General features: G+C 40.2%; 57 protein-coding genes and 1 riboswitch. Of the genes, 17 read left to right on the forward strand and 40 right to left on the reverse strand.

Going from position 1 to position 57,286, the window contains the following annotated elements:
• Positions 1–302 precede the first annotated feature (302 nt).
• Together A4245_RS15235 and A4245_RS15240 are read left to right on the forward strand one after the other, a co-directional pair.
• Positions 303–2,117, forward strand: coding sequence for a LysM peptidoglycan-binding domain-containing protein (locus A4245_RS15235; protein WP_067729441.1), 1,815 nt, complete (start codon positions 303–305; stop codon positions 2,115–2,117).
• Positions 2,118–2,311: 194 nt separating this feature from the next.
• The gene (locus A4245_RS15240; protein ID WP_067729443.1) at positions 2,312–3,373 is read left to right on the forward strand and encodes an NAD(P)/FAD-dependent oxidoreductase; all 1,062 of its coding nucleotides are present in this window, start codon (positions 2,312–2,314) and stop codon (positions 3,371–3,373) included.
• A 367-nt stretch (positions 3,374–3,740) separates the two neighbouring features.
• On the opposite strand, the gene A4245_RS15245 is transcribed toward A4245_RS15240, so the two are convergent.
• The 3 genes from A4245_RS15245 to A4245_RS15255 are packed head-to-tail and all read right to left on the reverse strand — an operon-like array spanning position 3,741 to position 7,298.
• Positions 3,741–4,613 (reverse strand): Cof-type HAD-IIB family hydrolase, encoded by an 873-nt coding sequence (locus A4245_RS15245; RefSeq protein ID WP_067729445.1) that lies wholly within the window; start codon positions 4,611–4,613, stop codon positions 3,741–3,743.
• A gap of 40 nt (positions 4,614–4,653) precedes the next feature.
• Entirely contained in the window at positions 4,654–6,045 is a 1,392-nt protein-coding gene (gene argH, locus A4245_RS15250; RefSeq protein WP_067729447.1) for an argininosuccinate lyase, read from the reverse strand.
• On the reverse strand, positions 6,042–7,298 hold the full coding sequence (locus A4245_RS15255) for an argininosuccinate synthase (RefSeq protein ID WP_067729449.1): 1,257 nt from the start codon (positions 7,296–7,298) through the stop codon (positions 6,042–6,044). The genes argH and A4245_RS15255 overlap by 4 nt, the downstream gene beginning before the upstream one ends.
• Positions 7,299–7,771: 473 nt before the next feature.
• Here A4245_RS15255 and A4245_RS15260 point away from each other — a divergent pair, with 473 nt between their 5' ends.
• On the forward strand, positions 7,772–8,176 hold the full coding sequence (locus A4245_RS15260; protein ID WP_067729451.1) for a DUF4395 domain-containing protein: 405 nt from the start codon (positions 7,772–7,774) through the stop codon (positions 8,174–8,176).
• A 75-nt stretch (positions 8,177–8,251) separates the two neighbouring features.
• Here the strand turns inward: A4245_RS15260 and A4245_RS15265 are convergent, their stop codons facing one another.
• From A4245_RS15265 to A4245_RS15300, 8 genes are all read right to left on the reverse strand, one after another.
• The gene (locus A4245_RS15265; protein WP_067729453.1) at positions 8,252–8,899 is read right to left on the reverse strand and encodes an SDR family oxidoreductase; all 648 of its coding nucleotides are present in this window, start codon (positions 8,897–8,899) and stop codon (positions 8,252–8,254) included.
• A 92-nt stretch (positions 8,900–8,991) separates the two neighbouring features.
• Entirely contained in the window at positions 8,992–9,681 is a 690-nt protein-coding gene (locus A4245_RS15270; protein ID WP_067729455.1) for an LrgB family protein, read from the reverse strand.
• Positions 9,674–10,045 (reverse strand): CidA/LrgA family protein, encoded by a 372-nt coding sequence (locus A4245_RS15275; protein WP_157087738.1) that lies wholly within the window; start codon positions 10,043–10,045, stop codon positions 9,674–9,676. The genes A4245_RS15270 and A4245_RS15275 overlap by 8 nt, the downstream gene beginning before the upstream one ends.
• A gap of 338 nt (positions 10,046–10,383) precedes the next feature.
• On the reverse strand, positions 10,384–11,208 hold the full coding sequence (gene pstB, locus A4245_RS15280; RefSeq protein WP_067729457.1) for a phosphate ABC transporter ATP-binding protein PstB: 825 nt from the start codon (positions 11,206–11,208) through the stop codon (positions 10,384–10,386).
• 36 nt (positions 11,209–11,244) lie between these two features.
• Positions 11,245–12,129 (reverse strand): phosphate ABC transporter permease PstA, encoded by an 885-nt coding sequence (gene pstA, locus A4245_RS15285; protein ID WP_067729459.1) that lies wholly within the window; start codon positions 12,127–12,129, stop codon positions 11,245–11,247.
• 1 nt (position 12,130) lies between these two features.
• The gene (pstC, locus tag A4245_RS15290; RefSeq protein ID WP_067729461.1) at positions 12,131–13,087 is read right to left on the reverse strand and encodes a phosphate ABC transporter permease subunit PstC; all 957 of its coding nucleotides are present in this window, start codon (positions 13,085–13,087) and stop codon (positions 12,131–12,133) included.
• Between the two features lie 235 nt (positions 13,088–13,322).
• Positions 13,323–14,363 (reverse strand): PstS family phosphate ABC transporter substrate-binding protein, encoded by a 1,041-nt coding sequence (locus tag A4245_RS15295; RefSeq protein WP_067729464.1) that lies wholly within the window; start codon positions 14,361–14,363, stop codon positions 13,323–13,325.
• A 314-nt stretch (positions 14,364–14,677) separates the two neighbouring features.
• Positions 14,678–15,133, reverse strand: a complete 456-nt coding sequence (locus A4245_RS15300) for a GtrA family protein (RefSeq protein WP_067729466.1) — start codon at positions 15,131–15,133, stop codon at positions 14,678–14,680.
• A gap of 168 nt (positions 15,134–15,301) precedes the next feature.
• Positions 15,302–15,421, forward strand: a riboswitch (SAM riboswitch).
• Positions 15,422–15,496: 75 nt separating this feature from the next.
• Here A4245_RS15300 and A4245_RS15305 point away from each other — a divergent pair.
• Positions 15,497–16,603, forward strand: coding sequence for an iron-containing alcohol dehydrogenase family protein (locus A4245_RS15305; protein ID WP_067729468.1), 1,107 nt, complete (start codon positions 15,497–15,499; stop codon positions 16,601–16,603).
• A gap of 20 nt (positions 16,604–16,623) precedes the next feature.
• A complete protein-coding gene (locus tag A4245_RS15310) occupies positions 16,624–17,433 on the forward strand; it encodes a MetQ/NlpA family ABC transporter substrate-binding protein (RefSeq protein WP_067729470.1) in 810 nt (269 codons plus the stop codon).
• A 285-nt stretch (positions 17,434–17,718) separates the two neighbouring features.
• Here A4245_RS15310 and A4245_RS20430 read toward each other — a convergent pair whose 3' ends face one another.
• The gene (locus A4245_RS20430; protein WP_199860697.1) at positions 17,719–17,865 is read right to left on the reverse strand and encodes a hypothetical protein; all 147 of its coding nucleotides are present in this window, start codon (positions 17,863–17,865) and stop codon (positions 17,719–17,721) included.
• A 201-nt stretch (positions 17,866–18,066) separates the two neighbouring features.
• Here A4245_RS20430 and A4245_RS15315 point away from each other — a divergent pair, with 201 nt between their 5' ends.
• Complete coding sequence (locus A4245_RS15315) at positions 18,067–18,858, forward strand: N-acetylmuramoyl-L-alanine amidase (RefSeq protein WP_067729472.1); 792 nt, start codon at positions 18,067–18,069, stop codon at positions 18,856–18,858.
• 26 nt (positions 18,859–18,884) lie between these two features.
• Here A4245_RS15315 and A4245_RS15320 read toward each other — a convergent pair whose 3' ends face one another.
• The 4 genes from A4245_RS15320 to A4245_RS15335 all read right to left on the reverse strand — a co-directional run bounded on the left by A4245_RS15320 (position 18,885) and on the right by A4245_RS15335 (position 20,519).
• Positions 18,885–19,115: a PI-PLC domain-containing protein gene (locus tag A4245_RS15320; RefSeq protein WP_157087739.1), complete on the reverse strand. Its 231-nt coding sequence runs from the start codon at positions 19,113–19,115 to the stop codon at positions 18,885–18,887.
• The gene (locus A4245_RS15325; protein WP_067729476.1) at positions 19,066–19,317 is read right to left on the reverse strand and encodes a PI-PLC domain-containing protein; all 252 of its coding nucleotides are present in this window, start codon (positions 19,315–19,317) and stop codon (positions 19,066–19,068) included. Before A4245_RS15325 ends, A4245_RS15320 begins: the two co-directional genes overlap by 50 nt.
• A 53-nt stretch (positions 19,318–19,370) precedes the next feature.
• A complete protein-coding gene (locus A4245_RS15330) occupies positions 19,371–20,132 on the reverse strand; it encodes a glycerophosphodiester phosphodiesterase (protein ID WP_067729478.1) in 762 nt (253 codons plus the stop codon).
• A 168-nt stretch (positions 20,133–20,300) separates the two neighbouring features.
• Positions 20,301–20,519 (reverse strand): hypothetical protein, encoded by a 219-nt coding sequence (locus A4245_RS15335; RefSeq protein WP_067729480.1) that lies wholly within the window; start codon positions 20,517–20,519, stop codon positions 20,301–20,303.
• 518 nt (positions 20,520–21,037) lie between these two features.
• Between A4245_RS15335 and ggt the strand changes: the two genes are divergently transcribed.
• Positions 21,038–22,810: a gamma-glutamyltransferase gene (gene ggt / locus A4245_RS15340; RefSeq protein WP_067729482.1), complete on the forward strand. Its 1,773-nt coding sequence runs from the start codon at positions 21,038–21,040 to the stop codon at positions 22,808–22,810.
• Between the two features lie 400 nt (positions 22,811–23,210).
• Here the strand turns inward: ggt and A4245_RS15345 are convergent, their stop codons facing one another.
• A complete protein-coding gene (locus A4245_RS15345; RefSeq protein ID WP_067729484.1) occupies positions 23,211–23,633 on the reverse strand; it encodes a pyridoxamine 5'-phosphate oxidase family protein in 423 nt (140 codons plus the stop codon).
• Between the two features lie 417 nt (positions 23,634–24,050).
• Here A4245_RS15345 and A4245_RS15350 point away from each other — a divergent pair, with 417 nt between their 5' ends.
• Positions 24,051–24,704 (forward strand): lysoplasmalogenase, encoded by a 654-nt coding sequence (locus A4245_RS15350; RefSeq protein ID WP_067729486.1) that lies wholly within the window; start codon positions 24,051–24,053, stop codon positions 24,702–24,704.
• A gap of 58 nt (positions 24,705–24,762) precedes the next feature.
• On the opposite strand, the gene A4245_RS15355 is transcribed toward A4245_RS15350, so the two are convergent.
• A complete protein-coding gene (locus A4245_RS15355; RefSeq protein ID WP_067729488.1) occupies positions 24,763–26,013 on the reverse strand; it encodes a YeeE/YedE family protein in 1,251 nt (416 codons plus the stop codon).
• 182 nt (positions 26,014–26,195) lie between these two features.
• Here A4245_RS15355 and A4245_RS19790 point away from each other — a divergent pair, with 182 nt between their 5' ends.
• Positions 26,196–26,315, forward strand: a complete 120-nt coding sequence (locus tag A4245_RS19790; protein WP_084268832.1) for a DUF4023 domain-containing protein — start codon at positions 26,196–26,198, stop codon at positions 26,313–26,315.
• A 58-nt stretch (positions 26,316–26,373) separates the two neighbouring features.
• A complete protein-coding gene (locus tag A4245_RS15360) occupies positions 26,374–26,553 on the forward strand; it encodes a small acid-soluble spore protein H (RefSeq protein ID WP_067729490.1) in 180 nt (59 codons plus the stop codon).
• 195 nt (positions 26,554–26,748) lie between these two features.
• Here A4245_RS15360 and A4245_RS15365 read toward each other — a convergent pair whose 3' ends face one another.
• From A4245_RS15365 to A4245_RS15380, 4 genes are all read right to left on the reverse strand, one after another.
• Entirely contained in the window at positions 26,749–27,375 is a 627-nt protein-coding gene (locus A4245_RS15365; protein WP_084268833.1) for an NADPH-dependent FMN reductase, read from the reverse strand.
• Positions 27,376–27,550: 175 nt separating this feature from the next.
• Positions 27,551–28,108, reverse strand: coding sequence for an NADPH-dependent FMN reductase (locus A4245_RS15370; protein ID WP_067729492.1), 558 nt, complete (start codon positions 28,106–28,108; stop codon positions 27,551–27,553).
• A gap of 248 nt (positions 28,109–28,356) precedes the next feature.
• Entirely contained in the window at positions 28,357–28,749 is a 393-nt protein-coding gene (locus tag A4245_RS15375; RefSeq protein WP_067729494.1) for an OsmC family protein, read from the reverse strand.
• A gap of 76 nt (positions 28,750–28,825) precedes the next feature.
• Positions 28,826–29,152, reverse strand: coding sequence for an MGMT family protein (locus A4245_RS15380; RefSeq protein ID WP_067729500.1), 327 nt, complete (start codon positions 29,150–29,152; stop codon positions 28,826–28,828).
• A gap of 178 nt (positions 29,153–29,330) precedes the next feature.
• Between A4245_RS15380 and A4245_RS15385 the strand changes: the two genes are divergently transcribed.
• Positions 29,331–29,525: an H-type small acid-soluble spore protein gene (locus A4245_RS15385; protein ID WP_407668394.1), complete on the forward strand. Its 195-nt coding sequence runs from the start codon at positions 29,331–29,333 to the stop codon at positions 29,523–29,525.
• A gap of 210 nt (positions 29,526–29,735) precedes the next feature.
• On the opposite strand, the gene alr is transcribed toward A4245_RS15385, so the two are convergent.
• From alr to htpG, 6 genes are all read right to left on the reverse strand, one after another.
• Entirely contained in the window at positions 29,736–30,878 is a 1,143-nt protein-coding gene (gene alr / locus A4245_RS15390; RefSeq protein WP_067729502.1) for an alanine racemase, read from the reverse strand.
• A 219-nt stretch (positions 30,879–31,097) separates the two neighbouring features.
• Entirely contained in the window at positions 31,098–31,826 is a 729-nt protein-coding gene (locus A4245_RS15395) for a hypothetical protein (protein ID WP_067729504.1), read from the reverse strand.
• A 443-nt stretch (positions 31,827–32,269) separates the two neighbouring features.
• Entirely contained in the window at positions 32,270–32,578 is a 309-nt protein-coding gene (locus tag A4245_RS15400) for a hypothetical protein (protein ID WP_067729506.1), read from the reverse strand.
• Between the two features lie 48 nt (positions 32,579–32,626).
• Positions 32,627–33,037 carry a transcriptional regulator Spx gene (gene spx, locus A4245_RS15405; RefSeq protein ID WP_067729508.1) on the reverse strand — a complete coding sequence of 137 codons (411 nt, stop codon included), beginning with the start codon at positions 33,035–33,037 and terminating at the stop codon, positions 32,627–32,629.
• 34 nt (positions 33,038–33,071) lie between these two features.
• Positions 33,072–33,686: a TetR/AcrR family transcriptional regulator gene (locus A4245_RS15410; protein WP_067729510.1), complete on the reverse strand. Its 615-nt coding sequence runs from the start codon at positions 33,684–33,686 to the stop codon at positions 33,072–33,074.
• Between the two features lie 594 nt (positions 33,687–34,280).
• A complete protein-coding gene (gene htpG, locus A4245_RS15415) occupies positions 34,281–36,158 on the reverse strand; it encodes a molecular chaperone HtpG (protein ID WP_067729512.1) in 1,878 nt (625 codons plus the stop codon).
• A gap of 165 nt (positions 36,159–36,323) precedes the next feature.
• On the opposite strand from htpG, the gene A4245_RS15420 reads away from it, so the two are divergent.
• Positions 36,324–37,025: an NAD-dependent protein deacylase gene (locus A4245_RS15420; RefSeq protein WP_067729514.1), complete on the forward strand. Its 702-nt coding sequence runs from the start codon at positions 36,324–36,326 to the stop codon at positions 37,023–37,025.
• Positions 37,026–37,255: 230 nt separating this feature from the next.
• Here the strand turns inward: A4245_RS15420 and A4245_RS15425 are convergent, their stop codons facing one another.
• Positions 37,256–37,852, reverse strand: a complete 597-nt coding sequence (locus tag A4245_RS15425; protein WP_234402429.1) for a YpjP family protein — start codon at positions 37,850–37,852, stop codon at positions 37,256–37,258.
• Positions 37,853–38,109: 257 nt separating this feature from the next.
• Between A4245_RS15425 and A4245_RS20205 the strand changes: the two genes are divergently transcribed.
• The gene (locus A4245_RS20205; RefSeq protein ID WP_157087740.1) at positions 38,110–38,250 is read left to right on the forward strand and encodes a hypothetical protein; all 141 of its coding nucleotides are present in this window, start codon (positions 38,110–38,112) and stop codon (positions 38,248–38,250) included.
• Between the two features lie 116 nt (positions 38,251–38,366).
• Here A4245_RS20205 and A4245_RS15430 read toward each other — a convergent pair whose 3' ends face one another.
• Together A4245_RS15430 and A4245_RS15435 are read right to left on the reverse strand one after the other, a co-directional pair.
• Positions 38,367–38,918, reverse strand: coding sequence for a hypothetical protein (locus tag A4245_RS15430; protein WP_067729518.1), 552 nt, complete (start codon positions 38,916–38,918; stop codon positions 38,367–38,369).
• 48 nt (positions 38,919–38,966) lie between these two features.
• The gene (locus tag A4245_RS15435; protein ID WP_067729520.1) at positions 38,967–39,194 is read right to left on the reverse strand and encodes a hypothetical protein; all 228 of its coding nucleotides are present in this window, start codon (positions 39,192–39,194) and stop codon (positions 38,967–38,969) included.
• 99 nt (positions 39,195–39,293) lie between these two features.
• On the opposite strand from A4245_RS15435, the gene A4245_RS15440 reads away from it, so the two are divergent.
• Positions 39,294–40,088 carry a YitT family protein gene (locus A4245_RS15440; protein WP_067729550.1) on the forward strand — a complete coding sequence of 265 codons (795 nt, stop codon included), beginning with the start codon at positions 39,294–39,296 and terminating at the stop codon, positions 40,086–40,088.
• A 39-nt stretch (positions 40,089–40,127) separates the two neighbouring features.
• Here A4245_RS15440 and A4245_RS15445 read toward each other — a convergent pair whose 3' ends face one another.
• The 3 genes from A4245_RS15445 to A4245_RS15455 form a co-directional block, all read right to left on the reverse strand.
• On the reverse strand, positions 40,128–41,822 hold the full coding sequence (locus tag A4245_RS15445; protein ID WP_067729522.1) for a methyl-accepting chemotaxis protein: 1,695 nt from the start codon (positions 41,820–41,822) through the stop codon (positions 40,128–40,130).
• A 368-nt stretch (positions 41,823–42,190) separates the two neighbouring features.
• Positions 42,191–42,907: a sulfite exporter TauE/SafE family protein gene (locus tag A4245_RS15450; RefSeq protein WP_067729524.1), complete on the reverse strand. Its 717-nt coding sequence runs from the start codon at positions 42,905–42,907 to the stop codon at positions 42,191–42,193.
• Positions 42,908–42,938: 31 nt separating this feature from the next.
• Positions 42,939–44,384 (reverse strand): DEAD/DEAH box helicase, encoded by a 1,446-nt coding sequence (locus A4245_RS15455; protein WP_067729527.1) that lies wholly within the window; start codon positions 44,382–44,384, stop codon positions 42,939–42,941.
• 232 nt (positions 44,385–44,616) lie between these two features.
• Here A4245_RS15455 and A4245_RS15460 point away from each other — a divergent pair, with 232 nt between their 5' ends.
• Together A4245_RS15460 and A4245_RS15465 are read left to right on the forward strand one after the other, a co-directional pair.
• Positions 44,617–45,456, forward strand: coding sequence for an alpha/beta fold hydrolase (locus tag A4245_RS15460; RefSeq protein WP_067729529.1), 840 nt, complete (start codon positions 44,617–44,619; stop codon positions 45,454–45,456).
• Positions 45,456–46,670, forward strand: coding sequence for a SpoIIE family protein phosphatase (locus tag A4245_RS15465; protein ID WP_067729531.1), 1,215 nt, complete (start codon positions 45,456–45,458; stop codon positions 46,668–46,670). The genes A4245_RS15460 and A4245_RS15465 overlap by 1 nt, the downstream gene beginning before the upstream one ends.
• A 108-nt stretch (positions 46,671–46,778) precedes the next feature.
• On the opposite strand, the gene A4245_RS15470 is transcribed toward A4245_RS15465, so the two are convergent.
• The 5 genes from A4245_RS15470 to A4245_RS15490 all read right to left on the reverse strand — a co-directional run bounded on the left by A4245_RS15470 (position 46,779) and on the right by A4245_RS15490 (position 54,712).
• Positions 46,779–48,848 (reverse strand): cation:proton antiporter, encoded by a 2,070-nt coding sequence (locus A4245_RS15470; protein ID WP_067729533.1) that lies wholly within the window; start codon positions 48,846–48,848, stop codon positions 46,779–46,781.
• Positions 48,849–49,063: 215 nt separating this feature from the next.
• A complete protein-coding gene (locus tag A4245_RS15475; RefSeq protein WP_067729535.1) occupies positions 49,064–50,596 on the reverse strand; it encodes a BCCT family transporter in 1,533 nt (510 codons plus the stop codon).
• Positions 50,597–51,091: 495 nt separating this feature from the next.
• Positions 51,092–52,600, reverse strand: a complete 1,509-nt coding sequence (locus tag A4245_RS15480) for a malate:quinone oxidoreductase (RefSeq protein WP_067729537.1) — start codon at positions 52,598–52,600, stop codon at positions 51,092–51,094.
• A gap of 252 nt (positions 52,601–52,852) precedes the next feature.
• On the reverse strand, positions 52,853–53,446 hold the full coding sequence (locus A4245_RS15485; RefSeq protein ID WP_067729539.1) for a glycosyltransferase family protein: 594 nt from the start codon (positions 53,444–53,446) through the stop codon (positions 52,853–52,855).
• Between the two features lie 216 nt (positions 53,447–53,662).
• Entirely contained in the window at positions 53,663–54,712 is a 1,050-nt protein-coding gene (locus A4245_RS15490) for an NAD(P)/FAD-dependent oxidoreductase (RefSeq protein ID WP_067729540.1), read from the reverse strand.
• Between the two features lie 426 nt (positions 54,713–55,138).
• Between A4245_RS15490 and A4245_RS15495 the strand changes: the two genes are divergently transcribed.
• Complete coding sequence (locus A4245_RS15495) at positions 55,139–55,837, forward strand: DUF421 domain-containing protein (RefSeq protein ID WP_157087741.1); 699 nt, start codon at positions 55,139–55,141, stop codon at positions 55,835–55,837.
• A gap of 198 nt (positions 55,838–56,035) precedes the next feature.
• Here the strand turns inward: A4245_RS15495 and A4245_RS15500 are convergent.
• A partial coding sequence (locus A4245_RS15500; RefSeq protein ID WP_067729542.1) for a M20/M25/M40 family metallo-hydrolase occupies positions 56,036–57,286 on the reverse strand: 1,251 nt, incomplete at its 5' end.

Genomic DNA, 57,286 nt, shown 5'->3' on the forward strand with positions numbered 1-57,286 from the left:
TTCAGGCTGCTCAGTGCAAATAGTTAATCCAAAGTCAACTTGAGCAGTGCAACTCACACCATCCTAATTCTGCCAAGGATTAATTATCCATTTCCTTCTGCAAAAGTTGAATAATTTAGATTTTGCCACTTCCTCTGCATTGTATGGAAGTGGCTTTGTTTACGAGTAGGAACATATAAGCACAAGTCCGACGAAGGCATCAACCCAAGAGCTTGGCGACTGTCAATTCCTCTAATATTCGTGATAATGTGAACATATACATATAATCGAAACCTATGCTCCATATAGAAGGAAGGGATTATATGCAATATTTTTACACTGTCCAACCGGGTGATACGCTTTTTGACATTGCCAGAAGATGGGAAGTTCCGCTTGAATCACTTATCGCTGCCAATAACTTGTCGGCCCCTTACACCATATATATCGGTCAGCAGCTATCCATTCCACCCGGAGTAGATATTTATCTTGTTAGGCCTGGAGATTCTGTTTATCAAATCTCCCAATATTTCCGTATACCCATTTCTGTAATTATAGAAGCCAATCAGCTTCAGGCCCCTTACGTGATTTATGTTAATCAATTGCTCAAAGTCCCCCCTGGAGTCCCCTATTATGTTGTTCAACCTGGTGATACATTATATACAATTGCTGGAAGATTTAATGTGATCACAGATGGCACAAGGAGAACAGAACTGATTCAGCAGGTCAATCAATTACCGACTACCACCATCCTTCCTGGTATGATGCTGCGTATCCCATACGCACCACCCGGCGGTGAAGGCTTAATAGCCTACACCTCCAATGCCAGCGGAGAGTTTGACATTTGGCTCTATAATCCTCGTAATGGCACCAATGTACAGTTGACCAGTGGTTTAGGTGCTTCCTTCTCCACCCCGGAATGGTCAAGAGATAGCAGGAGAATTGCTTTTGTCGGCAGAAATAGAATCATCTATGTGGTGGAGCTTGAGTCGGGTACATTAGCATCCATTGATCAACTTGGTGAAAACGATAGTCTTCGGTTAGATTGGTCCCCTGACAGCACCACAATTGCCTATACAACAAGAAATCAAATTATTCTTTATCAGCTTGCATCCAATCAATTTCAATCCATCCAACAGCCTGGCGCGACAGATATCCAATGGCTTCCTAGCGGTACGGAGCTCCTGTACCAAGCCCCCGATAACAACGGGGTCAGCCAGCTTTACCGGATTCTCCGAGATGGTACGGGAAGAAGGAGAATAACCAATAACACAGATGGGCCACTAAATGATGTGCGTTTATCTCCTGACGGTACTTTTGTACTTTATACAACACCGGGGGTCAGCATCTCACTCATTATTACCATCGAACTGGCAACCGGCAATATGTTTGGATTAGAGGGTGGCCCACTAGCCAAAAACTATTATCCGAGATGGAATCCAAATTCAAGAATCATAGCTTATAGTGCGACCGCATATGAAGATCGGGGATATTTCAGTCAGGTTAGAACCGTAACGAGAGAAGGAGAAGCCGAAACCATTCACGCAATATCCAATTGTTTTGCATCGCCAGTGACCTGGTCCCCCAACGGAAGAAAAATTGCCTATCTTTCTGGCTGCAGTGAACAGGAATTTGCCCGTGAAATGTGGGTGATAGATTTGGATCATCCCGTTCCAATCAAATTGATCGAAGGAGCTGTAATTACATCACTCCAATGGTCCAAAACTCCAGTTGATCATTTTCTGCGACGCACTTACACAAATCAGACATACCGAATCAGATTTCAATACCCATCTAACTGGGTAAGGGTAAATAATGAGCGCTATGAAGGACCTGATGGATTTTTCCAGGTCTCGGCCATAGCAGGAGAGAGTCTTGAAGACGTATGCCAGGGTGAAGCGTTTCATCCATTAATGCCATACGGTTCCATGCCACAAATCATCCCGGCAACTATTCAGGGCGAAGAGGCATGTTTTATTTTCCCATCTGCAGATCAGCCTCCTGAAATGAATCGCCAGGCTGCATTAATCGTTACCTACCCTGCACCAATCGTAATTGAGGGTACAGCATATAACTTCCTGATTTTGTGGGTCGATGAAGCGCATATCAGGGAAATAGCATCCACATTAATATTCTTATAGAAAAAGAGAAAAGACACATGAGAAGCCTCCCCACTCATGTGTCTTTTCTCTTTTTCTATACCGGAATCACTAATGTTTTTCGACAAAATTCGGGGAGTGACAGGCACCTATTATATGATGACAGACTCGGACAACTTTGGTAATCTATTAGGGGGAGAACAACGAAAACGTTTCACTACATAAGGGGGTTAACCATGAAAAGGTTAGTTATTATAGGGGGCGGATATGGTGGAATTAAAATCCTGTCAGGTTTACTTGACCAGCCATTATCTGAAGACATACAGATTACAGTAGTAGACAGGAATCCATTTCGTTCATTGAAAACTGAATTTTATACAATAGCAGCGGGCACGGTTGCTGACCAGGATGTTCGTGTCGAATTTCCGGACGATAAACGTGTTCAGTATGTTTTTAACGAAATTATGAAAATCGATACAGATAAAGAACAAATATTATTTGAAGATCCAGAAGCAACAATTCCCTATGACTATTTAGTCATAGGTGTCGGCTGTGAAGACAATTATCATGGAATCCCTGGAGCAGAGGAATTTACGGAAAGTGTCCAAACATTCACGAAAGCTCGCCATACAGGGGTTGCCATCGGGAATTTAAAAGCTTATGGGAAAGTATCCGTGGTCGGGGCGGGGCTCAGTGGTATTGAAGTAGCTTCTGAAATTAGAGAGAGCCGTCCAGACCTCAATATCAGATTGCTTGACCGTGGAAATACCGTTTTAAAAGCTTTTGACTCAAAAATTCAAAATTACGTGGAAGATTGGTTTGTCAAAAATGACGTCGATGTCATTCATAATTCAATTGTTGAATATGTAGAAAAGGATGGCGTTTGCAATAATGGGATCTGCCACATCAATGACGTTACCATCTGGACTGCAGGGGTACAGCCTAATCGGCTTGTAAGGGAATTACCTTTTGAAAAAGACAATCAGGACAAGCTAATCGTCAATGAATTTTACCAAGTTCCCGAGAAACAGAATATTTATGTTGTCGGGGATTGTGCATCAAGTGAATATTCACCAAGTGCCCAACTCGCAGGACTCCAAGGTGAACAAATTGCTGATGTATTACTTGCTGTCCTAAAAGACAAAGAACCAAAGAAACCGAAACCATTGAAATTAAAAGGAACGCTTGGGTCACTTGGCAAGTCAGATGGATTTGGCAACATGGCCAAAACCCCAATGACCGGATTCCTTCCAAGATTGGCAAAATCCGGTGTATTATGGCTGAATAAGAGACACTAACTGTGTTAAAAAGAGGAATCAGAAAAAATCTGGTTCCTCTTTTTAACGTAAAATTAACATTCAATATGCAAATACTTAAAATTTATACGCTATGCTGAAAGTAACGGTTACTAATCCTTACTGGAGGTGTCGTATGCGATTCCTTGCAAAGGTCGGTATCAGTCTTATAGCGGTAATGCTTTATCTGTTTTAAAACGGCTCTTTTCGTAAGTTTGTTGCTTCGGTGACCGCTCTGGGAAGCGCTTATTTCTCGTTTCTGAGCTCCTGAGAACGGAAAACGCGCACTTATCTCGATTGCAGAGGCCTTAAGTAACTATCCATTCCTATGCAGCAAAAAGGAAAGCCCATCACCTGGCTTTCCTTTTCTCTAATTTTTCAACGACAGTTCGCTCAGCATTTCTTCTATTGCATAAGCTACCCCGTGTTCCATATTTGTTTTTGTCTGGTATCCGCATAGCTCTTTGATTCCAGGGACGGCATTGGCCATCGCCACCCCGCGTCCTGCCATTTTAAGCATGCTTTCGTCATTCCAGTTATCACCGATCGCCATCACATCTGCCATCCCGATTCCTTTACTCTCCGCAAAGGCTTTTAAGGCAATTCCCTTTTGTGCTTCAGGATGGTTAAATTCCAGGTTAATGTCACCAGAAGATGTTATTTTTATATCCTTTTCAGTTTCCATTTTGGCATGGACTTCCTTCAATTTCTCTTGTTTCAGCGAAAATGCAAGGACCTTATAGATAATTATATCTTTCTTCTTGAATATTTCCTCATAATTCTCTATAAAATGTACCGGTTCGAGCTGAAAACGAAGTTCAGCTTTCTCTCGGACTTCTTCATCAGAAATTTGTGGATTTGCTGATTTCATAATATCGATAAGCACCTCAAGGAAGTACTCTCTGCTTACCGAATAAATGCCTTCATTGGTAAAAAACTCCATATACATGTCAGCAGCCTTACATACTTCGAGAATTTTTTTCGAAACGCCATGATCTAGTGGGACACTTCTTAGTTCCATCTTATTCTCAGTATAGGCTATCGCACCATTCAGGCTTATAACGGGACATGTAATTCCCGCTTCCTGAAGTGGTTTGCTTGCCGCATCATATGACCTTCCTGTAGCAACGACAAATTCGATGCCTTGAGAGAGCGCCTTTCTGATAGCACTGGCATTTTCCTCACTTACGATACCATCTTCGTTTAATAATGTTCCATCTAAATCTGAAGCAATCAACTTCATCCAAATTCGCCTGCCTTATTAACCAGAGTTATTACCTTTACTATAACCCAGTTAATCCGGCTGAATCCAATATTTGCTCTGCCTTTGCAATTTGTTCCTCAACTCTATGCTTGGCTGTTCCACCGGCAACATCACGTGCATTTACAACCGTTTCCGGTGTCAGTGCTTCAAAAATGTCTGATTCGATCAGCTCGGAGAATGATTGAAATTCTTCCAGCGTCATGTCAAGCAAATATTTCCCGTTATTGATGCAATTCAAGACGACCTGGCCGACAACTGCATGTGACTCTCTGAATGGCATCCCTTTTCCGACTAGGTAATCGGCAAGGTCTGTCGCATTGGAGAAATCATTTTTAACAGCAGCATACATATTCTCTTTCTTAACCTGCATCGTGTCAATCATCGGAGCAAATAATGCCAGGGCACCTTTTAGTGTTTCGAACGTATCGAACATGCCTTCTTTATCTTCCTGCATATCTTTATTATATGCGAGAGGAAGCCCCTTTAATGTAGTAAGCATTCCAATCAGATGGCCATAGACACGACCAGTCTTTCCACGTACAAGCTCAGCCAAATCCGGATTTTTCTTTTGTGGCATCATACTGCTGCCCGTAGTGAAAGAATCATCCAGCTCGATAAAATTGAATTCCGCACTTGACCATTGAACAAATTCCTCACATAAACGGGAAAGATGCGTTGAGATCAATGAGGCATTCGCAAGAAATTCGACAACAAAATCACGGTCACTAACAGCATCCAAACTATTTTCGCAAATCCCATCAAAGCCTAATTTATCGGCAACAAACTGACGGTCGATTGGGAAAGTGGTCCCTGCCAATGCACCTGCACCGAGGGGGGATTTGTTCACCCGTTTTAAACTGTCCATCAGTCTTTCCGTATCCCGTTGAAACATGAAAACATATGCCATCATATGATGTCCGAACAATACAGGCTGTGCGCGCTGCAAGTGAGTATAGCCAGGCATTACCGTATCCAGATTCAATTTTGCCTGGTTAATGAGTGCCTTCTGGACATCAACAAGCAGTTGTATCGTGGTACCAATCGCATCCCGTAAATAAAGGCGCATATCCAGTGCCACCTGGTCATTTCTGCTTCTTCCTGTGTGGAGCTTCCCGCCGACAGCCCCAACTTCCTCAATAAGAAGCTTTTCGACGTTCATATGAATGTCTTCATGTTCCTCACTAAGTTCAGCTTCTCCAGATTCGATTTTTCCTAAAACGACCTGCAATCCGTCGGCAATCTTATCAGCATCCTCTGCAGGAATGATCCCGCAGACCTTCAGCATTTCCACATGGGCCAGACTGCCTTGTATATCATACTTCGCCAATTTTTTGTCAAAATTGATCGAGGCCGTATATTCGTCCATTAATTGATTGGTTGGTTTTGTAAAACGTCCGCCCCATAGTTTCACTTGTTAACAGCTTCCTTTACTTCGAGTTTTACTTTTTCAATTGATTTCTTTTTCGAATGCGTACCATTTACGGAAGCATGCACTTTCGTTGGAAGTCCCCATAATTTAATGAATCCAAGTGCTGCATCATGATCAAATGCATCTGCTTTGTTGTATGTTGCAAGGTCAAAGTCATAAAGCGAACTTGCGGATTCCCGGCCAATGACTTGTGCCTGACCTTTATATAATTTCACTTTTACTGTTCCAGATACATGTTCCTGTGTTTTTTCGATAAAGGATTGCAATGCCTCTGTCAGCGGTGAATACCATAGACCATAGTAAACTGTCTGTGCGAGTTTTTGCTCGACGACAGGCTTGAATTCAGCAACCTCTCTCGGCAATGTCAATGCTTCCAGCTCCTGATGAGCAGCAATTAATGTCATTGCGGCAGGTGCCTCATAAATTTCTCTTGATTTGATTCCTACTAGACGGTTTTCCACATGGTCGATTCTTCCGACACCATGCTTCCCGGCAATTTCGTTTAGTTGAAGAATTAATTCATCCAGTTTCATTTCTTTTCCATCCAAGGATACTGGTTTTCCTTGGTCAAATGTAATTTGGATCACTTCCGGTGCATCTGGGGCATCGGTCGGATCTGCCGTCAGATCATAAGCGTCTTTTGGAGCCTCTGTCCATGGGTCTTCCAAGATACCACACTCATTACTTCTTCCCCATAAATTCTGGTCGATACTGTAAGGACTGTCCAAGTTGATTGGAATTGGAATATTATGCGCTTTTGCATATTCAATCTCTTCTTCTCTGGACATTGCCCATTCACGTACAGGTGCGACAATTTTAAGCTCGGGATTCAATGCTGTGAATGCAACATCAAAACGAACCTGGTCATTTCCTTTTCCAGTACATCCGTGAGCAACAGCCGTTGCACCTTCCTCTTCTGCAATATCAACAAGAATTTTTGCGATCAAAGGACGTGAAAGTGCGGAAATTAGTGGATATTTCCCTTCGTACAAAAGATTAGCCTGTAATGAAGGCAATACATATTCGTTTGCATAAAGTTCCTTTGCATCAATCACATATGATTTGATTGCCCCAACATCCAATGCTTTCTTTTTAACAAAATCCAAATCTTTTCCTTCACCAACATCAAGCGCCACCGCGATGACATCATATTGATATTTATCCTGTAACCATTTAACTGCAACGGAAGTGTCAAGCCCTCCGGAATATGCTAATACAATTTTTTCCTTCGCCATTTTTAAATTCCCCTCTCAAATGTGCTATTAATGAATTATTATGCATCATTTTGCATAATAATTCAATAGTTATTTGCAATTATATTAAAGAATATTTATTCCCAATATTCTATTATTTACCGGATATACTCTCTTCATTGCCTGCTCAGATGGTTTTATACTTGTTATGTGTCAAAAAGGAGAGACCTATGCTTCATACAGGGATATGTTCCTACTGGTATTTAATACCAGATAGGCCGATAGTCTATAAATCAAATCACATGCCCTTAACATAGCCCGAATTGCGGTGTCGCCGTTGCTTACCTTGGCAACAGTTATCTTTTCTTTTGCTATAAAACATAGCATTTTAGAAACCTGTCCCATTTATGTATATTGGCGGGACAGTTACCCGTAAGATAAAATTTTCAATCCAAACACTTTATTCACATGGGATTACTATGTATAATACATATAAATAAGGAAGGAGAATGTACATGAGCATTCCAAAGCCACTCGTACAGATCAATCAATCGTTTATTGTTATTACCGTTCTTTTAGCATTCATCATTCATCCAGTCATTTTACTGTTACCATTCGTCAATGGCCTATATACATTAATAACAAAAAGTAATCCGATCATTATGTCCAGCAGGCGCTTTTTAAAAAAACCATCGAATGAATACAGACAGGAAGACAAGGACCAGCAGCTTTTCAATCAGTGGATTGCCACAATATGCATTGGTTTATCTTTAATCTTCTTTTCATTAAATTATACAATACCAGCAATTATTTTCAGTCTTATGGTACTTGCCGCTTCAGGTATTGCCTTGATGGGCTACTGCATCGGCTGCACCATTCGCTACCGCTACATGATGTGGCGCCACAAAAAAACTTCCTAGTGCCTGGCACTCCCCGAATTTTGTCGAATAGTATTAAAAACGTCAAGGGTACTGGATATCCCTTGACGTTCCTTATTATATATTTTTAACCGCGTCTGTAATCGGGGTATCACCGGAAATCAGATCAAATCCTTTACGGTATGTGTTTTCTTCTGTTAACGAAGCAATCACCACCTTGGCAACATCCTCACGTGGAATAGAGCCTCTCTCCAGATTTTCAGCCGCAGCAACCTTATCTGTACCTGGGTCATTCAATAACCCACCTGGTCTTACAATTGTATAATTCAACTTGCTTGCTTCGAGCATCTTATCTGCATAATGCTTGGCAACCATATATGGCTTAATCGGACTGTCTGCCCAGCTGTCTCTGTTATGTGCCTGAAATGCACTGACAATGACAAATCGATCTGCACCTTCTTTTTCTGCCGCTTCCATCGATTTGACTGCCCCATCCAAATCAATCAGCAATGTTTTGTCCGGTCCGGTACTTCCGCCAGAACCAGCTGTAAAGATAACAGCATCTGAACCTTTCACTGCCTCAGCGATTTCATCCACACTTCCTTCAAGATTTCCGAGTACCGTATCAACGCCTGACTCTTTTAGCGCTTCTAACTGTTCTTCTTTCCTTACCATTGCCTTTACCGTATGTTCATCACTATCCTGAAGTAAGCGTACAAGATGTTTACCAATTTGACCATTAGCCCCAATTACCAGAACCTTCATTCTCACATCTCCTTATACTTTAGATTATGATTCTTATGTCATTATTTCAAATGCAAAGTTATTTATCAAAGAATGTGTTTATTGTTTGTCATCTACATCATCAGGGAGACAAGTGCCGGTGCAATAATGGAGACGATAACGGCACTAAGCACCATCGCAACCGTACTTACAGACCCGCCTAGCTGATCGTGTTCCATGGCATGCGCAGTACCGATTGCATGGGAGGCACTCCCCATTCCAACTCCACGACCGATGACATGGTCAATTTTAAAAACTTTAAATACATATGGGCTCATGATGACCCCGCCTATTCCAGCAATAATCACAAAAATCGCCGCCAAGGACATGACCCCTCCCATTGAATCAGCGATAGCCATCGAAACGGGAGTTGTCACAGATTTAGGGACAAGGGAATAAATGATAAAGTCATCGACACCAATCCATCCTGAAAGCAATATACCTGAACTCACTCCAGCGACCGCGCCTAGTAATGTGCCACATACAATTGGTATAATCAGTTCCTTCAGCAAATGCCGCTGCTGATACAGAGGATATGCCAAGGCCACAACAGCTGGACCAAGTAACTGATTAATCCATTCCCCACCAACCATATATGTATCGTACGATATATCAAAAACCAGCAGTACGGAGACAATTAATATCGAACCTAGAAAAATCGGCAGGGTTATCGGCAACATTATTTTCTTATGCAGTTTCCAAATAGTGCTATAAACAGCTAATGTACCAACTATTGACAATAGACCAATCAGAATACTATTCATGCTGAAACTCCTTTTTTCTGATCAGCCACTGACTGACCATTCCAGCAATCGCCATTACTAAAGCAGTGCTTATAAGAACAATGCCGACCACCCATAGAACTGTAGCCGAAAAAATTTCCATATAATTCATAACGCCCACGGTTGCCGGGATGAAGAACAATGTTAAATGATTGACAAAAAGTTTTGTTCCTTCTTCAATCCAGGATACCTTGATTATCCCTGTTAAAAGGAAAATCAAGAATACTATCATCCCTATAACACTACCTGGAACAAAAAGATTGAATGTCTGCTGAACCAAGTTACCAAACAAAAAAATTACGTATAATACAGCAATATGAAAAACGATTTTACTTATTTTGAGCACTTTCTAACACTCCAATGTTTATATGATTGATTCATTATAGCAAAAAAGATAAATACTAAACTAGTAAACATACCCTATAAACGGTACATCTGCAGAAACATTATTTTGTAATACAACACATTAAACCCATTCACTCATGAGAGAACGAAAACTAAAAGAGACTCCTGCCATTTTTGACAAGGAGCCTCTTTGAAAGAAACATAGACTGTAAAGAACCAGATACAGTTCTGCAATCTTATATCCACTACCAATTCCAATCTCTCTGGACTTCTTAAATGGTAGCTAGTATTTAGTTCATTAATTGCACAAATATCTTTCTAATTTATACCCAAATCAACTTAGCCAAATCTACCAGAGATATAATCTTCTGTCCGGCTGTCTTCAGGATTTGTAAAGATGTTATTTGTATCATCGTATTCTACAACTTCCCCATTAAGGAAGAAAGCAGTTTTATCTGAAATACGTGCAGCTTGCTGCATGTTATGCGTTACGATAATAATCGAATACTCTTTCTTCAATTCCTGTACCAGTTCTTCAATCCTTAAAGTTGATTTTGGATCAAGCGCGGATGTTGGTTCATCCATTAAAATTACATTCGGTTCGATTGCCAGACAACGAGCAATACAAAGGCGCTGCTGCTGCCCACCGGAAAGTCCATAGGCATTTTCATTCAGTCTGTCTTTCACTTCATCCCATATCGATGCACCACGAAGACTTTTTTCCACAATTTCATCCAATACCTTTTTATTGCGGATACCATGGATCTTTGGTCCATAAGCAATATTTTCATAGATAGACTTTGGAAATGGATTCGGCTTTTGGAATACCATTCCCACGTGGGTTCTTAAATCTTCCACTTTTAATGACTTATCGAGTATGTTCTTACCTTTATACGTGATTACCCCGGTTGTACGTACTGATGGCACAAGCTCCACCATGCGGTTTAATGTTTTAATATAGGTGGATTTACCACAGCCTGAGGGCCCAATAATTGCAGTAACCTCTTTTTCATGGATAGAAAGGTTAACATCTTTTAATGCATGTGTTTCACCATACCAAAGGTTTAAATCTTTCGTATCATAAACAACTTCATTGTTTTTCGTAGTGCTTGTCTCAGACTTAATGTCAACCTTGACTTTTTTCGTCTTTGTTAAAGGACTCATTAATTTTCTCTCCTTCCTTTATTTCAGTATAAAAAACTAATACCGTTGCTGAAATTTATTTCGAATAAAAATAGCAATTGAGTTTAATAGGAACAACAATACCAAGAGGACAATGATTGTGGCCGCAGCCAGATATGCATATTCTTCAACAAGGGAGGAGTCTAGTGTCCAGTAATAGATTTGCATTGGTAATGCTGTAAACGTATCAAACAATCCCTCAGGAAACGGTATCAGTAACGCCGGAATTCCGAGTACTGTCAATGGTGCTGTTTCACCGATTGCACGTGAAAGTGCCAAAATGGATCCTGTCAGAATACCAGGTAAAGCAGCAGGAAGGACAATATTTTTAACTGTTTGCCATTTAGTGGCACCCATTCCATAGGAAGCTTCACTTAAATGCTGTGGCACTGCACGAATCGCTTCCTGAGCGGCGACAATTACGATGGGGAGGACAAGCAGCGAGAGTGTTAAACCACCCGCCATAACTACATTGCCAAAATCCATTGCCCTGACAAAGATCGTCAGACCCAATAGCCCGTACACAATCGAAGGTACTCCAGCAAGATTTGATATATTCGTTGCTATAAAGGACTGAAATTTACCTTTCTTCGCATAAAGTTCCAAATAAATGGCTGTTCCGACACCAATAAAAAGAGTCACAGGAACTACAATGAGCATAAGCCATGAAGTACCTAAGATAGCCCCCATTATTCCAGCACGTTCAGCAGCGGTTGATAATTTACCAGTCAGGAAATTCCAATCAATCCAGGCAGCACCCTCTGTAATCACACGAATTAACAGGACCGCCAAAACAACCAACCCAAATAAGGTAGCTGCTAAAAATAATTGTTTGACAATATCATTTTTGAGTACCCGGGAGTTCATCCGTTTTTGCACTTTTATATCATCAATATATTTCATTTTAATATTCCTCCCTAAACCTACGAGAGATGTATCTTGCAAGCAAATTCATAATCAGTGTGAATACAAAAAGCGTTAATGCTACAGCATATAAGCTGTAATATATCGTCGATCCGGCAGGTGCATCCCCTCCGGAGACTTCAACAATATATGCAGTCATTGTCTGCATAGATTGGGTAATGTCGAAAGTAAAGTTTTTGGAGCTTCCACTTGCAATTGTAACAATCATTGTTTCACCAATTGCACGAGAAATCCCAAGCACGAAAGATGAAATTATTCCTGATAGTGCTGCAGGAATAACAACTCTAAATGTTGTTTCCAATTTAGTAGCTCCCAATGCCAGTGCACCTTCACGCATTGCATTCGGCACGGAGTTCATTGCATCTTCAGATAAAGAGGCAATCATCGGGATGATCATAACGCCCATCACAATACCAGGGCTCAATATATTTGTTGCACCCACTTCCGGGAAAACAGATCTAATAAGCGGGGTTACAAACGTAAACGCAAAAAATCCATATACGATTGTTGGGATTCCAGCAAGTATTTCCAGTAATGGTTTAATCGTTCTTCTTACTTTATCAGAAGCATATTCACTTAAATAGATTGCAGACATTAATCCTATGGGACCCGCTACCAGCATCGCAATGATGGAAGATATGACCGTTCCCATTATCAAAGGCAAAACACCAAATTCAGGTGTCTGGCTTAATGGTTTAAGCACAGTACCCGTAAAGAACTCCCATATCGGAACTCTTCGGAAAAACTCAATTGATTCAGCTAATAAGGTATAGATAATTCCTACTGTTGTCAGTATAGAAATTGATGCAATAATGATTAGAATAGTAGGAATCATCTTTTCCGTCAGATTGGAAAAATTCCTCTTCTTTTTCTTCTCAGCAATCATTTCTCTGACATTAACAGCGTTTTTTTTGTTCAAATCGCTGCTTGTTGCCATTTTATTGGAGCACCCCTTCCAGCGCTTTAAAAGTCACAATAAGATGAGAGCATATAAAAGGTGTTCAACAAGCGGGGGTAAAGGAGACTTCGAATTTCTGACGTACTTTTCGCTGCTTCCGTTCAGCTGCTCAAAGTTACGCCAATTCGTTCTCGGTCCCTTTTGCCCTCCTTGAACTCACACTATGTCGGCTCTCATCTTATTAGACTTCTGTTTTCAATTTTATTAATTTATTTTATTTAAGACCTTCTAAATCTTCAACAAGTGCTTGTGCTTCTTCGTCAGGAATTGGTGCAAATCCAGTTTCGCCTGCGAAAGAGTTAGCATTTTCCATTACATAAATTGCATAATCAAGTACTTGTGGTTTTTCTTGAGCATTGTTCACGTTCAAGTATGTGAATACTGGACGTGTGAAATCAGCATAGTCGCCATCTTCAGCAATTGTGTCAAGAGATGGTTCAACCGGGCCGTCTCCAAAGTCAATGCTTACTGCATTAATTTTGTCCTGGTTGCTGTTATAGTAACCAAAACCAAAGAATCCGATCGCGTTGGTATCTTCAGCAACAAGTGTAACTAGAGTAGAATATTCTTGTTGTAAATCAGTACCCTCAACTAGATCTTGTTCTTCCAAAATATTTTCATAGAAGAATTCGTACGTACCATGGTTTTCGTTTGGACCATACGTGTTAATTTCTTCTTCAGGCCATTCAGGATTAATATCAGACCAGTTTGTATATTCACCAAGGAATATGTCAACAACTTGTTCATCAGTCAATTCTGTTGCCCAGTCATTTTCAGGACTAGTAACAATTGTCAAACCATCCAAAGCAACTTTAAGTTCCTTAACTTCAATACCAAGTTCTTCTGCTTTAGCTAGTTCTTCGTCTTTAATTTGACGAGAAGCATCATTAAAGTCTGTCCCATCTTCTACAAGGAATTTTTCAAAACCAGCACTTGTACCAGCGCGGCTAACTTCTACAGATACACCAGGTTGTTCGTTAGTCATGTATTCCTCAGCAAGTCTTGCCATTAATGGATAAACTGTACCAGAACCGTCAATTACTACATTTCCTTCCAATTCTGCTGATTCACTATCCGTATCTTCTGATGATGTGTCCTCTGTATCTTCTGAAGTTGTGTCTTCTGAAGTTGTGTCTTCTGAAGCTGCTTCAGATCCAGTATCCTCTGTATCTTCTTCATCTGACCCTCCACAAGCTACGAGCACTACTGCTAATGCTGCAACTAGCAGGAACATAAGGTACTTTTTGTAATTCATTTTAAAATTGTCCTCCCCTGATTATGAACTATTTTTTTGGACGTTGTTTCGCCCTCAATTGATAGTATAGTAGTGAAATGTTAAGAAAGTATGTGTCGAATGTTAAGGTTTTGTAAAGTTATAGGGATTTAGACTGAAATTCGGATAAAAAAAGACAAAAATAGGTAAATATAGGCATTGAAAAACCGGGCCTGCATGCCGATTTCGGCAATTATTCACTATACCGCGAAAGAATGATCTCTTTTTTCTGCATTTTAACTTCATTGCCATTAATTTATAAGCTTCATCAAAATATCTTATTACATTAAAACACACTATTTGTTAATTTTCGAGGTTTTTCCCTGAAATACAAAATATCTCATAAAGAAGAAGCTGGCTGATGAGGATAGAACCATTGCAGCTCCTTTGGCAATATTATGCTGCAGCAATACCGGGATTGGCAACAAGCCAAGCAATGCAGAACCTCCAATAAAAACGATGTTGCTGATTATGAGACTGGCTAATGCCTGTATGGAAAAGAAAATAATTTCCTTCTTATTTTTGATCGATCTTTTTCTGAATGTAAGATTTGCGTTGAACACATAGCTATTCGTTACAGCCAACGTGTAAGCAATCGTGTTGAATAATAAGAGCAACTGATTATCATTTGTCGGCCAGACAAACAGCATGAGGTTCAGAGCTCCTATATCAATCAGCGCATTGCTGCCCCCAATGGCGCTGAACTGCATAATTTCCAGTACAGTTTCTTTTCTTTTCGGTTTCTTTGGCATATGTGTGTCACCTTGTTCCCTGAAAGTTCTATTCTTTATTTTAGTTTTATCATAAGCGTATTTCTTTTACTATGGTAGCATTAAAGTGACTTCCAAGCTTTTTTTGAATAAGTTATTGACTTTTTAAAAGATTACTATTACGATAGAAAAACAACTTTATAAACTTGACTCTTATTGAGAGCGGTGGAGGGACTGGCCCGATGAAACCCGGCAGCCTTTCAGGGAAGATTATTTCCTGAAGTGGTGCTAATTCCTGCAAAATACTTTTTGTATTTTGATAGATAAGAGGGGACTGCTAATTAAAAAATGCAAATGCCTCTCATTATGAGCGGCATTTTTTGTTTTCCTGAAAGGAGTGTTCATTTGTCAATCGCAGCAGTAAAGGGAGCCCCAGGTCATTATCGTATTGGGGAAGGAGTTCTTAAAGAGCTGAACAGCCTTCTTTCAGAACTGAACATCAAAAAAGCACATATCGTTACAGGAAAGAAATCATGGCAGGCTGCCCAACCGTACATGCCAGAGGAAATAATTCCTTTGAATTCGAATGCCATTACATTTGTAGAAGGACATTGTACCGTGCATACAGCTGACAGCTTAGGAAAAAGATATATTGCGGATGGGGTCGATGCAGTGATCGGTATTGGCGGAGGAACCGCTCTCGATATTGCCAAAGCTTCTGCTGCAGAAGCTGGCGTGAAATCGGTGCTGATTCCAACCATTGCGGCCACATGTGCAGCATGGACACCATTAAGTGTCTTTTACCATGAAGACGGGAAGCACTCCCACTATACGGAATTCCCTGTAGCCAACACGCTCGTCCTTGTTGAACCAGCTATCATTGCCAATGCTCCACTGCAATACTTAAAAGCAGGGATTGGCGATACACTCGCTAAGTATTATGAAGCCGATGCACTCGTACAATCTTTCTATAAGGATCAGGAATTACCTGTTTGGCTTCAGGTGTCCCAGTTTACAGCCAAGCTTTGCCGCGATATCCTTCTAAAAGACGGCACGAGAGCAATTGCTTCAGCGGAAACAGGAAGTGTAACAGGCGAGCTTATCCGGGTAATAGAAACCATTATCCTTACCGGAGGAATGGTTGGCGGATATGGTGGCAAAGCAGGTCGCATCGCAGGGGCACATTCCATTCACAATGGATTGACAGAAGCTGAAGAGGTTCGTGAGTTTCTTCATGGCGAAATTGTATCCTATGGCATACTTATCCAGCTTGCATTGGAAAATAAAACTGAAGAATTGGAAAAACTCCTCGGTTATTATAAGGATTGGGACTTCCCAATCAATCTGGAAAGCTTCTCCATAAATCATGAAAACGAGGAGCTAATAAAAAGCATTATTACGAAAGCAATACTTCCACAGGAATCCATACACTTTATGGACATTCACATAACAGAAGAAACTGTATTGGAAGCAGTTAAAAAAGTGGAAAAACGATCTTACCAAAACACATAATTACAGAAAGAGGGATAATGATGAAAAAAGGATTATATCTAGGAATTACACTATTATTGATTGGATTACTGGCAGCCTGTGGAGGAGATGATGGTTCATCAGATCTGCTTGAGGACGATAAACTCACAGTCGGTGTAACAGCTGGACCACATGAAGAGATTCTGGAAAAAGTTGCTGAGGTTGCTGAAGAGGAAGGTCTAACAATTGAAACAGTTATTTTCAGTGACTATGTTATGCCGAATGTTTCATTATCAGAAGGCGAAATTGACATTAACAGCTTTCAGACTGAACCATTCTTTGATCATATGAATGAAGAGCGTGGACTGGAACTCATTAAAGTTGCAGATACCGTTACTTTCCCAATGGGAATATATTCAGAGCAAGTTGGCGACATCTCCGAATTGGAAGACGGCTCAAGCCTGGCTCTTCCTAGTGACCCGACAAACAGCGGACGTGCACTTTTACTATTTGAACAGGCTGGACTGATTACCCTTGAAGAGGGATTGGGTGTCAATGCAACTGTAAATGATATCGCAGAAAACCCAAATAACTATGAGTTTATCGAACTCGACCCAGCACAAATCCCAAGACAACTTGGTGAAGTGGACGCAGCAGCGATTAACTCCAACTTTGCACTTGAAGCAGGACTTGTTCCCGGTAAAGATTCGATCTATATTGAGCAAGATTCTACATTTGTTAACTTGATTGCTGTACGTGAGGAAAATAAAGATGATGAAGTTGTTCAGCAGTTTATCGATATATATCAAACCGACGAAGTGAAACAGTTTGTTGAAGAGAACTTCGACGGATCAGTAGTTCCCGGCTGGTAAAGAACAAAAGCGCAAGCGCCTTGATCACCCCCGACAAGCTTTAGTAGAAACTACCAGTGGCGTTCTTTGCCACAGGTAGTTTCTACTAAAGACCTCGAGGGGGTAGGCGCTGGAGCTGGCCGTGGCCGTTTATGTGTAAGAATTAATTGCTGCCAAAATATATACTTTCTTATTTTGAAATAAAGTCGACATGATCTTACTGCTCAAAACACGTGATTAAAACAAATACCCATGCCCAAATAAAATAAAAAAATCGAGGATCTAAGCAGTCGATCCTCGATTTTTTTATTTTTTATTATCAATATACTCATTCGGCTCTTCTTCAGCAAGAGAATTATAATTTTTATATTGGCTCTTGCGCCCATTACGCTGTTCGCCAGAGCTGCCATTCTCTTTGAACTGATTGTCATGCTTTTTTTCTTTATTGCTCATCAATAAGCCTCCTTCTGTCATATCTGTTTTAGTTTGGGCGAAGTAAAACAGCTTTATGCTAAATTTTTTTGCCTCTTCACCCCCAGTGAGTGATTTATTTCGATAGTAGTTGTGAAGCCGGCTTATAAAACGAAGGATCCAGTGAGATAAGGTTGTTTGGCCAAAACAAAAAACAGTTCCATTGACAGGAGGGTGATCGAAATGAAACTTTATTTAGACCCCGGCCATGGCGGGGCGGATCCGGGTGCTTCCGGTAATGGGTTAAAAGAAAAAGATGTTGTATTGGATATCGCTTTGCGAATCCGCAGCATACTGACCGAGAAATTTGAGCGTGTCAGTGTAAAGATGAGCCGTTCGGGCGACGCCACAAAAACTTTGCGAAAGCGGAAAGATGAAGCGAATTACTGGGGGGCTGATTTTTATCTGTCTATCCACTGCAATGCTTTTAATAGTAAGGCAGATGGATATGAGGATTTCATCCACAACAGCCTCTCTGAACAATCGAAGGCTGCCAAATACCAGGATATCTTGCATGAAGAGATCACAAAAATGAATCGATTACGAAATCGTGGCAAAAAGAAAGCAAACCTTCATGTCCTGCGTGAAACCACAATGCCTGCCTTTCTATCAGAGAATGGTTTTATCGATAACAGCGGTGACTCCGCTTTAATGAAGCAAGATACATGGAAACAAAATATTGCCCTAGGTCATGTGAATGGATTGGCCAAAGCATTTAATCTGGAACGCAAATCAAGTGATAAAGACACACTTTTCAAGGTAATTGCAGGATCCTTCAAACATGAGGATAATGCCGATGAACAGGTTGCATTCCTAACATCGAAAGAAATAGAAGCATTCGTGGATCCGGTTACTATTTCCGGAGAACACTGGTACCGTGTTCAGGCAGGTGCGTTCAGAAGCAGACAACAAGCCGAAAGCCATTTACAAACCGTCAGCAAAACAGGTGCAGAGGCGTTCATTATCGATGGGTAATCTGGAAAGGGAGAGATCAACTCCAGTTAATCTCTCCCCAACAATTGTTTTGTAAAAGCAATATCATCTGTAAAATATCCGTCCACATTATACGCTGCCACCCGCTCCTGTTCTTCCTTCTGCTTACTCCTATCGGTAAAAAACACATGAACCTCTTTCCCATGACGATGCAGTTCATTAACATTTTTCAGTGTCACATCCGACGCTTCAATTCCAATAATTGGATATGCAACCGATTTTGCCTGTTTCAAGGTCATGCTTGTTTAACATTTCGATTAATGGCTCTTCCATTAATCGCTCACCATCTACTAACCTTGACTCAATATAATAATGTTCTGTGTCTCCAAAAACATGAATGATTTCTTCCAATGTAGGAATCTCTTCGGTTACCGTCTGATTATTGAAAACTTCTATTGTCTCAAATTCCTTAATTTCACTTCTGCTTTTCTGCGGAGACAAACCAGATACTTACACCAGCAAGGAAAAGAATAAAAGTGAATGTAAGAAATTTTTTATACAAACAACTTTCGCTCACTTCTATAGAACAAAGCCTTTTCAGGAAAGTCTGTCACGATGGCGTTCACTTTTAAATCCAAAAGCTGCTTTATTTCATTGCGGTTATTAGCTGTCCAGATGCGCAGGTGATTGTATAAATCTTTCCAATGGTGTGGATGTTTCAGTAGTATGTTTTTGGATAAATGCAATCCTTCGAGTTGAAGGGTTTCCATATAATCTTTCGGAAGGGATATGCATTCATCGAGAAGCCATGCGATATTTGCAGTATTATCCAGCTCTTTTATACGCAGAATGCTTGGCAGATGGAAGGAGGAATAAATAACTTTGAGTCTATTGCTGTAAGCTTTTACGATGGAAAGCAATTTTTCTTCCATTCCCGGATAGTTGTATATATATGTCTTTAGTTCGATATTCAGTTCAATATCGTAAGGACGCAATAATTTAAGCACTTCTTCCAATGTGGGCACTTTCATGGAATTCCATGAATCAGCGTCATAGGCGGGAAAATGTGAATAGTTGATGCCTGCGCTGTAGGTCTTAATTTCGTCCAATAAAAGATCTTTAATGTTCCCAGACCCGTCTGTTGTCCGGTCCAATGACTCGTCATGGATTACAACAATCTCACCATCTTTTGTCATATGTACGTCCAATTCAAGTCCATCGACACCTTGTCTGATAGCTTCCCTGAAACCGAGTAATGTATTTTCAGGATATGTCCCCATAGAGCCCCGGTGGCCGAATATTTTCGTTTCTGTCATAAAAACACTTCCTTTCCAATTATTGAACAAAAGCGCTGGAGCTGGACTGCGGCTGTTTAGGTGTAGGAGTTAATTGCTGTCAAAATTTATATTATCCTTTTTTTTAAGAAAAGAGAATAAAACAACCATCGTCGCTTTATTCTCTCATCTATATAGATTGAATCTTAATTATTCACCTTTTGCAGCGTTTGCCAGTTCGATTGCACTGTTAAATTGCTCTACGGCACTTTCGTAAGCTTCATCTACATCACCGCTATTGTATACTGTTTCAAGTGCAGTTTCCATAATTTTACGACCTTCAGGAATCATATCCATTAAACCACCTTGAGTTGCATAGGATGGTTTCGTTGCCTGTAACTGATCTACGGTAACCTGAAGCTGAGGCATTTCTTTCTATTTAAGCATATTTTTTTATCAAAGTAAGTGTATTTACTGAATCCTTACGCTTAATTTATAGAGCATTAATATGATTAATATTTTCGTAACATTAAACCGTACAAAGCACTAGTTTACTATAGTTACTATCAAATAGTTGACTCCTGATAGTTAATAACGCACGTAAAAATGTCTTTCATTGAAGAATGATGTCAATGTTTTGATCCTTTGTACGTAATTTGCATGACATATTATTGGAATATAAACTTTTCTAGGACTAATTCCCTTTATTAATTCTGAATTATCAGCCTATTGTTCTGTTTTTACAGATATAAAAGGAGAACGCTTCCACAGGAGCGAATAATACATCTAGAGATTAATTTATTTTAAGAGAAGGAGGTTTTCATGTAAGGGACCGTGAATAACTTTACTTACACGTAAGGCGTCCGCTTAAATGCTCAAGTATTGTCCAGTTTCTGATCAGCATTTTTTCTTAGGCTTGCTAAAAACACTTTAATAGGAGGAAAAGAATGAAAAAGTTTGTCAATCAATCTATTACAGCATTTATTGTCATGTTACTCGTCATTGGAACACTCCCGGCAAGTGGATTTGCAAAGAATTACGAAACAGATTATGAGCAATATGATTTAGTGGAAACGGCGAATGGAGGTATGGTTGCTACATCGCATGCCTTCGCTTCCCAGGCTGGAGCTGACATATTGGAAAAAGGCGGAAACGCGATCGACGCAGCTATCGCCATCCAATTTGCATTAAATGTTACCGAGCCAATGATGTCTGGTATCGGTGGCGGAGGTTTTATGATGGTATATGACGGTGATACAGAGGAAACGACCATCATTAACAGCAGGGAGCGCGCTCCAGCGGGGGCAACGCCTGATATGTTTTTGGATGATAACGGCAATCCCATACCTTTTAGTCAACGGGTAAGACTTGGAACATCTGTCGGAGTGCCGGGAACCCTGAAAGGTTTGGAAGAAGCCCATGAAATATGGGGTTCACGTCCAATGCCCCAATTAATCGAACCTGCTGTAAAGCTTGCACAAAAAGGCTTTCCAATAAATAAAAACTTAGCTGAGGCAATCGAATCCAACCAGGACAAGCTAATGCAGACTGCTGCAGGGGATATTTTCGTCCCTGATGGCGTACCATTACAGGAGGGTGATTTGTTAGTTCAGGAGGATTTGGCCAAAACACTGAAACTAATCCGTTCACACGGGTCCGATGCATTCTATAACGGTGAAATTGCAGATGCCTTAGCTGAAACAGTACAGGAATTTGGCGGTTCAATGACAACGGACGACCTGAACAATTACGATGTTACCATTGATGAGCCAATTTGGGGGGAATTTCATGGCTATGATATTGCCAGTATGCCACCTCCAAGCTCAGGCGGGGTTTTCTTATTGCAAATGCTCGGAATACTTGATGGGTTCGATCTATCCCAATATGATTCACGTTCCATAGAGAAATATCATTTATTGGCAGAAACCATGCATTTGGCCTATGCAGACCGCGCTGCCTATGCAGGTGATCCAGAGTTTGTCGATGTTCCTTTACAAGGATTGCTGGATCCGGATTATATTTCTGAAAGACAGGCATTGATCGATTTGAACTCTGTCAATGATAATCCAACCGCAGGAGATCCATGGCAATATGAAGAAGCCACTCCAGATTACGAGGCCACTGTACAGCCGGATGACCGTGAATACGGCGAAACGACACACTTCTCTGTTACAGACAGATGGGGAAATGTTGTCTCTTATACGACAACGATTGAACAGGTTTTCGGCAGTGGTATCATGGTGCCTGGCTATGGATTTATGCTGAATAATGAACTGACCGATTTCGATGCAGTTCCAGGCGGTGCAAATGAAGTACAGCCAAATAAAAGGCCATTGAGCAGTATGACTCCAACCATCGTCTTTGAGGATGGGGAGCCGGTATTGACTGTCGGTTCACCGGGAGGACCGACCATTATTACCTCCGTGCTTCAGACAATCATCAATACATTTGAGTACGATATGGAGCTTGAGGATGCAATTGCAGAACCACGAATTTATTCCAACAACCTCAATTCCTATCGTTATGAAGAAGGAATTCCTTCCAACGTGCTGGAGGAATTGAATGATATGGGCCACTCATTTGGAACGAGCCCGACAGACATTGGAAATGTACAAAGCATTCTGATTGACCATGAAACAGGATTGTTTACAGGTGTTGCCGATGCCAGAAGATACGGAGGTGCTTCCATCGGGGTTGATTTGAAGGGGAAAAATAAGTAAAAGCAAAAAAACAATGCGGAGCAGATAGCCCGCATTGTTTTTTTATGAAATAGAAAGTATAAATTTTGGCAGCAAATAACTCTTATACATAAACAGCCACGGCCAGCTCCAGCGCCCAGGGACTAGCGAGACTTCCTTCACCTCCGTACGATAAATTAGACTTGCCGACTGTCAAGACATGAGGCTTAGTCTCACTTATACCCTTGTGGTGAAAGTCGACATCGACTCTGGTGCTTAAGGAAGGCCGACTAAAAACGGGCTACGCCAACGTCGGCATACCCCTTTAGTACAAGGGGCATGTTTACTTTATCTCCTACGTAGGAATGTTCGACAAGTCGAACCACCCCACAGTGCGGGGCGCAGTCCGTACGTCCCTAATCGGGCGCTTGCGCTTTTGTTCTTATATTTCCAGCTCTTTTGGCGGCTCACCTTTTTTATTCATTAAGCGAATATTGAGTGGTTCTATTTCCAAAATCAAATATTCAGGATCATCCGGTCCTTCAAAATAAAGCTTCATATCATCATTCCAAAGTTCCTTTTTCATTTCTGCAGAATCATTAAAGGATACTTTCCCCTGATATTCCACATACTCGTCCCCGAAACCTTCACCTTCATAGCCAATCAAGATGTGCGTATATGGGTTATTTTCAATTTCTTCGGTTTTATCCGTATCTTTATTTGTGGCTGTATATAATTTTAGATCTCTATGGAAAAACATCATATATCGGGAATGAGGCTTATTCCCTTTCACGGTTGCCATTGTTCCAATCGGACTCTCTTTAAAAATCTTTTCAACAGTCGATTTGATTTTTTCCTGACTCAAAATAACACACTCCTTTGTTCCAGATGTTTTTATTATTCCTTTTCTGTGTAATATTAAACAATAGATGGGAAATTTACCTGTGACTGCCATTAGTGACCTGAGATTGTGTCGGGTAAGGCGGGTGCTTCCGCTGGTATGAATGGGGGTGCTTTGGGCGGGGGGCTCTACCGTTTGGCGAGGGGGCTCTACCGTTTGGAGGAGAGGCTCTACCGACCTGTGAGGATGCTCTACCGTTTGAACGAGGGGCTTGCCCGGCTTGATGGAATGATCTCCCGTTTAGACAAGGAGCTTCCCGAACAGTGAAGATGATTTTCGTATGTAATGCAGTGTATAGATATAAAAAAATTTGTCGAAATAAAAGGATTTCATACTCCTTTTCTCGAACCATATAAGTAATACATCCAAGGAGTGAGTACAATGATTTTATATCAAATACCATTACTCATCTTCGCGATGGGACTTGTGTATATATTCATTGCTCCGTCTGAACCGTTTATCTTTAGTCTGTTCTTTAAACTGGCTCCAATGATTTTGATTTTTGTGTATGCCTTTAAGCAGTTACCACTGAAAAAGTCGAATACGCACTGGCTGATTATTATCGGCCTTATTTTTTGTATTATCGGTGATGGCACAATCCATTGGTTCCCGATTGGACTGTCTGCCTTCCTGATTGGAAACCTCTTTTACATTGCCGGATTCTTAACACAATGGAATTTTTCAAAAATACGTTTAGTTTTACTAGTGCCGATTGCTATATGCGGGATTTTTATTGGCAGGGTATTAATACATGAATTGAATTCAAACGGGAATGAGGCGTTGATGGTTCCTGTGATCGGCTATTTACTTGTCATTTCCTTAATGGCCTGGTCTGCCATTATGACAGGGAACAGGTGGGCATCCAGCGGGGGCATTTTATTTGTTCTATCTTACTCTTTACTCGTATGGAATATGTTCATTGCACCTGTCGGGAATGCAGCGGAACTGATTATGCTTAGTTATTATGGGGCACAGTTTCTGATTATCCATAGTCTTGCAACAATTGTCGAGGGCAGTAATCGGATTGTTTGGTGAGAAATAACATAAAAACACCCAAAAATCCAATATGGATTTTCGGGTGTTTATGAATCTACTAACAAAATTGATCAGACTTTTTCGGGTTGTTCATTCCAAATAATGGTCTGATAAACAAGGCTAGACCGGTTCCGAGGAGTGCCATGACACCCCAAACCCATCCGTGAAGACTGAATGAAGCAATACCACCGAAGTAAGCGCCAATGTTACATCCAAAAGCTAGACGTGAGCCGTATCCCATTAAAAGGCCGCCGACAATGGCCGCTCCGGCAACACCCGGTTTGATTTTCTTCGGTTTGAAAGTCCCCTGGGCAGCGGCAGCGATGAATGCCCCTAGAATAATACCGAAATTCATGACGCTTGTTGAATCAGCCAATACTGATTGTGACAATGCTTCACCAGCTGGACCTGTAAAATAGCCCCATGATGACACATCTACACCGATTGCCTGAAGTGTTTTGCCACCCCATAAAGCAAAGCCGGATGTAATCCCCCATGGCTGACCTCTTACTGTTAGAGTCAAAGCATTTAAGATTGCCAGAATGATAGCCGCCGCAAATAGTGGCCATGATCCTCTGAAAACCTTTTTCCACCCACTTGTTGTTGGAAGTGGTTTCATTGCGGGAGGATTTTTTCTTTTTGCAATCTTAACGGTTATACCATAAATCACGGCAAATAATACTATCTGAACAAACCAGCCACCAAAAAATCCAAGTCCTGTTGATTCCGCCAAGGATATCGGAGGCAATGATGGTGTATCCATCCAGAATGAGAAATGATAAGCGCCGATCGTTGAACCAATAATAAAGGCGATCAGCGTAAATATCATGGATGATGCTCCACCACCGAAATTGTACAATGTACCAGACGCACACCCATTTCCCAGCTGCATTCCTATTCCAAAAAGGAAAGAGCCCACAATTACACTAACCCCAACAGGCGAAACATACCCTGCCGGTGTCACACCTGTAAAGCTGAAACCAGTACTTAATATTATTGCAAATAAGGTTGTAGCAACTGCGAGCATTACCATATGTGCCTGAAGCCCCTGTACATTGCCGACAGAAGCCAGTCTGCGAAATGCAGATGTAAATCCAAATCTGGCATGGAGCAACGTAGCTCCCAACGCCAATCCTATCATATATAAAACACCTTGTACCCAGCCTGCTGCAGCAACAGTTGCTATTAATAAAGCAATAGCAGCAATAATTCCCACCATCATGAATGGTTTTTGCATCGGACTGAGTTCCGTAATAACAGTTGTAGGTTTAAGTTTAAATCTTTTATCTGCCATAACAGATTGTTCCATCACAAAACCCTCTTTTCGCATTAAATTACTAAGGATTAAATTTTACCTCATTATATGAAAAAAGTAAATAGCACGCTATAATTAATTTTTCATTCATTATGCATTTTCAACCGCCGCATTATGCATTTTTCAATCCTGAATGGTAAGAATAAACATATATCAGCTGCTTAAGGAGGATAGGAATGGATACTACATCTGACTTTGTAAGAAAATTTAATGATACAAAGCAAAAAGACGAACAGAACAGAAAGCGTCAAGGCCATGGAGATCCAGCCAGGAAATTACCTAGTAAGCGACATTGACAATGCTTTCCCTTGGAAAACAGCCTTTAGCCAAATATGACATGATGGAGGTTTTTTTATGAATATACAAAGAGCGGAACAGATCGTGGAATCGCCTGAATTAATTAACGTTACCTATAATGGCAAAAAAATTTATATCCAGCATGTGGACGAACAAAATAAGCTGGCACGCATATATCCACTGGATGACCCCCAGAATGAATTCGATGTACAGTTGGAGCAGCTTTCTGAAGAGTAGTTACTGAAATGAGAAAAGCACCCTTTGTCAGGAGCCTTATCATCGAATTATTTTGTCTATGCAAACAGGACATTAAGTTCCTTGCTGCCTGGAAAAATTGGTTTTAACAAGCCTTTGGTTCCAGCAGGGAGAAAGATATAAACTTACCTACCTGCAGAAAAAAGGACGCCTTATTGGCATCCTTTTTTCTATGTCTTATCTCAATGATTTAAATCCGCCTGTCCAGGAAATAAGCTGGTCAAGCATTTGATTGGCATTATCTGCATGATAATCAGCAGGTTTGAATTCGCTCATGTTTTCAAAGTCTGTCATCAGTGAGAATGTTACGGCAGTACGTACGTCTGCAACTTGAAGTTCTCCCAGGATTAGACGGAGGTTTTCATGGGCGCGGGTTCCACCTAAGCTGCCATAGCCGACAAATGCCGCAGCTTTGTTGTTAACTTCAGGATTCAAGAAGTCAAGCGCGTTCTTAAGTGCTCCACCTACTGCATGATTGTATTCTGGAGCTACGAAAATATAACCGTCGAAAGAAGCAATCTTTTCTGACCATGCTTTAATTGCTGTTTCTGAATCAGACTGGTTAACTTCTGTTAGTTCTTCACCAAGCATTGGCAGGTTATAGTCTGCAAGATCGACAATTTCATATTCCACATCATCATTGCGTTTTGTTGCAAAATCATATGTCCATTTTGCTACTGCTTCTCCGTTACGGCCTTGTCGAACGCTGCCTTGAACGATAGCTATTTTTAAATTATCTTTTTTTACTGCTGGTTCATTATCTGTTTTAGTTGATTTTCCAAACAATTTATCCAAGAAACCCATTTGAGCACCACCTGTTCTTCTAATTGTTAAATAATAATGAAAGGACAGCCACCCCAAACCTTAAAGTGCTTAAGCACAATCGTTGTTTAGAGTTAACCGCCCTTCCATAACCCGGTTAATTAAGGGGCTATTTTTATACTCCTGATTTCAGGAAAAACATTTTCTATTAAAAAACTTATCGAACAGTTTTTAAAGCACCGCTCCATGCGATAACCTGATCAAGCATTTGGTTAGCATTGTCTGCATGGTAATCAGCAGGTTTGAATTCACTCATGTTTTCGAAGTCCGTCATTAGTGAGAATGTTACTGCTGTACGAACGTCTGCAACTTGTAATTCACCCAGGATCAGGCGAAGGTTTTCGTGGGCACGAGTTCCGCCAAGGCTGCCGTATCCAACGAATCCTGCAGCTTTGTTGTTTAATTCAGGGTTTAAGTAATCAAGCGCATTTTTGAACGCTCCACCAACTGCATGGTTATATTCTGGTGCTATGAAGATATAGCCGTCAAACGATGCAATTTTTTCAGACCAAGCTTTGATTGCTGTTTCTGCTTCTGCTTGCTGTGCTTCTGGAAGAGCTGCACCAAGGAATGGCAATTTATAATCAGCCAAGTCTACGATTTCATATTCCACATCATCATTACGTTTTGTTGCGAAATCATAAGTCCATTTTGCTACAGCTTCCCCATTACGTCCTTGACGCACACTACCTAAAACAATACCAATTTTCAACATATCTTTATTCCTCCTAATGTATCTTTGGTTTTTTATTTTTAATTAAACATTCTTTAATTAATAACAATATACCATCTTTAATTTATTATTGCAACATATTTAATTCTTTTTTATTATATAGTTATAAATAGTAAGTAACAAGTTATATGCTTTTATATTAGAAATTCGATGACAAAAACGATAAGAGCTTTGGAGTCTGCATTAGACTCTGCTAAGAATTTAGCCAATAGTAAAAACCCATAGCCTTATTATGCTTTGGTTTTTTTGATTTCGAATGTTTCTATAATATCGATGCTGCCTTTGACAGACTGAACCATAGAGCAGTTTTTTGATGAAAGTTCAAGTGCTTTTTCGACTTTTTGCTCGGCGATATCATTTCCTATAATAATATAATGCAATTTAATTTCTTCTACACGGTTTGCTTCGTCGGGATTTCTTTTCACGTCGGCAGAGATTTTAATATCATCAAAATCGATACGCATTTTCGTCAGTACTTTTTTCAGCACGCCACCACTGCAGCCAACTATTGAAGATACTAATAATGCGAAAGGTCTAAACCCTAGTTCATCATTACTGGATATGGTCAGTTTGCCAAAATCGAATTCAGATTCAAAGCCATTTTCATGCATCGTAAATTCCATTATAATCCCCCTTTTCTACTTGCCTTTAGTATAGCGAAAAATCAGTTGAATTAATAAATATAAGTTCTGACCCATATCACATTTTCTCTTCACTTGCCGTATTGGAAAATTGATATGCCTCCAAATCAACATAGCCTGCAGCACTGACTGCAATGCCTTCTTCCTCCAGCCGCAGTTTCTGTTCCATCCACGTTTCGCTGGCCTTTATTGCAATGCTTCCTTTGGCATTGATCACACGATGCCAAGGCAGGTTATGCTTTCGGCTCATGGAATGAAGTATCCTCACGACCTGTCTGGCAGCCCGCGGACTTCCTGCTGCTTTGGCGATTTGCCCATATGTCATGACAGTTCCTTCAGGGATTGCCTTTATGATATGAATTACTTCCTCGGTAAATGGTTTCATTGCAGCTCTTTCCTATTTTAAATTTCAGTTTTTAGCGTAGTTCCTCAGTCATTTAAATCGTAACAATATTTTTTGGCTAAGTCCATCTCATATTCATTACAATATGTAAAATTTGCTCCGTATATTCTCCATAATGAAAACGAAAAATACTCTTACAGCCATTTAAAGGAGGATACCAATGATGGATAAACAGCGTGCACAGGAAATCATGGAATCCACTGCAATGATAAACGTCAATTATCATGGCATTCCAGTTTATATTCAATCGTTGGACCCAAACAGCGAAATAGCAACCGTATTTCCGCTTGATAATATGAACCATGAACAATCCGTAGAACTGACTGGGCTTGATGAAGTGAAATTAGGGAAATAGCGTCATTCCGGGGATGTTTTATCTGGCTGAATGTGTGAACTTCGGCAATTAAAATGTGAACTATGGCGAATTTCTTTTGAACTATGGCGAAACCCCTGTGAACTATAGCCAATACAGGCAGAACATTGGTAATTCACCCTTTGGGGAAGGCCCTGCTGTAATTACGCAGAAATGTAAAAAGAGAATGCTCCAGCTAAAGAGCATTCTCCTTTATAAAAATTCTCCATCTTGCGTATAAACCCTTGGTACACGCTTTCCTATTAAGCACACTGTTTCATAGTGAATCGTATTCATTTGGTCAGCCACCTCACCAAGCGAAATGTAACCATCCTCCGGGTCACCAAACAGTGTGACCACATCATCATAACCAAGGGATTCGACAGATGAAACATCAATCATCGTCTGATCCATACAGATTCTTCCTACAATTGGAACATGGACTCCATTTACCGTTGCACGCCCTTTGTTGGAAAGCTGTCTTGAGAATCCATCCGCATATCCTACAGGGAGTGTGGCAATGGTAGATGATTCCTTCGCGACATAGGTACACCCGTAGCTGATCGGTTCGCCTGCTTCCAGCGGTTTTATCATAACTGGTTTTGTTCGAAAGGTCATAGCTTGCTTTAATTTAATCTTATCCTGCAGATGACTGCTCGGGTAAAGGCCGTATAAGCTTATCCCCACACGCACCATATCCATATGCATATCTGGATAGGCAATGGTTCCGGCACTGTTGCAACAGTGCTTTATCGGTATTTTCACATGGTGATCCTCCAAATATTTAATGACACCATTGAAATTCTCAAACTGCTTATATGTATATGTTGAATCCACATTATCGGCATCCGCAAAATGGGTGAAAATTCCTTCCAGTAAGATGTCGGAAGAGTTTAGGGATTGACAGACCTTAAGTGCTTCTTTTCTATCCCGAATGCCTATCCGGCTCATCCCAGTGTCTATTTTCAAATGGACTTTTGCTTGCTTTTTGAAATCCTTCGCTGCCTTTCTTATTTCCGGAACACTTTCATCAGAATATATGGTAAACGTAATGTCGTTTTTGACTGCTTCTGAAACAGCAGCAGGAGATGTATAGCCTAAGACAAGAATTGGCGTCACAATGCCTGCTTCACGCAGCTTCAGTGCTTCATCCAAAAAGGCAACACCTATATAGCCTGCTCCAGACTGGATGGCAGCATTTGCCACATGAACAGCTCCATGACCATAGCCATCAGCCTTTACAACAGCCATCAGCATTGTTTTTTCCTGAATATGTTTCTTAAACGATTTGACATTGGATTTAATGGCATCCAAGGATACTTCTACCCATGTATCGCGATAGCTTCCATGATCCATGATGGCTTCCCCCTTAATTAAAAAACTTGGTTTCATTTATGCAGTTTGGCAAGCTAGTACTTTCCTGCCTGTCCAAAAAAGTAATAACAGTAAAACCATTTTATCACTTGAAAACATAAAATCACAGAGATTAGGATGATATTTTAATGTTATCCGGAGCAAGCCCTGTCACCGAAAAAAGCCAAAAAAATAAGGCATTACAGCATAATTTCTGCAGCCTTACTCTTTAATATTTTTCTCCATCTCTCTGTTTTTCTGAGAGGTTAAATATTTTGCAGCCAATCGGTCTGGTCCGGAAAGCAGGCTGAGAATGTATGCTGACGTCTGCTCAATTTTTTCTGACAAATAATTTGTACGCTCAAAGAGAAGACTGCGGAAATAGTCCATCTGTCTAGTGATCTTTTCCATGATTGCTTCCTGATTATCGAGCCTTTTTGTTACTTCTGCATTGGAAGTTCCCTGTGAAGTCAGCTGCTCAGCCTGTTCTTCCATCCTTATATCGAGCTGCATATTTGCTTGTGCAACACTATCCAGTAATTTTCCGATTTCTTCCTGTGAAATGGTTAATTGATTCAAATGTTCCACCACTTGTTTATCGGATACTCGATCTTGCTCGAGCAAAACGACCAGATTTTGATGATTTGCTTCCAGTTTCTTCAATTGGTTTGTAACCTGATTTTCCATCACTTCATGCTGTTCATTCATTTCCCGCAGCTCTTTTAGCTGACTGCCAACACTTTCCCATCTTGAATCACTTTTATATTGCTGCTGTTCATACCTCTGTGAAACTTCAAATAAAGATTGTTGCAGCAATTTATTCATTCGCTGCTGTTCCTTCATAAATTCCGATACATGATTTCTTATATAAAAACCTTGATTCGGTTCCTGCAGCTTACCGCCATTCTTATAAAGGTTTACATTCGCCGAATCATTAAAGTAAAGCCCCATTCGTTTGCACCCCTTATCCATTACTGTATTATCCTATGCAATAAATCAGACATGGGGACTGAAGGTTAAGAACAAAAGCGCAAGCGCCTTGATCACCCCCGACAAGCTTAAGCAGAAACTACCAGTCGCGTTCTTTGCCACAGGTAGTTTCTACTTAAGACCTCGAGGGGGTAGGCGCTGGAGCTGGACGCGGCTGTTTATGTGTAAGGGTTAATTGCTGCCAAAAATTTATACTTTATTATCTTTAAAGCAAAAACAGCGATTAAGTTATGGATCGCTGTTCCTTTCATACATCATATGGAGAGCTAATTGTAAAATAATTTTAACGTTCGTTTCGAGCTATTACAGAATTTTTTCACTCAAACAGTACCGAACAAAAACTAAATCAATGCTCTTTCTGTTTTTGGCGTATGAATATCAGTTAATGCTGGATGGTATGCTGCTTACAGGTCTTTTTCTCCCGTATGCATTGTTTTGCGGTATGCTTTGAATGCTTCCACAAAAGCTTCTGGAGAATTTTTTACGATATAGGAATAGGCACCATAAATGGTATGCAAGTAAAGTAAACCGCCATCCATACCTATAAAACGGTAGGAAATATCGAGCACATCATCAATGGAAAATTCCCTGTGCTCTGTCACGATTTTTTCCTCATATAGATACATCTTCCGCTGATGTTCAATATCGATTTGTTCAATGCTGTTTACTTCACGCACAATCTTTATGTACGGCTGTTCTGCAATCAGATTCATGTAAACCCTCCACGACATACCTCATACTGATAAGTCTCCTAAACTTTTCTAGCTTTCTGCAAGACTAAGATGGTTTGTTCTCCATTGCAGCCATTGGTATTCCCGCGTCTTTCTTGGCAGGAACTGGCGGATATCATCCTCATGATAGCCAACCTGAAGTCTCTTCTCATCCACCATGATCGGGCTTCTTAAAAGTCTTGGATGTTCCTGGATTAGTTCAATCAGCTCCTGCAGTGCCAATGATTCGATATCCAGATTCAAATCTTTGTACACCTTCGACCTTGTGGAGATGATTTCATCTGTGCCTTCAACCGTCATCCTTAAGATACTTTGCAGCTCATTTACAGTCAATGCTTCTTTCATCACATTTCTTTCCTCATAATTAATCTCATGTTTTGTAAACCATTGTTTCGCTTTTCTTGTGGACGAACAGGCAGCCCCATAAATTGTTACTGTCATTTATCATACCCCATTTCCAAAGATTAATAATAGTTTACTTGCTGAGACCTTTTCTCAGCAGATTCATTTCAATCATAAAGTTTTCCAATGCTTCGTCATCGGAAATATTCCTTGAATATTTATCCACCAAATTCCTGAATGTAACGGATGTCAGTATTTGCATTATATGAAAGAACTCTCTCTCATCCGAAATGTTTAACTTCTCTCTATCGATAAGGCATTTTATTTCCATCAGAGAGCTTCTGCCTGAGTGCTTTTCATCAAATATTTTTGTGAATATATCCTCTATCTCATGTGTTACATTCATCAAAGCATTTTTTAAAAAGTTCACGTTATCCTCTTGACCAAGCTCCTTCAGCATCAGTCGGAACAAGTCCTCCATCGCTGCAAGAATATCGCCGTTATTATTTTGAAGAGAAAGAATAAAAAAAGCTTTCCTTTTGTTCGTTTGCGCTTCCAGCAAATAGTAGAAGGCATCCTCTTTATTTTCAAAGTACTGATAAAAGCTTCCCCTTGGCACTCCGGCCGTTTTTACTATATTAGCAATGGAGGCCTGTGATAACGGGACCCTTGAAAATTCCTTTTCAGCCGCTTCAATCAATTTTCCCCTTTTATTCTCCGGCAGATTAAAAAATGTTTTTTTAGGCATTTTCTTCCTCCGTATTTCCCAAAAGTGACACAATGTCATGTTGTATACTTTCATAGTAAGTGACACAATGTCATTAGTCAATCCTTTTAATGACATCGTGTCACTTTTCTTTGGGAAATTTGTCTATTTTATGAATGAGACATATGTATTCATAAAACCCTAAATTTGCGGGCCTTTATGGATCTTTATTTCTTAATCGCACGAGCTGGCCTTTTTGGGGATTCAACAGAACATCAGCTGTTTTATCAGCATCATTTCATTACCTTTTATTGTATTCCCTATTTTTTATGCTTTAATCCACTTCCTTTTATATTGGCTTTACAGAATTGTACTGCGGTAATTGTCCTTTGTTAATGGAATGGTATTATCGGTTTTTGCAACAAGAGGGTTCTTAGGCAGCTGACCAATAAGGCGAATGAATGCTTCGTTAACTATACAGGAACATTCGTATTTGCTTAAAAAAACTTGGTTGTCAAAAAGTTAACGGGGGTTAACGTTAGTTGCACCTAGGCAGATAGGGATATTTCTATACTTTTGCTTAAGAAAATCCCTTGCCAAAGAGGAATCAGGCAAGGGAATTACTTCAATCTTTTATTAAACCATTACTTTACAAATATCATTTGTAAATTCTACAGGATCGTTGATTGGCAGGCCTTCGATAAGAAGTGCCTGGTTATACAGCAAGTTTGTGTACAGCTTAAGTTTATCTTCATCTTGCTCCTGCGCGTTTTTAAGTGTCTGGAAAACTTCATGGTTTGTATTGATTTCAAGGATTTTATCAGCTTTAATATTTTGATCATCCGGCATTGCATTAATGATTTTTTCCATTTCCAGTGAAATTTCTCCGTCCGCAGTCAGGACAACAGGATGCGATTTCAGTCGTTTGGATGCTCGTACATCTTTTACTTTTTCAGATAAGATTCCTTTCATCGCTTCAAACAGATCTTTGTTTTCTTTCGCTTCCTCTTCCGTTGAGTCCTTTTCGTCATCCTCGATTCCCAAGTCACCGCTTGAAACGGATTTGAATTCTTTTTCTTTATAATTCATCAGCATTTTGATTGCAAATTCGTCAATTTCATCTGTGAAGTAGAGGATTTCATAGCCTTTGTCTGCAACAAGTTCTGTTTGAGGCAGCTTTTCTATTCTTTCATTAGAGTCACCGGTAGCATAGTAAATATACTTTTGGTCCTCAGGCATTCTGGATACGTATTCCTCGAGTGTTACGAGTTTCTTCTCTTTGGAAGAATAGAACAGCAACAGATCCTGCAACAGGTCTTTGTTTTGGCCGTAATCACTGTATACGCCATATTTCAACTGCTGGCCAAAGGATTTATAAAATGTCTCATATTTTTCCCTTTCATCACGAAGGACACTGAGCAATTGTGTTTTAATCTTTTTGTTGATATTTTTGGCAATAAGCTTCAGTTGTCTGTCATGCTGCAGCATTTCTCTGGAAATGTTGAGAGAAAGATCCTCAGAGTCTACCATCCCTTTTACAAAGCTGAAATAGTCAGGGAGCAGATCAGCACATTTCTCCATAATCAAAACGCCATTGGAATAAAGCTCCAGACCTTTTTCATATTCTCTTGTATAGTAATTATGCGGGGCATTCTCAGGGATATAGAGAATCGCATTATATCGTACATTCCCATCAACATTGATATGAATATGTTTTAATGGTTTATCAAAGCCATAATGCTTTTCGTTGTAGAAGTTTTCGTAATCCTCATCTGTCAGCTCACTTTTATTCTTTTTCCAGATAGGAACCATCGTGTTTAACGTCTGTTCTTCAATAACGTCTTCATACTCATCTTCGCTGTCTTCTTTCGGCTTGCTTTCGACGATGTCCATTTTGATTGGGTAGCGGATAAAGTCGGAGTACTTTTTGGTGATCTGTTTCAGACGATATTGTTCCAGAAACTCATCATAGTTCTCATCTTCTTCATTCTCTTTAATATGAAGGATGATTTCTGTACCTACTTCACTTTTCTCGGCAGGTGAAATCGAGTAGCCATCAGAACCTTTGGATTCCCACTTGAAGGCCTCATCACTGTCTATGGATCTACTGATAACCGTTACTTTTTCGGCTACCATGAAGGCAGCATAAAATCCGACACCAAATTGTCCAATGATGTCATGACCATCCTTGATCTCATTTTCCGCTTTAAATGTATGGGAACCACTTTTGGCAATGACTCCAAGATTGTTTTCAAGATCTTCTTTCGTCATTCCGATACCTGTATCAATAACCTTTAACGTTCTGCTATCCTTATTTGCATCGATTTTTATGTAGTAGTCATCTTTATTGAATGTCAGGTTCTCGTCAGTCAGTGCTTTATAATAAATTTTATCGATTGCATCGCTCGCATTGGAAATAAGCTCTCTCAGGAATACCTCACGCTGCGAATAAATGGAGTTGATCACCATATCCAATAGCTTTTTGGATTCTGCTTTAAATTTTCTCTTTCCCATTTTTTACTCTCCTCCTACAAAATTAAATATTTTAGCACTCTCTCGCTCAGAGTGCTAATCCCTATAATCTTAATACCATATCCATTTTTTCATGTCAATAATAATAGCTGTGTAAACGGGTATCATTGTATAATAAAACCAATCAACAGCTGCGGAGGGAATACGATGCTGAAAAAATTACTGAATGAAGCGAATTATACCGTTGTCTTTACCGGGGCAGGGATGTCGACGGAGAGTGGACTGCCTGATTTCCGTTCGTCAAACAATGGTTTATGGAAGAAAAAGGATCCAAGCAAAATTGCCAGTACAGATGCATTGAATAACAATATAGAGGAGTTCACGGCGTTTTATCGTGAACGTGTCATTGGAGTAAAGGAATACAAACCACATAAGGGACATTATATTTTGGCCGATTGGGAAAGGCAGGGAATCATACAGTCAATTATCACGCAAAATGTAGACGGCTTTCATCAGATGGCAGGGAGTAAACGGGTAGCAGAACTCCATGGAACACTGCAAAAACTGCATTGTCAAACATGCAGAAAGGGATATGACAGCAAGGAATATATCCGGAATGAATATCATTGTGACTGTGGTGGTATCTTGCGTCCATCCATCGTATTGTTCGGTGAAACATTACCTGAGGATGCTTTCCAGGCTGCATTTGAGGAGACGCAAAGAGCCGACCTGTTTATCGTCTTAGGTTCGTCATTAAGCGTAACACCAGCGAATCAATTTCCACTTATCGCCAAAGAAAATGGTGCCCGATTAGTAATCGTTAATCAGGAAAAGACGGATATGGACTTGTATGCAGATCAGGTCGTCAATAACGAAAAAATTGGAGTATTGTTGGAGAAATTGGCGTGAGGGGGTGCGTGTCCCGAGTTTGGGACGGGTTCTACCGGGTGAGGGGGTGCGTGTCCCGAGTTGGGCGGGTGCTCTACCGAGTCAGGGACCGCCTCTCCCGTGTTGGGCGGGGGCTTTACCGAGTCAGGGACCGCCTCTCCCATGTTTGACGGGTGCTCTACCGAGTCAGGGACCGCCTCTCCCGTGTTGGGCAGGGGCTCTCCTTGTGAGAGCCAATGGAACCCATGATTTTAAGCCATCCACTTCGGTGGGGTATTTTTTTCCCAAAAGATGTCACCAATATCATGATGTTCTTTAAACCCGTCACTGCTTAAATGATAGTGAAAATTAAAGTAATAGCCTTCCATCGGGCGATTATCACGGCGTACATGGAACTTTGCTACATCTTCAGCCTTCTTGTTGTCATAAACATTAAAAATACGTTCACCATAGCCCTTCGCAGGTTCTTCGGTGATCGCAAAATAAGTATATTCATCCGCAGCATTTTTTTCCACGATCGTTTGCAGTACTGCTTCTATATTTGGAAGGATAACGGATGTGAATTCATCTTCCACCCGACTTGCAATTTTTGGTCCAAATTTCGTTATGGTTTGTTCTTTCGCCTTCTCAGTGAGCTGATTCACAATATAGTCTCTGCTTGAGGGCTTGTCCGGCGCTATATTAAAATCAATCTGTTCCGCTTCCGTGGAGTCTGAGACAGCTTCATTCACATCAGCTTTTGAGGATAATGTATCCTTGTCTTCATCCGCATTCGCTTCTAGAAGGGCGGTCGGCGTATAAATGCCCAATGTGGCAATTGTAACAAGAACAACCGCTATTTTTCTCATCCAAATTTTCACCTGAAACCCCGCCTTCCTTGATCTCTCTATATATAAATATTAACATGAACAAATAATAAGTCTATTGTATTTTTAATTTTTACTTAAAATTTACACATATAGAAGTACAAGGATTTGTTAATGCAACACGCCTCCAATCTTATTTAACAGGAAATAATTAAAATAGTCTAATCATGTTTAATTTTCTGTCAATTGTGGTACTGTACTATGGGTATCTAAAAACTTGATCAAGAGAGGTGATCACGATGAAAGTGAAGAAGCTGACATTTGCAATGATGGTAGCAATCCTTTCAGCTGGAGTTATGGTCGGTTGTGCAGCAGAGGACGGCGAGAATCCGGAAGACCCCATGATGGAAGATCCATCGATGGAAGATGAGGTAAATTAGAGTGTGAAGCTTATTAAAAAACCTATCCCCCAGCAGCCTGAATGCCCCGGATATGGCATTCAGGCTGCTGGGGGATAGGTTTTAATTTAGCTACAGGAAATCAAAAATTCCATAGCCTATATATTTTTCCAAACTTTTGCATATTTCTTTTGATACTTCTGATCATCCTCTATTTCTATTAACCCATGGGCAACCTGTTTTATTTCCTCATTCTTCAATTCATCATACAGGTTTCTGAGACCTACAATCACATCATACCGGATCAGTGTATAATTTTTTTCATCCTGGCAATTTTTGAATCGGTCGACAAAATGCTGAATTACCACTTCCCGCTGCTCTTCACCCGCCAGTCCGACCTTCCATATCGATTGCAATGCATGTCTCGCGGTAACAAATTTCTCATCCCTGGTAACTTGCCATAAAGCTGGAAAATCGGTCATTATCCGTTTATCAGGGTCGCTTTTAGCTAGTCCTGCAAGAAACTGTGCACATCGAGATCGCTTATGGTTGTCCGATGAACGAAGACCATTTACGAGCTCATCCCAAACTTCATAAGCCCAGTCAACCTTATGGTCAATTGCTTCAACAATATGGTTGTATGCCTCGTATTGTATGTTTTTATCCTTCGCTTCAAGATTGGCAAAATCCCTCTGTATGATGCTGTCCATGAAAACACTCCTTTTACATATCTCAAATATCTTTCGCCAGGTAACCTCTTAAAGCACCTGCTGTACTGCATCATCTTCCTTGAATATGTCTTTTTTTCTGCTGAAGCTCTTGGATTCTTTCTCATTTACGTAAATCCTTCTCACTGCTTCAAGGCCTATAATCCCAGATTTATATTTATCATGGAAGTTCCCCGCTATCTTTGCTATTCTATTTAAAATCATATCATATGTTAAATAAGCTAGTGCCAGAATTGGAAACAAAATAGTTACTGACACAAAAACTTTTTTCGGGTAGTATATTCTAACAGGAACAACATCCTCTTACTTCAGGGTAATTTACATCGTTCAGGAGGGATACGATTGTTTAAAAATTTTATGGTTATCCTTGGTTCGCTAATTATTGCGTTCGCTTTTAATTTTTTCCTTGTACCTTTTGAAATATTAAGCAGTGGGATCAGCGGGATAGCGATTCTCATTGGGATCCTCACCCCATTTGATATTGGTGTGTTAAATTTTCTTCTGAACATACCATTGCTCATTTTAGGCTACTACAAGCTGGGAAAAGAAATTACGATCAATACATTGGTCTGCGTAGTCACACTCTCATTCTTCTTATACATCCTGCCAGTAGTATTCCTGACAGACAATATTTTGCTGGCAGCGATTTTCGGTGGGGCAATTGCTGGAATCGGTATAGGAACCATTATGAAGTTTGCTGGCACATCAGGTGGATTGGACATCATCGCGATTATTATTTCACGTAACAGTAATGTCAGCGTTGGGCTTCTTCTCACGGCTATGAATGGTATCATTGTGCTTATTTCAGGTTATGTTTTTGGATGGGATATCGCATTATATACACTATTGTCCATCTATTTAACCGGAAAAATGATTGATAAAGTTCATACCAGCCAAATTAAATTGACAATGCAGATTGTTACAACAGAAGGGGAAGCCATCCGTGAAGAGCTACTCCAGTCCATTTACCGGGGGATTACCATTACAGAAGGATATGGCGGCTATACAAAAGAGTCCAAACAGATTTTGATGATGGTAGTGACACGCTATGAAACACTGCAAATTAAGCAAATCGTTCGTTCACATGATAAGAAGGCTTTTATTAATATTTTCGAAACGGTGGAGGTTGAAGGTGAATTTGCCAGAAACTAAAGGAGAGAACCCGAATATGCCGGATTCTCTCTTGTTCCTTTAATGAATTTTAAACTGTCGGACCAAACCATTCAGTTCTTCCGCCAATTTAGATAACCGGGCCGTGCTTCCGGTAATTTCATCCATCGAATTGTTGGTTTGTTCCGTTGACGCGGCAATTTGCTGCACTCCAGCAGCAGCTTCTTCGGAGACGGATGCAATCTCTTCAATTGCCCCACTCATTTTCTCTGTACTTAATGCAATATTTGATAGGTTTTCCGATACTTCATTAATTTCCTGAGACATTCTTGTGACGGATTTACCTATCTCATTTAACGTATTACCAGTAGTTTGGATTTGCTCTGTTCCTTTTTCTACCTCTGTCACGCCACCTTTTAATGAATCAGCTACATTTGCAGATTCCTGTTGGATGGTGCTGACAATTCCAGTAATGTCTGTGATCGAATTGGAAACTTGTTCCGCCAATTTTCTAACCTCATCTGCCACTACGGCAAAGCCTTTCCCATGCTCACCCGCTCTCGCTGCTTCAATAGCTGCGTTTAATGCGAGTAAATTCGTTTGTGCTGCAATCTCTTCAATGACGGATACTAACTTGGAAATCTCCTGTGTTTGTGTATCCAGACCTTGCATTTTCTTTACAGCATCTTTTACGACATGATCAATCTCCACCATTTGTTGTGTGGAATTATGCATTAATTCGCTGCCCTTGGAAGTCATGTCAAGTACCTGTCCGGAATATTGATGGACTCTCTCGCCTTTTTCGTTAGCTTCCTGTACCTTTACGGTAAAGCCCGCCATCACAGAGGCTAGGTCACTGGCACTATTGGCCTGTGTTTCAGAGCCAGTAGCCAATTCCTGCATCGTAACGGAAACTTGATCGGACCCTGCTTTCACTTCATTTGCAGAATTTGATAATTCCACGCCTTGTCTTGATACGGTTTCCGATACAGCAGAAATCTTTGTAAGCAGTTCCTTCATTTTCCTGCTCATTTCGTTCGTGGCAATAACAAGCTGCCCTGCTTCATCTTTCGTCCTTACTTCAAGCGGCTCTCTGCTGATATCCCCATCCGCAATACTATTCATTCGATCCATCACCGACCTGATCGGATTGGAAATCGAACGGGAAGTAATCAAAGCAACAACTATAGCTGCTACAATTACAAGAATGGTAAGAATCCAGCTGACTATAAACGTATTGCTGCCCGTTTCAACGACATCGCCACCGAGCTCTTTTATATATGCTTCCTGGTTGTTAGCTCTTTCCTGAAATTGCGTGACGATTTCTCCCGCTATAGCGATGATTTCCCCGCTCATAATATCCAATGCCTGGTCTTCATTGCCTGCATCATATAAATCAATTACTTCAAGCGTAAGCTCACTCCAATCCTGCTTTCTTTCAACAAGGGCTTGTGTTGCTTCTGAGTTATCCAGTTCAAGCAGCCGATTTTCCAATTCGCTTGTCTGTTCCCCCATGGCCAGGAACATATCCTTGGAACCTTGGTCACCGTGAAGCAGATACGACTGGAGGAAGGAAGTTCGCATTGCATGGTCTGTTTCCAATTCCTTATCCACTATCAGTAATTCAAGATGGTGGTCAACCATCTCTTCCGTTTGCTTATTGGAAGTAAAGATAGATAGATTTGTTATGGAGTTTAATACGAGTACAAATAAAACAACTGTTATGAACCCAAATAATATTTTTGTTCTGATTGACTTGAATGATAATCTTTTCATTGTATACTCCTCGTTGTTCAATATTTTCTCTATATCTTATTGCCCCAGATTTTATGAAGTTTTTCCATACAACCAGAGCATCAATAATTAATATATCGGTAGAAAGCACTGTTTTTTTAACTGTTTTTCTTAAAACAGTACGATTTAATCGATTAACATGCTTTATATGTAAGATACATAGTGCCATAAGGATTGAATCAGGGGATGAGCACAACAAAAAGGATGACCAGCTTAGTGCAGGTCATCCTTCACCCTTCTATTGAATTGTCCTTTAACATTTTTTGCATAAGTAACATTAAGGTATTTTGTCCTTCAGATTGTGAGGGTCCTTCCATTACGATCATATTTTTCCAGACTTCGACAAACAATTATTGCCAGCTCTCAATCAACAGATACACCCCTGTAAACAACAAGATAATATAAATAACCAACTGAAAGACCCGCTGGTTAAACCACTTAAATAGACGCTGTCCCAAATACAAGCCAATCAGTACAAGCGGTAAAGCCAGTCCGCTGGAAATCCAGATTGTTTTATTTGTTCCGGCAAAAACAACTTGAATTACCAGACTCGTGAAATAGATAAACAAATAGAATGCCAGTGTTGTGCCTCTTAATTTTTCCTTTTTCGTATCTGTGCCTGAAAAATACAGCAACAAAGGCGGCCCAGGCATACCGATGCTTGTTGTTAACGTTCCAGAGAGCCCACCGACAATCATGTCCCTCTGTTTATTTTGATTGATGCGAAACTGCAGCATAAGCATAAATGTCAGGACAAGGACAATCAGGCTTACTCCCAATTTCAACTTATTTATATCGATGATCAAAAAAACAATGATCCCAATCGGCAGACCGGCAGCACTTCCAATTATAAACCTTTTTAGTATACCCCGATCCATATCTTTTCTGACTTTCGCTATTAAGGAAATAGAGATGACGAGTGAAAGTGCAAGGTTGATTTGTATGGCTTCCTTTGGTTCATATAATAAAAGAAGAAAAGGGGTAGCAAGGATTGAGAAACCGAACCCTGTACTTGTTTGTAGTATGGAGGCCACTAATATTATCAAAATAAATACGAATGCTTCCATAGAACACCTGCTTTATAAATTCATTCAAATTTTATTTATTGGCCTCATAGACCTTCAATTGTTTTCCTTTTACGGTTGTATGTTTCATCGTTTTCAGTACCAGCGGGCCTTTGCCATTCAGTATTTCCACATAGGTTGCTGTATCCATGATCGTTATGATACCAATATCATCAGCTGTCACTCCATCTATCTTAGCAATGGTGCCGACGAAATCAACCGCTCTAAGCTTCTTTTTCTTTCCGCCATTAAAATACAACTTCATAATCTGTTTATTTAACTCTTCACTTTTTGACTTTTTAACTTCTTGATACATCTTCATCTTTTCCTGAAAGGCAGACCGTTTTCGAGTCACTTCCTCTTTTGACGGAGGTGCCATTTTCGGTATTCCAAAACCAATATATTCTTCAATCTCTTTCAAAAATCGATCTTCAAATGGTGTAACAAAGGTAATGGCTTTTCCCTTCTGACCTGCACGTCCTGTCCTGCCGGTACGATGGACATAGCTTTCCTTCTCTAAAGGCAGGTCATAATTGATAACATGTGTAATATTATCAATATCAATCCCCCTGGCAGCAACATCCGTAGCAACTAAATAGCGGAATTCTCCTTTTCTGAAGCCATTCATTACAGCAAGTCGCTCATCCTGTTCCATTCCCCCGTGGATTTTACTGCAGCTGTAGCCTTTTCGTTTTAATTGATCTGAAACCGAATCTACCCGATCTTTTGTCCGGCAGAAAATGATGCAGCTATCCGGGTTTTCAACGACTGTTACGTCAGTAAGCCTCATAAATTTATCCGCTTCCGGAACCTCATACAGGATGTGCTCTATTTTTTCCGTTGTAAGTCCTGTTGCTTTTATCGAAATATCGGCAGGTGTTTTCATATACTTACGGGCTAAATCCTTCACGGCCTCAGGAAGTGTTGCCGAAAACAGCATTGTCACTCGATTTTGCGGCAGCTCTTTTATAATGTCTTCCACTTGTTCGATGAAACCCATGTTTAACATTTCATCTGCTTCGTCAATAACCAGATAGTCGATTTTATTCAAATGCAAGGTGCCTCTTTCAATATGGTCCGAAACACGTCCCGGAGTGCCCACAACCACATGTGTTTTCTGTTTTAATTCCGTCTTTTGAATGGCAATCGGTTGTTTTCCGTAGAGTGCTGTTGCCTTAATCCGCTTAAACCTTCCTATATTTGTGAAGTCCTCCTTCACTTGAACTGCAAGCTCTCTTGTCGGAGTTAGAATCAATGCCTGTGGTCTATTTTCTTTCCAATCGACCAATTCACAAATTGGAATTCCGTACGATGCGGTCTTCCCACTTCCTGTTTGTGATTTTACAACAAGGTCTTTCCTGTCCAATGCAAGTGGTATGACTTTCGTCTGGACCTCCGTCGGCGTCTTGTATTCTAATCCTTTTATCGCTCTTACTATTTCCTCACTTAATGGATAATCTGCAAAGTCTCGATCGCTCATCATTTTTGCCTCATTCTATAAAGTATTTTTTTTATTATTTCCAGTGATATTATTACATTATACAAGTTAGGATGAGCTATTAACCATTTTTGAATCAAAAAGGTCAATTTGAACATTCCCAATCAAGCCTATCGTTACTTTTTTACCTTGGCAAATGTTATGATAGACCTTATAATACGTTAAAATTACGTTTGCACTTTAATATAGATATTTAGCGAAAGGGGCCTTTAATATGACCGACAATATTTTAAAGCGAAACAATGTAAATGTTATGGGAAAAGGAAAACAGCCTCTCGTATTCGCTCCTGGGTTTGGGTGTGACCAAACCGTCTGGACCTCCGTATCCGAATCATTCACAAATGATTATCAAGTCATTTTGTTTGATTATGTAGGGTTAGGAAAATCAGATGTAAATGCATTCGATCCAGAGAAATACAGTGCCCTTTCCGGTTATGCACAGGATGTATTGGATGTCTGCTCGGCCCTGGATTTAAAGGATGCTATATTTGTTGGCCATTCTGTTGGCAGTATGATAGGTATCCTTGCATCCTTACAGCACCCTGAGTACTTTTCTAAGCTTATATTGCTCGGACCATCCCCTTGCTACCTTAACGATCCGCCAGCGTATTTTGGCGGTTTTGAAAAAGAGGATCTGACAGGTTTGATTGATATGATGGATAGGAATTATATCGGCTGGGCAAATGTCTTTGCTTCCACGATCATCAACAATCCGGAGCGGTCCGATGTAGCCAGTGAACTGGAAGATCGCTTTTGTTCTACAGACCCGGTTATTGCCCGTACATTTGCCGAAGCTTCTTTCTTTTCGGATAACCGTAAAGACTTGCCAAAAGTTACTGTACCATCTTTGATTCTGCAATGTTCGGAGGATATTATCGCCCCTGAAAGTGTAGGCGAATATATGCATGAACATCTTCCAAACAGTAAAATTGCATACATGAAAGCAACAGGGCACTGTCCGCATATGAGTCACCCAGAAGAGACAATACAAATGATTCAAGATTATTTGGAAGGAACTCCATATGAAGCAGTCCCAGAAGGTGGCCTTATTTAATGGACGAACAATTAAATGATGCCCCCTGTGGATTTCTGAATCTATCAAAGGATGGCACCGTACTATCTATCAATCAGACATTAATTCATTTGCTCGGCTACAAAAACACCGATCAGCTTGTTGGACAACATATCAATTCTATCTTAACAGCCTCCGCTCGTGTTTTTCTTCAGCTTTATTTCATGCCATTGATAATGGTAGAGCATACTGTTGAAGAAATGTACCTGTCGTTGGCACCGAGAAGTGGTGAGGAAGTACCCGTCCTGATTAACGCTTCCCTAAATAGGAATAACGGAAACACTGTAATCGTATGTGTAATTATTCCAATGCGGAGAAGAAGTGAATATGAGAACCAATTGATCATCGCCAGAAAATTGGCTGAAGATGCTTCCAATGAAAAGAGCAAAGCAAACGCCCAATTGGAGACTGCCCTTAAAAAGCTGGAGGCAAAACAAGAGGAGCTTCTTAAAGTCAATAAGCAAAATCAAAAGTATAAAATAGAGACACAAGAAGAATTGAAGCTTGCCAAGAAAATACAGGAAACCTCCTTAACGGCACCAATATACAATGAGAATCTTCAAATTGATTCCTATTACAGGGCATCTAGTGAATTGTCCGGTGATACGTATGGTTTCTATCAAATAAACAAGCACCAGTACGGGGTAATCCTGCTGGATGTAATGGGACATGGTATATCTGCCTCTCTGATAACAATGTCTCTCCAATCCTTGTTTCAAAAATTGGTTTCAAAAGGTTCTGCTCCAGATTTCGTCATGAAGGAATTGGATAATCACCTGCACCACCTATTTCAAAGCAATGAAGAAGCCTGGCATTATTGTACAGCCATTTATCTGCTTATTGATACGAATAAACAGACGATTGAATATACGAATGCCGGCCATCCACCTGCCATTTATCAGGATTCTAATGGAATCCAACAGGAATTTGGTGCGATGACACCGCCGATCGGATCATTGGAAGGTATTCATTTTAAATCCGAAACGATTACCTATAAGCCAGGAAGCAAGCTTTTGCTTTACACGGACGGTGTATCTGAGCCGCTTGGTTTAACGCGCCTCAGTAGCCTGTTAAAGGAAAATAAATCATTGGCCTTAAATCGTTTTAAAGAAAAGATAATATACTCCCTTGAAACGGAAGGAGACAATCGATTTAAAAATGATGACCAGTGCTTTATTTTAATCGGTTTAGAATAGTAAATATAGATAACCTGAAAAATATACAAAGAGACCCATGGCCGAGAAACTAGTTATCGGCTATGGGTCTCTTGATTAGCTGTCGTTTTTTATCAAAGTTTAACATGACTAATTCCCGTCATAATCTTTCCTGCGCAATACCTCTTTAGGAACTTCAATTCCTTTGGCGCCCCTTAAATCGATATCCATTTCTTCTCTAGGGTAGAAAATGATGAAACTATCGCGTTTGACTTCCGCTAAACGCTTCGGTAATTCCTCAAGCTTTGGATGCCAGGCAACAGTCCCTCTTCTGGCACTTAATATGATGACCAGGTCATCTTCCTTCAACTCTGCCGAATACCTTTCCTGTAACGCTGTCCAGCCATCGATGCGCTTGAGCGTTGTTGGGGAATTCGGTTTGATTTCTTTCATATGTCTTTCATAAATCTCTTCTGAGCCTCTGATTACGAATACCATTAACGTGGCGTTGAGTTTAGCTGTCAGCATTTTTATTCTTCTTAATGCATCCTTAAACCCTGGTTTATGATCCGCTCCGAAAGGAATGATCAGCACAACCCGACTTGTTATGTTCAACGGATGGTCAAGCTTCGTAACCAATATCGTTTGATTTGTCTGGTCAATCAGACGATCGAGAACACTGCCAAAAAGTTTATTCGAACTTCTTTCAGCGTTCCACCCCATTACAATGGTATTGATTCTCTCTTCCGCAACGGCTCTGATAATTCCATCTGTTATGTTATTATCTACTTTCGTTACTAGCCTTACCGGAATTTCGGCACTCGATGCGTGTGTCAATGCCTGACCCAGCATTTTTTCCGCCTTTGCGACTTCACCTTCAACCGATTTTGCATTTTTTGTTACAACGGTTAACGGATATAATGGCTGATCTTCTCCATTTGGCTGTTTAATCATAAATGACAGACTCATTAAAGCTTGGGCGGTATTCGGGTTGGATAATGGGATTAAAATACGCTCCGGCCCCTGTTTATCCTCGAATTCTTTTGTATCTTCTTCTAATGCTAGCTTACGGCCATACTTTTCAACCAGATATGGACCAATAAAGCACGTTATCAGAATCATGATAATGACCCCGTTAACAGTTGCCTGATCAAGCAATCCGACTTCAAAACCGACCAATGTCGATGCAAGTGTTGCAGCTGCCTGCGGAATAGTGAGTCCGAAAATGACCTCCCTTTCCGTCGGGGTATAGCGATATATTTTGCTGATTAATATGGAAGCTGACCATTTCCCAATGAAAACCGCTATCAATATAGCTATTGTTACGAGCCAAGCCTTTGGATCTGTAAATAGAACACTTAAGTCCATCAACATCCCCACAGACAGCAAAAAGAACGGAATAAATAGCGCATTTCCAATAAAACGAATTCGATTCATCAGTGTTCCATGATCAAGTACAAAGCGATTTAATGCCAACCCTGCAAGAAACGCCCCGATGATTGGCTGCATGTCAATCAGTACGGCGAAACAGGCGGAAATGAACAAAATGACCATTACGAATGTAAAATTTGTCACACCATCATTCAGGGAATTACGGAAATACCATCTGGATATGATGGGGGTTCCCCAGAGGACAATAAACACAAATACAGTTAAAGAAATAATCATTTCAATCCAAAATTGATAGGTTAACTGGCCTTGCGCAGCCCCGGTGATAACAGCCAGAATCAATAAGGCAAGCGTGTCCGTCAATAGTGTTCCACCGACGGCAGTCGTTACAGCCTTGTTTCTCGTTATTCCAAGCCTGCTGGCAATTGGATATGCCAATAAAGTATGAGATCCAACAATAGATCCGATAAGAATCGAAGCAAGCAAACTGTAGCCGAGCATCAGACTGACAACAGTTCCGAGAACGAGTGGGATATTGAAGGATAGTAATCCAAACAAGATGCTTCGATTCCGATATTTTTTAAAGCCATCCAGGTCGAGCTCAAGCCCTGCAATAAAGATAATAAATAAAAGGCCAACCGTACCTAACAAGACAATGGTTTGGTCTCTTTCCAAAAGATTCAACCCATTTGGGCCAATAATAACCCCGGCAAGAATCGGCCCTACGATTCCTGGTATTCTAAGTTTGTTCATTAATAGTGGAGATAGAAAAAAGATAACCATTGCGATGGCGAAGATAATCACTGGTTCATCTATTGGAAATTGGAGCATACACGGCTCTCCTTTTTTATGGATTGAATTGTATTTTTACATAAACGTATTATTGCACATAAACCATATTAAACTAGATGTGACAATATTGCATCTCCCTGCAACATCAAGATTTCATTCACTTTTATATGTAATTGAACTTATTTTGGGAAAGAAAAAGAGAACTCAACGGATAACAGACGTATCCCTTGAGTTCTTCATGTATGGTTTTTTTCTTATATATTCTTAGAAAGTGCAGTCTTCTTTGACTCTTTCGGCTTTAATTTTTCCTTCATTTTTTCAATTCTTGCGGCTTTATAGAATGAAATAGCCATGAGCAGAATGACAAAGGAAAATGGTAATGCCGATATAATCAGAAAGTTTTGCAATCCTTGTGTCCCACCAAAATAAACGATAATTGCGGCCATGGCGGAAAGTATGATCCCCCATATGATTTTCACGCTTCCTTTCGGTGAAACTGAACCTTTGGAACTTAACATTCCTAAAACAAATGTGGCAGAGTCTGCCGATGTGATAAAGAAAATCGCAATAACGAAAATCGTAATAAATGACATCAACGCGCCTAATGGGTATTCCAGCAGTACCCCAAAGGTAGCTGTTTCAATCGGCAAGTCAGAAAGTACCGCAATTCCGTTTTGCTCGATATTCAGCGCAGACACCCCAAAAACGGCAAAGAAAATAAAACAGATAATCGACGGAACGAACAATACGCCTATCATAAATTCTTTAATTGTGCGGCCACGTGAAATACGAGCAATAAAGATCCCTACAAACGGAGCCCAAGAGATCCACCATGCCCAATAGAAGATAGTCCAGGCATTGATCCAGCCTCGTGCGTCATCGTCTTGTGGTGCCAAGTTAAAACTCATCTCAAAGAAATTTGTGATATAGCTCCCAATGGTATCGACGAACATATTCAGAATATAGATGGTTGGTCCAACGATAAAAAGCATTCCCAATAAAAGAAAGCCAAGACCCATATTTACATTACTTAAATACTTGATTCCTTTATGTATACCACTCCACGCTGACACGATGAAAAGAACAGTGGCAATAATCAGTACGATTAACTGCGTGCCGTAATTCCTGGGAATATCGAATAAGTAATTCAGTCCGGAATTAATTTGGGCTGAACCAAATCCTAATGTTGCAGCAACTCCCATTACAGTCGCAAATACTGCAAGCACATCAATTAGAGTCCCAATCCAGCCTTTCATTGCTTTTTCTCCAAATAATGGAACGAGTGTGGCGCTGATTAACCCTGGGTAGTCCTTATGGAACTTAAAATAAGCGAGAACAAGTGCTACAACGGCATAAATGGCCCATGCATGCACACCCCAATGAAAAAAAGAATATTGAAGGGATTCATTAATCGCCTGTGCAGACCCAGCTTCCGCATTAGGCGGGGACGTAAACGCATGAGAAATCGGCTCTGCGGTGGTCCAGAACACCATCCCCATTCCCATACCAGCACTAAATAACATCGCAAACCAGCTCATTAGATTAAATTCCGGTTTTTCGCCATCCTTCCCAAGCCTTATATCTCCAAAGCGAGAAAAGATTAAATAGATACAAAATACCAATAAGACTGTGACGAGCAATAAATAATACCAGCCAAAATTATCTGAAAAAAACGCCGTCACGGAGTTTGATACGCTCTCCAAATTTACAGGTGCGATAACGCCCCAAATAAGGATTATCAAGCAAAGCGCAACACTCCATAAAAAAACGGGGGTAATACTTTTCATGTTCTCCTTCCCCTCCCTGTTAATGATTTAAGTGTACGTACTATAATACCCTTAACCACAGAATGTAAACAAATAAACCGTGCGAGGGTCTCATTCCAATGCCTCTCTCTATATGGCAAGGCCGCGTCATTAATTATTCTTTTTCAAATAAGGCATTACAATAAGCTTGAACCGACCCGGGTAATAAGCGGTAGAACAAACCTTTGTATTTAAGGTCTAAATAAGTCGCGATGAGGAATAGAGTAAGGAATACAGGCAGGAACAGTTTTTTGTACATATGTATACCTCCATAACGTGATGCTTCATTATTGATTGTTATGACTATACTATCATATGAAAGTGAACGGGTCCTGGGATAAGGGCACCATCCCTGGATTTTGCTCATCCTATTATATACCAATGAAAAAACCTTTAATCTCATGCAAGATTAAAGGTTTTGTTTGTATTTTCACTAATTTCCAGGTTTCATAGAGTGAACGAAAATCTCTCTTCCATTCAGGAAATGACCAATTCACGTTCTTCCTCTTTCAGGCCAAGTGTTTCTTCAATCGAAGCTTCAATTTCCCTGTAAAGTTCAGGGTTTTCGGAAAGTGACATGCCATAGGATGGAATCATTTCTTTTATCTTCGGTTCCCATTCTTTCATTTGTTCAGGGAAACCTCTTTCCATTACTTCCAGCATGACATGAACCGCTGTGGAAGCCCCCGGCGAAGCACCTAGCAATGCTGCGATTGAACCATCCGCTGCACTGATAACTTCCGTGCCGAATTGAAGTGTCCCTTTGCCGCCTTCCTCCGTGTCCTTGATTACTTGCACACGCTGTCCGGCTACGACGATACCCCAATCCTCGCTTTTCGCCTCAGGGATAAACTCTCGCAATTCTTCCATACGCTTTTCATTCGACAATACGACTTGCTGAATCAGATATTTTGTCAGCGGCAGCTCTTTCACACCCGCAGACAGCATCGTTAATAGATTATCCGATTTTACGGAAGTCATCAAATCAAGCAATGAACCGGTTTTTAGGAACTTCGGTGAGAACCCGGCAAACGGTCCGAACAATAATGATTTTTTGCCGTCAATAAATCGGGTATCCAAATGCGGAACAGACATTGGCGGAGCCCCAAGCTTAGCTTTTCCGTAAACTTTTGCATGATGCTGCTCCACGACTTCGGGGTTGTTACATACCATAAACAGCCCGCTCACCGGGAACCCTCCGATATGTTTTGACTCCGGAATACCTGTTTTTTGCAATAAATGAAGACTTCCGCCTCCACCACCGATAAAGACAAATTTAGCTGTATGGTATTCAATCTTGCCGTTAACCACATCATGTACCTTCACTTCCCATAATCCCTCGCTATTACGTTGGATATCCTCGACAGTGTGATTGTAATTGACATCTGCACCGGAACGCTTCAAGTGATCAAATAAAGCTCGGGTCAGTGCCCCGAAATTGACATCTGTTCCAGAATCGATTTTTGTGGCGGCTATCGGTTCATCTGATGTACGGCCATTCATAATGAGTGGCATCCATTCTTTCAATGTTGCCGAATCCTCAGAAAACTCCATTCCCTGAAACAGCGGATTTTTTGATAACGCTTTAAATCGGTTTTTAAGGAAGTTTACATTGGCTTCTCCCTGGACCATACTCATATGTGGTAAAGCTCTTATAAAACCTTGTGGATTATCAATCAATTTGCGGTTTACCAAATAAGACCAAAACTGTCTTGAAAGCTGAAACTGTTCATTGATGTTTACCGCTTTGCCTATATCCACCGTTCCATCCGGATTTTCGGATGTGTAGTTAAGCTCACAAAGTGCAGAATGCCCCGTGCCCGCATTATTCCATTCGTTCGAACTTTCTTCCCCTGCTTTTGCTAGTTTCTCAAACACTCTAATTTCCATTTCAGGTGCTAACTCCTGCAACAATGACCCCAGCGTCGCACTCATAACACCGGCACCAATTAAGATAACGTCTGTCTGTGTTTGTTTGTCGCTCATTATATCCTTCCTTATCCACTAAATTTACGAAAATATATACACGCTCTTGTTTTCCTGTTTTTAAAAACAAAAGCAATAAAAACCCTTTATCTCTTAATTATAAACCTATTCTGTAAATTTTTAAATATTAATTGATTAATTGACGGTAAAAAGGTTGAGATTCCCCATTTACTAGATTAAAAAAATTCAGACAAGAAATCTTCCAAGTCTTTTGGCAGGCAGTTATGCCGATGCCGTCGGCTGCCCTGTTCCTTAATAGTCAATAGGGCTCCATGGAACCTCCTCGCCTTTAGAATCAATAGCTTTCATATCTATATTTTTAAAATTCTCAGATGGATGTGGCTTTACTTTATACCATATTGGCGGATAATCAGGTAAATCTAAAACATCTGCTCTTTCTTCCTTATTATTTTTTAATACAATCGTTTCCACATTGGAATCGTAAATGACCCCCCAATATCCTGCAGCCTCATCTGTCCCTATTCTGGTCCAATAATAGGGGTTTGTTTCACCAGGGTGCTGCTCAATAGGCGCATTTCCCGACATCGTTGCCACCTTCCACTTACCATTCCATTTTTTCCTTACAACGCTGGAATGAATCGCATCCAGATTTTCATTTTGTGTAAAAACCAGAAACGTACCCTTGTCGATTTCTACTGTTTCCAGGATACCTGCCTGCATATCCAAATGACTCGTATTTGATGTATATTCAAAAATAGCTTCTTCAATAGAATCGCCAGTGACGTTGGAGTCAATAAAGCCAAAGCCTTCTGTCCAAAACCAACCAACTATACCCAGCATAATTAAACAGAAAATTACAGAATAGACTATTTTCCTTTTTATCATTTCACTCCCCCTATTTTAATTAAACGACGCTAATCCATTACTTTACGTACAATTTTCACAATGTTTAGTTCAGCATATCATATGTATTTAATTTTTAATATATTTAGAAACAACAAAAACTCGCCTGATTTAGACGAGTTTGATCTGTGTTTCTAATAGATGCACCTTATAAATATTGAAGTGCGGGCTTTTATATATATATAACAGAGGCCTTTTTTAATTGACCAATCGCTTGACAATCGCGCGATTACGTTCTTTAAAAATTTCATTATGGGTAGACACCATGCCAATCTTTTCGGCATCCGGCTGTATAAATTGCTTTGCTCTATTGACAGCATTTGCTGCATCCTGGAAAGCTCCGGCAATAAGATGTAATTTTCCATCATGCTGCAAAATATCCCCTGCTGCATACAATCCCTTAACAGATGTTTCACTTTGGGCATTGCCAGCAATAAAATATCCTTCTGCCATTTCGATATTCAATGGGCTATTTTCAAGAAGCGAGGTATCACGCTCGTACCCATGGTTAATAATTACTTCATCAATTGGCAGGGATAAGGTTTCATTTGTCTGATGGTTTGTCAATTCCACATGCTCAATTCGATCCTTTTTTGATTGGGAGATTAATTTGGTAATGGAGCAGTTAAAATAACAAACTGCATCACTGTTTATTAATCGGGTAGCTTGGGCCTCATGACCGGATAGGACATCCTTCCGATAAGTCAGATACACGTTTTTGGCAATGTTGACCAATTCATTTGCCCAATCAATTGCCGTATTTCCTCCACCTGAGATAATAACGGTTTTATCTTTAAAACGCTGCAGTGATTTCACTGTATAATTTAAATTTGATACTTCAAATCTTTCAGCTCCTTCAATCTTCAGCCGCTGCGGATTTAATATTCCTCCACCAACAGCTACAATCACTGATTTGGAGAAATGCTTTTGGCCAGAAGCTGCCTGCAGCACAAAAATATCCTCATCATTCTTGCTGATTGACTCAATTTTCTCATTCAGCACAACCGTAGGATTAAATGTGAGCCCTTGTTCTGTTATTTGATCAATCAGTTTGGCACCTGGTAATGGTGGTAATCCTCCAATGTCCCAGATCATCTTCTCCGGGTACACATGGACCTTACCGCCCAGCACCGACTGATATTCAATAATTTTAGTTTTCATTTCCCTTAGACCACTGTAAAACGCCGAATAAAGTCCTGCTGGTCCTCCGCCAATCACTGTCACATCAAATAATTCTTCCTGTTTCAAATTATTCTCTCCTCCAAAACCACGCGATTGATTATCATTCTCAATTATTTCGGGTGAAATGTCAAGAGTTATTTGCATGGAGCGTGGACCGCGTGAACCGCGGGGACAGGAACCTTGGGCCATTTTTGGTTTTTTGTAGTTCTTGGTAGTTGAGGGAGGTTAGGATTATTATTTACTTTCTATAATACTAGGGAAAATGGCAATGAAATTCTGAGCTACATAGAGTTCCCTGCAATCTACCTGGAATACCAAACATATCAAAAATGTTGATTACGCAAGCCCGTTAAGGCTTAGAGTGGTCCAAGGTTCCTGTCCCCGTGGTTCCGGTTCTCCCCCACTCTTCACTGAATCTCTCAAAGTTTGTATTTATCGATTAGATCTTGGTAAAGATAATAGTGTAATACTTTTTACCTGGAGGAATAAACAGTGGATCTAATACAAATGTCTATTAAGTTAATCATAGGGTTTTTTTTGCTGTTTCTCTTAATCAGAATCATAGGAAAGAAATTAATAGACCAATTTACTCCATTTCATTTTATATCAGCAATTGTCTTAAGCGAATTGTTAGGAAATGCTGTCTATGAAAAGAATATACCTATTATTTATATCTTATTTACTATACTTATATGGGGAAGTTTATTATTTTTAGTTGATTATCTTGCTCAAAAGTCTTTATTACTAAGGCACATGTTTGAAGGTAAACCTTCAGTGGTTATTCGAAATGGTCAGATTGACTTTGATCAGTTAAAAAAAAGTCGGATGAACATTAATCAACTGCAAAGTTTACTTCGTCAAAGTGAGATTTTCTCTATTCGTGAGGTAGCATTTGCAATTATTGAGTCAAATGGATCTATCAGTGTCCTTAAAAAATCGAAATACCAAAAAACAACCTTGCAAGACTTTAATATGCCTAATCACCCTGTTTATCTGCCCATAACATTAATTAAAGACGGGGTATTAATTAGGGAAAATTTAGATGAAATAAACAAAGACGACCCATGGCTAATAAATCAGTTAGCAGCCAATGGCATAAGTAAAATTGAGGATGCCCTTTTTGCTGAATGGCTAGAAAACGACGGGTTATTTGCTGTTCCTTATAAAATCACTTCTATGAAGCCTGATTAAATTTTTGGGGGGCCTTCACCACTGAAAAAAGCAAAAAGCACCTTTTTTAGATGCTTTTTGCATTGGTCTCTTCCTTTCCCCGTGGCCCCTGATTAATTGTCCTTTGTTATCACGTTCATAGCAGTGTCTGTAGGTAAACAATCTGTTTCAAACACTGCTATTATCCATTAATCTTTTTTAAGTTAGGTTTATGCCTATCTATTCAACATAGACTTCTTCATTCAATAAATAATCTCCCTCATCCCTACGCTCACCTTGATTCCTTTTGCGTTGAGGCGTTTCTTTACGTACAACATCATATATAGCAGAACCGATAATTTCTCCCGCTTCTTGTATTCGTTCCTGACTGATTTTATCAATTGTATCGAATGGAGTATGGTACCATGGTTCTAATGATGCAGTTTCTGGTTCTCTTCTAATAAAATTGGCTGCATCAATACCTGCTTCGTAAAATGCGACGTGATCGGATGCTCCTCGCTCAAAAAGTACTATTGAATCATTTCCTAACCGTTCTGCAGCATCACTAGTAGATTGCCAAACTAGATTTGGTGCACCGTCTACTACATTGACAAATAAGGAAGTTGCCTCTTCCCAGTTGGTGCCTACCATATCTAAATTAAAATTTGCAAGGCTTCTATCTAATTCATCATCCGAAAGTTGGCTAACATAATACCGAGACCCGACAAGTCCAATTTCTTCTGCTCCAACAAACACAAAACGGACCTCTTTGTCAGTTGCATAGCCTTTCATAATTCTTGCTAATTCTAACACAACAGATGTTCCGGAAGCATTATCACTTGCTCCTGGTGCATACGGAACGCTATCATAGTGCGCAGTAACATAGACGATATCATGATCATTGTCAGGTTTTCCCTTAGGTTCCTTGACTGCAATAATATTTTGTGATGTCTGATTGGTAATTTCACTTATTTTAATGGTGGCTGTCACCTCTTCAGATTCCATTTTCTCCAAAAGTGATTCTCCATCATCTTTGGTAATGGCCACTACTGGAATAGAGGCTGAGTTCCCACCTAAACTCGGTGTGGGAGGAACAAGACTATCTGTATTGTCATAAATGATCACTCCCGAAGCACCGGCTTCTGTTGCATTATTAACTTTTTCCCAGAAAGAGAAGTCTCCCCTTTCAATTAAAGCGATGTTTCCTTCAATTTCGTCTGGAAATTCACTCGGTTCACCTTTTCCAGAATGGTATACCGAACCAAATGTTCCTTCTTCGGTAGTGGATGAAGAGCCTGTTGCAATTCTAATAGCAAATTCACTGTCTTGAGTAGAAGTTTCTAACTGACCTTGCAACCGATTATCAATATCAAAAAATTGTTTACTGACTTCATACCCATAATGTTCCAATTCTTGTTCGATGTAACTGGCCGCAGTGATGAAACCTCTAGATGAAACTCTAGAAATCGTTAAAGGATCAAAATACAGAAC

It is taken from the genome of Oceanobacillus damuensis (genome assembly GCF_001618145.1).
Lineage (GTDB): Bacteria > Bacillota > Bacilli > Bacillales > Amphibacillaceae > Oceanobacillus > Oceanobacillus damuensis.

What these genes read in the sequence shown, in the direction of transcription:
- A4245_RS15235 (WP_067729441.1), top strand. Translation starts at nt 303, where the DNA reads ATGCAATATTTTTACACTGTCCAACCGGGTGATACGCTTTTTGACATT.
- A4245_RS15240 (WP_067729443.1), top strand. Translation starts at nt 2,312, where the DNA reads ATGAAAAGGTTAGTTATTATAGGGGGCGGATATGGTGGAATTAAAATC.
- A4245_RS15245 (WP_067729445.1), bottom strand. Translation starts at nt 4,613, where the DNA reads ATGAAGTTGATTGCTTCAGATTTAGATGGAACATTATTAAACGAAGAT.
- A4245_RS15255 (WP_067729449.1), bottom strand. Translation starts at nt 7,298, where the DNA reads ATGGCGAAGGAAAAAATTGTATTAGCATATTCCGGAGGGCTTGACACT.
- A4245_RS15260 (WP_067729451.1), top strand. Translation starts at nt 7,772, where the DNA reads ATGAGCATTCCAAAGCCACTCGTACAGATCAATCAATCGTTTATTGTT.
- A4245_RS15265 (WP_067729453.1), bottom strand. Translation starts at nt 8,899, where the DNA reads ATGAAGGTTCTGGTAATTGGGGCTAATGGTCAAATTGGTAAACATCTT.
- A4245_RS15270 (WP_067729455.1), bottom strand. Translation starts at nt 9,681, where the DNA reads ATGAATAGTATTCTGATTGGTCTATTGTCAATAGTTGGTACATTAGCT.
- pstB (WP_067729457.1), bottom strand. Translation starts at nt 11,208, where the DNA reads ATGAGTCCTTTAACAAAGACGAAAAAAGTCAAGGTTGACATTAAGTCT.
- pstA (WP_067729459.1), bottom strand. Translation starts at nt 12,129, where the DNA reads ATGAAATATATTGATGATATAAAAGTGCAAAAACGGATGAACTCCCGG.
- pstC (WP_067729461.1), bottom strand. Translation starts at nt 13,087, where the DNA reads ATGGCAACAAGCAGCGATTTGAACAAAAAAAACGCTGTTAATGTCAGA.
- A4245_RS15295 (WP_067729464.1), bottom strand. Translation starts at nt 14,363, where the DNA reads ATGAATTACAAAAAGTACCTTATGTTCCTGCTAGTTGCAGCATTAGCA.
- A4245_RS15300 (WP_067729466.1), bottom strand. Translation starts at nt 15,133, where the DNA reads ATGCCAAAGAAACCGAAAAGAAAAGAAACTGTACTGGAAATTATGCAG.
- A4245_RS15310 (WP_067729470.1), top strand. Translation starts at nt 16,624, where the DNA reads ATGAAAAAAGGATTATATCTAGGAATTACACTATTATTGATTGGATTA.
- A4245_RS20430 (WP_199860697.1), bottom strand. Translation starts at nt 17,865, where the DNA reads ATGAGCAATAAAGAAAAAAAGCATGACAATCAGTTCAAAGAGAATGGC.
- A4245_RS15315 (WP_067729472.1), top strand. Translation starts at nt 18,067, where the DNA reads ATGAAACTTTATTTAGACCCCGGCCATGGCGGGGCGGATCCGGGTGCT.
- A4245_RS15320 (WP_157087739.1), bottom strand. Translation starts at nt 19,115, where the DNA reads ATGACCTTGAAACAGGCAAAATCGGTTGCATATCCAATTATTGGAATT.
- A4245_RS15330 (WP_067729478.1), bottom strand. Translation starts at nt 20,132, where the DNA reads ATGACAGAAACGAAAATATTCGGCCACCGGGGCTCTATGGGGACATAT.
- A4245_RS15335 (WP_067729480.1), bottom strand. Translation starts at nt 20,519, where the DNA reads ATGCCTCAGCTTCAGGTTACCGTAGATCAGTTACAGGCAACGAAACCA.
- ggt (WP_067729482.1), top strand. Translation starts at nt 21,038, where the DNA reads ATGAAAAAGTTTGTCAATCAATCTATTACAGCATTTATTGTCATGTTA.
- A4245_RS15350 (WP_067729486.1), top strand. Translation starts at nt 24,051, where the DNA reads ATGATTTTATATCAAATACCATTACTCATCTTCGCGATGGGACTTGTG.
- A4245_RS15355 (WP_067729488.1), bottom strand. Translation starts at nt 26,013, where the DNA reads ATGGAACAATCTGTTATGGCAGATAAAAGATTTAAACTTAAACCTACA.
- A4245_RS19790 (WP_084268832.1), top strand. Translation starts at nt 26,196, where the DNA reads ATGGATACTACATCTGACTTTGTAAGAAAATTTAATGATACAAAGCAA.
- A4245_RS15360 (WP_067729490.1), top strand. Translation starts at nt 26,374, where the DNA reads ATGAATATACAAAGAGCGGAACAGATCGTGGAATCGCCTGAATTAATT.
- A4245_RS15365 (WP_084268833.1), bottom strand. Translation starts at nt 27,375, where the DNA reads ATGGGTTTCTTGGATAAATTGTTTGGAAAATCAACTAAAACAGATAAT.
- A4245_RS15370 (WP_067729492.1), bottom strand. Translation starts at nt 28,108, where the DNA reads ATGTTGAAAATTGGTATTGTTTTAGGTAGTGTGCGTCAAGGACGTAAT.
- A4245_RS15375 (WP_067729494.1), bottom strand. Translation starts at nt 28,749, where the DNA reads ATGGAATTTACGATGCATGAAAATGGCTTTGAATCTGAATTCGATTTT.
- A4245_RS15380 (WP_067729500.1), bottom strand. Translation starts at nt 29,152, where the DNA reads ATGAAACCATTTACCGAGGAAGTAATTCATATCATAAAGGCAATCCCT.
- A4245_RS15385 (WP_407668394.1), top strand. Translation starts at nt 29,331, where the DNA reads ATGATGGATAAACAGCGTGCACAGGAAATCATGGAATCCACTGCAATG.
- alr (WP_067729502.1), bottom strand. Translation starts at nt 30,878, where the DNA reads ATGGATCATGGAAGCTATCGCGATACATGGGTAGAAGTATCCTTGGAT.
- A4245_RS15395 (WP_067729504.1), bottom strand. Translation starts at nt 31,826, where the DNA reads ATGGGGCTTTACTTTAATGATTCGGCGAATGTAAACCTTTATAAGAAT.
- A4245_RS15400 (WP_067729506.1), bottom strand. Translation starts at nt 32,578, where the DNA reads ATGAATCTGATTGCAGAACAGCCGTACATAAAGATTGTGCGTGAAGTA.
- spx (WP_067729508.1), bottom strand. Translation starts at nt 33,037, where the DNA reads ATGACAGTAACAATTTATGGGGCTGCCTGTTCGTCCACAAGAAAAGCG.
- A4245_RS15410 (WP_067729510.1), bottom strand. Translation starts at nt 33,686, where the DNA reads ATGCCTAAAAAAACATTTTTTAATCTGCCGGAGAATAAAAGGGGAAAA.
- htpG (WP_067729512.1), bottom strand. Translation starts at nt 36,158, where the DNA reads ATGGGAAAGAGAAAATTTAAAGCAGAATCCAAAAAGCTATTGGATATG.
- A4245_RS15420 (WP_067729514.1), top strand. Translation starts at nt 36,324, where the DNA reads ATGCTGAAAAAATTACTGAATGAAGCGAATTATACCGTTGTCTTTACC.
- A4245_RS15425 (WP_234402429.1), bottom strand. Translation starts at nt 37,852, where the DNA reads ATGAGAAAAATAGCGGTTGTTCTTGTTACAATTGCCACATTGGGCATT.
- A4245_RS20205 (WP_157087740.1), top strand. Translation starts at nt 38,110, where the DNA reads ATGAAAGTGAAGAAGCTGACATTTGCAATGATGGTAGCAATCCTTTCA.
- A4245_RS15430 (WP_067729518.1), bottom strand. Translation starts at nt 38,918, where the DNA reads ATGGACAGCATCATACAGAGGGATTTTGCCAATCTTGAAGCGAAGGAT.
- A4245_RS15440 (WP_067729550.1), top strand. Translation starts at nt 39,294, where the DNA reads ATGGTTATCCTTGGTTCGCTAATTATTGCGTTCGCTTTTAATTTTTTC.
- A4245_RS15445 (WP_067729522.1), bottom strand. Translation starts at nt 41,822, where the DNA reads ATGAAAAGATTATCATTCAAGTCAATCAGAACAAAAATATTATTTGGG.
- A4245_RS15450 (WP_067729524.1), bottom strand. Translation starts at nt 42,907, where the DNA reads ATGGAAGCATTCGTATTTATTTTGATAATATTAGTGGCCTCCATACTA.
- A4245_RS15455 (WP_067729527.1), bottom strand. Translation starts at nt 44,384, where the DNA reads ATGAGCGATCGAGACTTTGCAGATTATCCATTAAGTGAGGAAATAGTA.
- A4245_RS15460 (WP_067729529.1), top strand. Translation starts at nt 44,617, where the DNA reads ATGACCGACAATATTTTAAAGCGAAACAATGTAAATGTTATGGGAAAA.
- A4245_RS15465 (WP_067729531.1), top strand. Translation starts at nt 45,456, where the DNA reads ATGGACGAACAATTAAATGATGCCCCCTGTGGATTTCTGAATCTATCA.
- A4245_RS15470 (WP_067729533.1), bottom strand. Translation starts at nt 48,848, where the DNA reads ATGCTCCAATTTCCAATAGATGAACCAGTGATTATCTTCGCCATCGCA.
- A4245_RS15475 (WP_067729535.1), bottom strand. Translation starts at nt 50,596, where the DNA reads ATGAAAAGTATTACCCCCGTTTTTTTATGGAGTGTTGCGCTTTGCTTG.
- A4245_RS15480 (WP_067729537.1), bottom strand. Translation starts at nt 52,600, where the DNA reads ATGAGCGACAAACAAACACAGACAGACGTTATCTTAATTGGTGCCGGT.
- A4245_RS15485 (WP_067729539.1), bottom strand. Translation starts at nt 53,446, where the DNA reads ATGATAAAAAGGAAAATAGTCTATTCTGTAATTTTCTGTTTAATTATG.